At 66.3% G+C, this 40,856-nt stretch carries 35 protein-coding genes; 19 read left to right on the top strand and 16 right to left on the bottom strand.

What is annotated here, in order from left to right; genetic code table 11:
- Nucleotides 1-370 (bottom strand): AMP-binding protein (locus ABNS06_RS11515; RefSeq protein WP_348674744.1); only part of this gene is annotated, 370 nt, incomplete at its 3' end.
- Nucleotides 371-638: 268 nt separating this feature from the next.
- Between ABNS06_RS11515 and ABNS06_RS11510 the strand changes: the two genes are divergently transcribed.
- The 13 genes from ABNS06_RS11510 (at nucleotide 639) to ABNS06_RS11450 (ending at nucleotide 14,537) form a co-directional block, all read left to right on the top strand.
- Nucleotides 639-2,486, top strand: coding sequence for a hypothetical protein (locus ABNS06_RS11510; protein WP_348674743.1), 1,848 nt, complete (start codon nucleotides 639-641; stop codon nucleotides 2,484-2,486).
- A gap of 27 nt (nucleotides 2,487-2,513) precedes the next feature.
- Nucleotides 2,514-2,732, top strand: a complete 219-nt coding sequence (locus ABNS06_RS11505) for a hypothetical protein (RefSeq protein WP_348674742.1) — start codon at nucleotides 2,514-2,516, stop codon at nucleotides 2,730-2,732.
- A gap of 165 nt (nucleotides 2,733-2,897) precedes the next feature.
- A complete protein-coding gene (locus ABNS06_RS11500; RefSeq protein WP_348674741.1) occupies nucleotides 2,898-5,327 on the top strand; it encodes a hypothetical protein in 2,430 nt (809 codons plus the stop codon).
- Nucleotides 5,328-5,374: 47 nt separating this feature from the next.
- The gene (locus tag ABNS06_RS11495; RefSeq protein ID WP_348674740.1) at nucleotides 5,375-5,860 is read left to right on the top strand and encodes a DUF4334 domain-containing protein; all 486 of its coding nucleotides are present in this window, start codon (nucleotides 5,375-5,377) and stop codon (nucleotides 5,858-5,860) included.
- The gene (locus tag ABNS06_RS11490) at nucleotides 5,861-7,051 is read left to right on the top strand and encodes an acyl-CoA dehydrogenase family protein (RefSeq protein WP_348674739.1); all 1,191 of its coding nucleotides are present in this window, start codon (nucleotides 5,861-5,863) and stop codon (nucleotides 7,049-7,051) included.
- 29 nt (nucleotides 7,052-7,080) lie between these two features.
- On the top strand, nucleotides 7,081-8,220 hold the full coding sequence (locus ABNS06_RS11485; protein ID WP_348674738.1) for an acyl-CoA dehydrogenase family protein: 1,140 nt from the start codon (nucleotides 7,081-7,083) through the stop codon (nucleotides 8,218-8,220).
- A gap of 14 nt (nucleotides 8,221-8,234) precedes the next feature.
- Nucleotides 8,235-8,474 carry a DUF4266 domain-containing protein gene (locus ABNS06_RS11480; protein WP_348674737.1) on the top strand — a complete coding sequence of 80 codons (240 nt, stop codon included), beginning with the start codon at nucleotides 8,235-8,237 and terminating at the stop codon, nucleotides 8,472-8,474.
- A 32-nt stretch (nucleotides 8,475-8,506) separates the two neighbouring features.
- Nucleotides 8,507-9,700, top strand: coding sequence for a DUF3570 domain-containing protein (locus ABNS06_RS11475; protein ID WP_348674736.1), 1,194 nt, complete (start codon nucleotides 8,507-8,509; stop codon nucleotides 9,698-9,700).
- A 112-nt stretch (nucleotides 9,701-9,812) separates the two neighbouring features.
- Nucleotides 9,813-10,448, top strand: coding sequence for a TetR/AcrR family transcriptional regulator (locus ABNS06_RS11470; protein WP_348674735.1), 636 nt, complete (start codon nucleotides 9,813-9,815; stop codon nucleotides 10,446-10,448).
- Between the two features lie 77 nt (nucleotides 10,449-10,525).
- Nucleotides 10,526-11,638 (top strand): CaiB/BaiF CoA-transferase family protein, encoded by a 1,113-nt coding sequence (locus ABNS06_RS11465; protein WP_348674734.1) that lies wholly within the window; start codon nucleotides 10,526-10,528, stop codon nucleotides 11,636-11,638.
- 56 nt (nucleotides 11,639-11,694) lie between these two features.
- Nucleotides 11,695-12,459, top strand: a complete 765-nt coding sequence (locus ABNS06_RS11460; RefSeq protein WP_348674733.1) for a 3-hydroxyacyl-CoA dehydrogenase — start codon at nucleotides 11,695-11,697, stop codon at nucleotides 12,457-12,459.
- Nucleotides 12,460-12,467: 8 nt separating this feature from the next.
- Nucleotides 12,468-13,487 (top strand): nitronate monooxygenase family protein, encoded by a 1,020-nt coding sequence (locus ABNS06_RS11455; protein ID WP_348674732.1) that lies wholly within the window; start codon nucleotides 12,468-12,470, stop codon nucleotides 13,485-13,487.
- Nucleotides 13,488-13,616: 129 nt separating this feature from the next.
- Entirely contained in the window at nucleotides 13,617-14,537 is a 921-nt protein-coding gene (locus ABNS06_RS11450) for an oxygenase MpaB family protein (protein WP_348674731.1), read from the top strand.
- A gap of 44 nt (nucleotides 14,538-14,581) precedes the next feature.
- Here the strand turns inward: ABNS06_RS11450 and ABNS06_RS11445 are convergent, their stop codons facing one another.
- Both ABNS06_RS11445 and ABNS06_RS11440 read right to left on the bottom strand, forming a co-directional pair.
- Nucleotides 14,582-17,119 (bottom strand): TonB-dependent receptor, encoded by a 2,538-nt coding sequence (locus ABNS06_RS11445; protein ID WP_348674730.1) that lies wholly within the window; start codon nucleotides 17,117-17,119, stop codon nucleotides 14,582-14,584.
- Nucleotides 17,120-17,417: 298 nt separating this feature from the next.
- On the bottom strand, nucleotides 17,418-19,928 hold the full coding sequence (locus ABNS06_RS11440) for a TonB-dependent receptor (protein WP_348674729.1): 2,511 nt from the start codon (nucleotides 19,926-19,928) through the stop codon (nucleotides 17,418-17,420).
- A gap of 299 nt (nucleotides 19,929-20,227) precedes the next feature.
- On the opposite strand from ABNS06_RS11440, the gene ABNS06_RS11435 reads away from it, so the two are divergent.
- A complete protein-coding gene (locus ABNS06_RS11435; RefSeq protein ID WP_348674728.1) occupies nucleotides 20,228-21,721 on the top strand; it encodes a DUF3336 domain-containing protein in 1,494 nt (497 codons plus the stop codon).
- A 28-nt stretch (nucleotides 21,722-21,749) separates the two neighbouring features.
- Here the strand turns inward: ABNS06_RS11435 and ABNS06_RS11430 are convergent, their stop codons facing one another.
- From ABNS06_RS11430 to pruA, 6 genes are all read right to left on the bottom strand, one after another.
- Nucleotides 21,750-23,861, bottom strand: coding sequence for a hypothetical protein (locus ABNS06_RS11430; RefSeq protein WP_348674727.1), 2,112 nt, complete (start codon nucleotides 23,859-23,861; stop codon nucleotides 21,750-21,752).
- A 166-nt stretch (nucleotides 23,862-24,027) separates the two neighbouring features.
- A complete protein-coding gene (locus ABNS06_RS11425) occupies nucleotides 24,028-24,648 on the bottom strand; it encodes an FMN-binding negative transcriptional regulator (protein WP_348674726.1) in 621 nt (206 codons plus the stop codon).
- A 3-nt stretch (nucleotides 24,649-24,651) separates the two neighbouring features.
- A complete protein-coding gene (locus ABNS06_RS11420; protein ID WP_348674725.1) occupies nucleotides 24,652-25,656 on the bottom strand; it encodes an alpha/beta hydrolase fold domain-containing protein in 1,005 nt (334 codons plus the stop codon).
- Between the two features lie 4 nt (nucleotides 25,657-25,660).
- On the bottom strand, nucleotides 25,661-26,644 hold the full coding sequence (gene dgcA, locus ABNS06_RS11415; protein WP_348674724.1) for an N-acetyl-D-Glu racemase DgcA: 984 nt from the start codon (nucleotides 26,642-26,644) through the stop codon (nucleotides 25,661-25,663).
- Nucleotides 26,641-27,702: a DUF1611 domain-containing protein gene (locus tag ABNS06_RS11410; protein ID WP_348674723.1), complete on the bottom strand. Its 1,062-nt coding sequence runs from the start codon at nucleotides 27,700-27,702 to the stop codon at nucleotides 26,641-26,643. The genes dgcA and ABNS06_RS11410 overlap by 4 nt, the downstream gene beginning before the upstream one ends.
- 118 nt (nucleotides 27,703-27,820) lie before the next feature.
- Entirely contained in the window at nucleotides 27,821-29,458 is a 1,638-nt protein-coding gene (pruA, locus tag ABNS06_RS11405) for an L-glutamate gamma-semialdehyde dehydrogenase (protein WP_348674722.1), read from the bottom strand.
- A 276-nt stretch (nucleotides 29,459-29,734) separates the two neighbouring features.
- Here pruA and ABNS06_RS11400 point away from each other — a divergent pair, with 276 nt between their 5' ends.
- On the top strand, nucleotides 29,735-31,102 hold the full coding sequence (locus ABNS06_RS11400) for a sodium-dependent transporter (protein WP_348674721.1): 1,368 nt from the start codon (nucleotides 29,735-29,737) through the stop codon (nucleotides 31,100-31,102).
- Nucleotides 31,103-31,147: 45 nt separating this feature from the next.
- On the opposite strand, the gene ABNS06_RS11395 is transcribed toward ABNS06_RS11400, so the two are convergent.
- Nucleotides 31,148-31,939, bottom strand: a complete 792-nt coding sequence (locus ABNS06_RS11395; protein WP_348674720.1) for an SDR family NAD(P)-dependent oxidoreductase — start codon at nucleotides 31,937-31,939, stop codon at nucleotides 31,148-31,150.
- A 93-nt stretch (nucleotides 31,940-32,032) separates the two neighbouring features.
- Between ABNS06_RS11395 and ABNS06_RS11390 the strand changes: the two genes are divergently transcribed.
- Nucleotides 32,033-32,914, top strand: coding sequence for a LysR family transcriptional regulator (locus tag ABNS06_RS11390; RefSeq protein WP_348674719.1), 882 nt, complete (start codon nucleotides 32,033-32,035; stop codon nucleotides 32,912-32,914).
- Between the two features lie 24 nt (nucleotides 32,915-32,938).
- Here the strand turns inward: ABNS06_RS11390 and solA are convergent, their stop codons facing one another.
- Nucleotides 32,939-34,102 carry an N-methyl-L-tryptophan oxidase gene (solA, locus tag ABNS06_RS11385; protein ID WP_348674718.1) on the bottom strand — a complete coding sequence of 388 codons (1,164 nt, stop codon included), beginning with the start codon at nucleotides 34,100-34,102 and terminating at the stop codon, nucleotides 32,939-32,941.
- 95 nt (nucleotides 34,103-34,197) lie between these two features.
- On the opposite strand from solA, the gene ABNS06_RS11380 reads away from it, so the two are divergent.
- Nucleotides 34,198-34,620 carry a hypothetical protein gene (locus ABNS06_RS11380; RefSeq protein WP_348674717.1) on the top strand — a complete coding sequence of 141 codons (423 nt, stop codon included), beginning with the start codon at nucleotides 34,198-34,200 and terminating at the stop codon, nucleotides 34,618-34,620.
- Here the strand turns inward: ABNS06_RS11380 and ABNS06_RS11375 are convergent.
- Together ABNS06_RS11375 and ABNS06_RS11370 are read right to left on the bottom strand one after the other, a co-directional pair.
- Nucleotides 34,617-35,438 (bottom strand): helix-turn-helix transcriptional regulator, encoded by an 822-nt coding sequence (locus ABNS06_RS11375; RefSeq protein ID WP_348674716.1) that lies wholly within the window; start codon nucleotides 35,436-35,438, stop codon nucleotides 34,617-34,619. The two genes, ABNS06_RS11380 and ABNS06_RS11375, sit on opposite strands and share 4 nt — an antisense overlap.
- On the bottom strand, nucleotides 35,435-36,853 hold the full coding sequence (locus ABNS06_RS11370; protein ID WP_348674715.1) for a peptide MFS transporter: 1,419 nt from the start codon (nucleotides 36,851-36,853) through the stop codon (nucleotides 35,435-35,437). The genes ABNS06_RS11375 and ABNS06_RS11370 overlap by 4 nt, the downstream gene beginning before the upstream one ends.
- A 136-nt stretch (nucleotides 36,854-36,989) precedes the next feature.
- Between ABNS06_RS11370 and ABNS06_RS11365 the strand changes: the two genes are divergently transcribed.
- A complete protein-coding gene (locus ABNS06_RS11365) occupies nucleotides 36,990-38,411 on the top strand; it encodes a M20 family metallopeptidase (protein WP_348674714.1) in 1,422 nt (473 codons plus the stop codon).
- Nucleotides 38,412-38,472: 61 nt separating this feature from the next.
- Nucleotides 38,473-39,078 (top strand): GNAT family N-acetyltransferase, encoded by a 606-nt coding sequence (locus ABNS06_RS11360; RefSeq protein WP_348674713.1) that lies wholly within the window; start codon nucleotides 38,473-38,475, stop codon nucleotides 39,076-39,078.
- 18 nt (nucleotides 39,079-39,096) lie between these two features.
- On the opposite strand, the gene ABNS06_RS11355 is transcribed toward ABNS06_RS11360, so the two are convergent.
- The 3 genes from ABNS06_RS11355 to ABNS06_RS11345 all read right to left on the bottom strand — a co-directional run.
- Entirely contained in the window at nucleotides 39,097-40,182 is a 1,086-nt protein-coding gene (locus tag ABNS06_RS11355) for a hypothetical protein (RefSeq protein WP_348674712.1), read from the bottom strand.
- Entirely contained in the window at nucleotides 40,179-40,469 is a 291-nt protein-coding gene (locus ABNS06_RS11350; RefSeq protein ID WP_348674711.1) for a hypothetical protein, read from the bottom strand. Before ABNS06_RS11350 ends, ABNS06_RS11355 begins: the two co-directional genes overlap by 4 nt.
- Nucleotides 40,466-40,856, bottom strand: a 391-nt coding sequence (locus ABNS06_RS11345) for a hypothetical protein (protein WP_348674710.1), incomplete at its 5' end; no start/stop codon positions are given. The genes ABNS06_RS11345 and ABNS06_RS11350, both read right to left, overlap by 4 nt.

The raw sequence follows: 40,856 nt of genomic DNA, 5'->3' as shown, positions 1-40,856 counted from the left end.
TGTCCCAGTCGTCCAGCTTGCCGACGAACAGCAGCTTCGATTCGCTGTGTTCCAGGATGTAGTTGACCGTTTCCGCGTTCAGCGTCGGGTACAGCGGCACGGTGACGTGGCCGGCCATCCAGATCGCCCAGTCGGCCATCATCCAGTGCGCCGAATTCTTGCCCATCAGCGCGATCTGGCTGTGGGGCGGGATGTCCAGTGACTGCAGATGCGCGGCCATGCGTCGCACCTGATCCATGATCTCGGCCCAGGTGTAGTCGACGGATTGTCCGTTGCCGACCGGCTGGGTCAGGTGGACAGCGTCGGGGCGGGTTTTCTCCCAGTGATAAAGGGCCGCCAGCGGCGTGCCGTCAGTCGGTGCAGCGCTCATGTGTCTCCTCGCCGAAGTTTTTGGATTCGCGATCTGTCGTCGTCGGGATGTTTCATCGTGAAAAACCCGCTGTCGCGTCGACACCGAGTCTGCCCCAGTGACAACGGCAATGTCATGTGTTCCGCGCCCGGCGGTTCCCGCGACTCCGGCTGCGAAGGATAGGCGCAGTCGCATTAATTGACAAATGTCATTATGGGTGTAGCGTGGTTCGTGGCGTCATTCAGAGTGAGGGCAGTGAACGATCCTCGCCGGGCGCTCAGGAGGAGACATGCGGAAACTGCCGGGTTTGACAGGATCGGTGCGTCTGGGCGCCCTGATCGGTATTTGTTCCTTGGTGATGTGGGCTGCCGGCTGTGCCGGCGACGTCGAGGGCGGACCGGGCGATGCGCCCGTGCAGGATGTCCCCGACGAGGGAGGCGGTGACTCGCTGGTGCTGCTGGGCAGCAAGCATGGGGGGCACGCCTGGTTCGATTTCTGTGAGGGTCAGCCGGACAGCGCGGCGTTGCCCGGGGACCCGCGGGCGCTGGTGCAGCCCGGCGTCAGTGACGGCAAGGCGGTGCACTTCAACGCCTGGTGGAAGGATTGCCATGTCGATCCCGAACTGGTTGGCGAGCAGCCGCATCCCGAGACCTGCGGAGAGCTGCGCGAGAGCTGGGAGCGCGGGCATCAGCTCATGGTCGGCAACGGTGCCGTCGGCGCCGGGACCTTCTTCGCCGGGACCGAGCCCAGTGGATTCCTGTCGTTTCCCGCGGATATCTACAACAACCTCTGGGTGACCTGGGGGCTGCCCGGGCGGCCGGACAATTTCGATTATCTGGTCGCGGAGCGGTTCGGCGTGCCGCTGGGCACCGAGCGCAATCCCTACCCGTTGCCGGGCGAGGATCCCAATGCGGTCGACGGCGGCTCCGGGCAGCTGCCGATCAACATGACCCAGACCCGCAACGCCGACGGCAGCTGGAGCGGAAACATCGGCCTGACCTGTCATGGCTGTCACAGCGGCGAGGTCGGCTCACCAGCCGACGGGCATGCGCTCGGCGCGCTCTACGGCAGCGGAACCGGTCTGCCCGACATCGGCGTCATCGCGCGCGATCTGGCGATTGCCGGTGCGCCGCCGATGGGCATCTTCGCGCTGTTCGGCGCCAGTCGCGGCACCAACAATGCGCAGTTCGCCAACATCACCGCGATTCCGAGTCCGGCCGACAGCGGTGCCGCCTTTGGCCAGCAGTTCGCCGGCTGGGTGACCTCCGGCTCGACCGCGTCGATGGACACGCCGGCCTGGTGGAATCTCGGCCACCGACCGGCCAAGTTCATCGACGGTGTCGTGCCGACGGATGCGGTGCGAGTCGACATGGCGTTCTACACGCCGCTGCTCGACAACAGGCCGGTGCCCACCGGTCAGGACGCCGGGGCATGGGTCCGGGCGCATGATCAGGCTGCGGATCACTGGATGCTGTCGCTGAAGGCGCCGACCTATCCGATGGAGATTGACGAGGACCTGGCCCGGCAGGGCGCGCTGCTGTTCCACGTCAAGGATCTCTGGGCGGGCAATTCGGGCAACCCGGTGCCCAGGCCCGATGGCGGCAACGGGTCCTGCGCGAGCTGCCACGGCGCCTACTCCCCGCATTTCGCCAACGATCCCGCGTTCCTGGCCGATCCCGCCCTGGAAGGTGTCGCGTCGTACATCGTGCCGATGGACATCATCCAGACGGACCCGGAGCGCATGCACGCGTTCAACGAGGCGGTCCAGCAATCGAGTGGGTCCGGTTTCGTGGGCTATGAGGAAACCGTCGGGTCCGATCAGGACTGCGGGGCCCAGAATCGCGACGATTTGCGTGGCGATCGCGAGCTCGGCTATCTGGCTCCACCGCTGTACGGCATCTGGGCCACCGCACCGTATCTGCACAACGGTTCGGTGCCGGATGTCTGGTCGCTGCTGAAATCCGATGAGCGCCCGGCGATCTGGCGCCGCGTGTCCGAGCCGGCTCGCGAGGACCAGGTGGGGCAGGTGGTCATGGGCTTTGACACCGACCTCGAGCGCGCCTACGACCCCGAGCGGATGGGCTGGTCCTACGATGCACTGGCCTGCGGCGACGGCACGATTCCGCTGCTGGATTGAGATCCGCTACAGCCGGAGCAGGACCCGTTGCTGCAGCAGATTCTGTCCGAGCTGTACGGCAACGTGCTGCTGACGTGGAATTTGGGCAATGCCACCGTGCTGGCGCAGTGGACGCCGCAGCAGATCGAGAATCGCAAGATCTACAACACCCACCTGTTCAGCCAGGACAACGGCGGTCACGTGTTCAGTGACGTGCTGACCGACGCGGAGCGGCGGGCAATCATCGAGTACCTGAAAACGCTTTGATCGATGCGGGGATGGCGCGGGCGATCCGGACATTACGCCGGGCCGTCCCCGCCATCCATGCGTGTTGACAAGCGTTGCCCAGCCTATAAACTGACAAAAGTCATAAACAGCGAGCAAGAGAGCCCTGAAGGGCCGTCGGCTCGCCTGGTTGCGATGGAGCGAGACATGAAGTCAACCAACGGTATCGTTGTTGCCGCTGCCTTATTGCTGGCGGCTTGCGGCATGGGTGGTGACTACGATGGTGACGTCGCCGGCGGGTCGGATAACGCGGGCGGTGGTGCTGCACCGGCCGACTGTTCGGAGCTGTTCGCCTCCCGGGTTCAGCCCCGGATGGACTACTGCCGAACCTGTCACGTGCCTGGCGGTGTGGGTGACGTACCGGATGGCGAGCGCTTCATGCTGTCCGGCGACCAGACCGAGGATTTCGACCATCTGATGGCGTCCTGGGAGCGGATCGGAAGTCTCTCGGCTGATCAGTCCCTGATTCTGCAGATGGCGTCCGGCACCGCCGATCGGGCCCATTCCGGCGGTTCGCCATGGCCGCAGGGCAGCGCCGCCTACGATGACGCCGCCGCGTTGATCGCCAGCTTCTCCTCCGGAGGCAGCTGTGCCGCGGGTGGCGGGGAGCCGGGCGGCGGCGAAACCCTGGCCCTGCTGGGCAGCAAGCGCGGCGGGCATCTGTGGTTCGACTTCTGCGAGGGGCAGCCCGACGGCACGGTGCTCCCGGCCGATCCGCGCTCGCTGGTCCAGGACGGTGTCAGCGACGACAAGGCGGTCATGTTCAATGTCACCTGGAAGGACTGCCGGGCCTATCCGGATCTGGTCAACGAGGCGCCGCATCCGGAAACCTGCGGTGATCTGCGTCAGCGCTGGGAGAAGGGGCGGGCGCTGATGGAAGGCAATGGTCAGATCACCTCGGGATCGTTCTTCGCCGGCAACGACCACTCCAATCCGCTGCTGGGCATTTCCGCCAGCGACTACAACCAGCTATGGCGGTTGTGGGGATTCACGCAGCGGCCGGACAATTTCGATCGCCTGGTCTCCGAGCGCTACGGGATGCCCATCGGCCAGACGCCCAATCCGTATCCCGTGAACGACGAGGAAGCCGATGACCCCGCCAACCCCGGCAGCGGTCAGTTGCCGGCGTTCATGACCCAGTTCCGCGATCCGGACGGTAGCTGGACGGGTCGTCTCGGGTTCACCTGCCACGCCTGCCACACCGGGGCCGCGGGCCTGCCGGACGAGGGCGACGGGCTGGGGCTGCTCTACGGCAGCGGAAACAGCCTGCACGACATTGCGCTGATGTCGCGCGAAATCGGCGAGATCGCGCTGTCGCCCGGCATCCTGTTTTCGCTGTTCGGCACCAGCCGGGGCACGAACAACGCCAGCGACGTCAACATCTTCTTCGGCATTACCCAGGACAGTTACATCGAGCGGTTCAGCGGACTGGAGGATTTCGCCCACTTTGCCGGCGTTCTGACCAGTGGGTCGACGGCATCGGGCGATACGCCGGCATGGTGGAACATGGGGCACCGCCCGCTGAAGTTCCAGGACGGGTTCTTCGCTGGCGACGCCGCCCGCGTCGATCTGATCTTCTACATGCCGCTGGGCTCGGAGAATGCCGAGGACTGGATGCGCGATCAGGCGCCGGCATCGGATATCTGGATGCGTTCGCTCAAGGCTCCCGTTTATCCGCTGGAGATCGACGAGGCGCTGGCAAGGCAGGGCGCGATTCTGTTCCACACCAAGGATTTGTGGGCCGATGCGGGCGAGGATTTTCCGCCGCGCCCGGAGGCTGGCAACGGGTCCTGCGCAAGCTGTCACGGCGCCTATTCGCCGCAGTTCTCCCATGACCAGCAGTTCCTGGCCGACCCGGTCATGGAAGGCATTGCCGCCTACATCGCGCCGCACGACGTGATCGGGACCGATCGGGCGCGGGCCGACACCAACAACGATTCGGTCAACGAATTCGGCTCCAGCAGCTTTCTCGGTTATCCGGAAACCGTCGGCACCGATCAGGATTGCGGGCCGCAGAATCGTCCCGAGCTGCGCGGAGACCGTCCTTACGGGTATCTGACCCCGCCGCTCTACGGCGTGTGGGCCACCGCGCCCTACCTGCACAACGGTTCGGTGCCGAACGTGCGGTCACTGCTCAAGCCGGATGAGCGTCCGAACATGTGGAAGCGCGTGTCGACGCCAACGCCGGCGGGTCAGGAGGGGCCACTGATCAATCAGGCGGTGATGGGTTACGACGTCAGCATGGAGCGGGCGTTCGATGCGCAACGCCTGGGCTGGAAGTACGAGGACGTCGCCTGTCTGACCGATACCGTGAACCCGCCGCTGCTGGCCTGTAACCCGATCACGGATGGCGCCTCGCCGCTGCAGGTCGTGTTCGACCAGCTCTACGGCAACGTGGTGCTGGTCTGGAATCTGGCGCAGGTGGGCGTGTTCGCCCAGGTCACGCCGCAGCAGGTGGAAGACCGCAAGACCTACAACACGAATCTCTACAGCCAGGGCAATGCCGGTCACGAGTTCGGCAAGAATCTGACCGATCAGGAAGTGAGCGCGATCATCGAGTATCTCAAGACGCTCTAGCACGGCCGGGGGATGATCCGGCCGACGATCAGGACAGCGACACGACAATGGTGAGAGCAACAGATCACGCGACCAGCGCCTTCGAGGATGTGCTGGCCCGTGCCGCGGCCGCCGAGCAGCGCGAGCTGGCTCGGCTCTTCGAGTCGCTGCGATCGATCAGTGACGAGGCATTCCTGTTCGGCGACTGGAAGGGCGGACTGTTTCACACCGGCCATCCCGGCGAGCGCCAGATCCGGAACCTGGGCTGGGACGGCAAGTGCTTCCATGCGCGCGACCATGTCGAGCCCATGATCACGCTGGACGACGCCGGTCGCCGCGTCACAAACCCGGTGATGGGAACCGCAAGGCTGCGTCAGGTCGGTTACCGAGGCGTCGTGACCGCGACGATGATCTACGACCGGCACCCGATCATGGACCACTTCAAGCACGTCAACGATGACGTGGTCATGGGCGTGATGGATCGCAAGGGCGATGACTTGCCCCTGTACTTCTACCTCACCCGAATCACCGATTTCCAATCACCGAGAGACTGAATGTCCGCACAAAGCAATTCATTCATGCCGCCGCTATCCCCCATGCTGCCCCGAGCGCTGTTTCAGTCGGAGCATGAGGACTTCAGGCGTTCCGTCCGCCGCTTCATCGAAGAGGAAGTCACGCCGCACCACGCACGCTGGGAGGATCAACAGCACGTGGACCGGGATATCTGGAACAAGGCCGGGGAGATGGGTCTGCTCTGCCTGACGGTGCCCGAGGAATTCGGGGGCATCGGTGCGGACCGGCGCTACAGCGTCGTGGTGCTGGAGGAGATCATGTACGCCGGCGCGTCCGGGCTTGGATGGGCCGTGCACTCGGACATCGTCGCGCCTTACCTGATCAACTACGGCACCCAGGACCAGAAGCAGACCTGGCTGCCCAAGCTGGTCTCCGGCGAGGCCGTGGGTGCCATCGCGATGACGGAGCCGGGAACCGGTTCCGATCTGCAGGCGATGAAGACCACCGTGGTCGAGGACGGCGATGATTACCTGCTGAACGGCAGCAAGATCTTCATCACCAACGGGTATCTGTCCGATCTGATCATCGTCGCCGCGCGGCTTGGTGACGGTCCGAAGGGGGCCAAGGGCATCAGCCTGTTTCTGGTCGAAGCCGATCGGGAGGGTGTGGAGAAGGCCAAACCCCTGAAAAAGGTCGGCATGAAGGCGCAGGACACCTGCGAGCTGTACTTCAACAACGTCCGGATTCCCAAGGAAAACGTGCTCGGTGGACCGGACTACCTGGGCCAGGGTTTCGTCATGTTGATGAAGGAACTCGCCTGGGAGCGGCTGATTATCTCGGTGTTGTCGGTCGCGGGGGCGGAATCCGCGCTGGCTCACACCCTGGATTACGTGCGCGGCCGCAAGGCGTTTGGTCAGGCCATCGCCGAATTTCAGAACACCCGTTTCAAGCTGGCCGAGATGCGTTCGGAGATCGGCATTGGCCAGAGCTATGTCGATCGCAGTCTCGAACTGGTACTGGAGCGCAAGCTCTCGCCGGAAGCCGCGGCGGCGGGCAAGTACTGGTGCTCGGACATGATGAACCGCGTCATCGACGAGTGCGTTCAGCTCCACGGCGGCTACGGCTGGATGTGGGAATACCCCGTCGCCCGGGCCTGGGCCGATGCACGCGTGATGCGCATCTTCGGTGGCACCAACGAAATCATGAAAGAACTGATCGCCCGCAGCCTCTGAAGCCGATCAGTATCAACGGAGAATCCTGAATGCAGCGCAAACCCTTTGACCCGGAAATGGAACTGTTCCGGGACCAGGCCCGGCGGTTTTTCCAGAACGAGATCCGGCCTCACTCCGAGAAATGGCGTGAGGCGGGCATCGTCGATCGTGAGGCCTTCCTTAAGGCCGGAGAGCAGGGCTTCCTGTGCATGTGGGCCGACGAGAAATACGGCGGCGCCGGTATCAGCGACTTTCGCTACGAGCAGATCCTGATCGAGGAAAACGTCTACCACGGGGATCCCGGCTTCTTCATGACCGTGCACAGCCGGCTGATCGCGCCTTACCTGGGCACCTTCGGCACCGAGGAGCAGAAGGACCGCTTCTTCCCGGACATCATCAGCGGCAAGAAGATTCTCGCCGTGGCGATGACCGAGCCCGGTGCCGGGTCCGACATCGCGGGCACCAAGACCCGCGCCGAGGACAAGGGCGATCACTGGCTGCTCAACGGTTCCAAGACCTACATCTCCAACGGCATCCTCGCGGACATCGTCTTCGTGGCCGCCAAGACCGATCCCGACAAGCCACATGCGATGACATTGTTCATCGTCGAACGGGGCATGGAGGGCTTCGAGCGCGGCCGCAACCTCAAGAAGATGGGCCTGAAGGCGCAGGACACCGCGGAGCTGTTCTTCCACAACGTCAAGGTGCCCAAGTCCAACGTGCTCGGAACCGTGGGCAAGGGTTTCTACCACCTGATGCACGCCCTGGCCGAGGAGCGGCTGCTGTCCGCCGCCGGGAACGTGCCGGCGGCGCGCGCCGCGGTGAACGTGACCCGTGAGTTCGTCCGCGACCGCATCCTGTTCGGTCAGCCGCTGAGCAAGATGCAGAACACCCGCTTCAAGCTGGCCGAGCTGGACACCGAGATCGAGATGGCCCAGTGCTTCCTGGATCGCTGCGTCGAGGTGCACAACGAGGGCAAGCTCAGCGCCGAGGACGCCGCCCGCATCAAGCTGTTCGCCAGTGAGGTCTATGGCCGCGCCGTGGACGAATGCCTGCAGCTGCACGGCGGGGCGGGCTACATGGACGAATACCCGATCTGTCGCATGTATCAGGACGAGCGCATCAACCGGATCTTCGCCGGGACCTCCGAGATCATGAAGGAAATCGTCGCCCGGTCCATTCTCGACTGAGCAGGGGGAGAGGCATGACTCGCATAGTGATTCGCAGGGTGTGCTGTCTGGTGGCGCTGTTGATCGCCGGCGGGCTCCAGGCCTGCTCGACGACTCCGCTGCAACCCTGGGAACGGGGGGATCTGGCGCGGCCGGAGATGGCCTGGAGCGCCGGCATCGCCGGGGAGTCGGCGATTCGATCGCATACCTACGTCAGCAAGGAAGCGGCGGCCGACAACGCCGCGTTGGGCGGCGGAGGCTGCGGCTGCAACTAGGCCTCATCGGCCAGGCCAGGGAAGGAGACATCATGGCGCATCACCAGAAGAGCACGCTGGCCGTGCTGACGGCGGCGGCGTCCGCGTTGCCCGTCTATTCCGGCCCCGCGCGCGCGGGCACCGTCGACGAGCCAACGGTCGGCTACCGCTATTCGTACTACAGCGAGGACGACCTGCCGGACGACAGGTTGTCCGGCGGCAGCGCCAGCCGCTACGAGATTTCCACCCACCAGTTCCAGCTTTCCAGACCGCTCGGCGACGAGCTGGAGCTGGAAACCGACGTGATGATCGAGACGATGTCCGGGGCCTCGCCCTGGTTCATCACGCCAGGCGCGGATGGCCGGCCGGTGCAGGTGATGTCGGGTGCAACCATTCAGGAGGATCGCTACGACCTGATGACCCGGCTCACCCGTCACGAGGAGACGGGCGCCAAGGCGCTGCTACTGGGGATTTCCACGGAGAACGACTATCTCGCGCTGACCGGCGGGCTGGAGGGCGAGTGGGAATTCGACGAGCGCCAGCGCACGCTCAGCGCGGCGATCGGCTATTCCTACGATCAGCTGGACCCGACGGATGGCGGTTCCACGCGCTTTCCCGATCGCATCATCTCCGCGGATCGCGACCGGGTGACATCGTCGGTCGGGTTCAGCCAGATATTCTCGGCGCGGACCGTCGCGCAGGTCGGCGCCTCGCTTGCCTACGAAACGGGGTATCTGTCCGACCCCTACAAGCAGGTGTTCGTCGACGGTGACCTGTTGCCGGATGCGCGCCCGGACCGTCGTGTCCGCCTGTCGGTCTCCGGCCGCCTGCGCCACTACCTGAAACGGCTGGCGGCCGCGGTCCATCTGGACGCGCGCTTCTACAGTGACGACTGGGGCGTTTACTCGGACACCGTCGAGGCCGCATGGCTGCAGAACATCGGCGGCCAATGGCGCGCCGAGGCGCGGCTGCGCTGGTATGAGCAGAGCGGGGCGGATTTCTACAGCCCGTATTTCAATGCGGAACGGGGCGATGCGCACTATTCCAGCGACTATCGCCTGTCTCCCTACGGCGCCGTCAGCGTCCGGGTGGCCGTGGAACGTGCCTGGCCGGCCTGGGTCGTGTCGCTCGCGGCCGAGCGCTACGAGGCCGATGCGTCGTATGCCTTGCAGGATGTCGCTGTCGAAAACCCCGGTCTGGTGCAGTTTTCGGTGATCAGCGCGGCCATCCAGTACCGCTGGAATTGATTCGAACTACCTGTCCGGATAGGTGGTGCAGGGGATTTTGCGGCACACTCTGAATCGTGTAATCTGCTAAAAGTTGACAGATGTCATTTCAGAATTCGAGGATCGAGCATTGATGCAGGCCAAGCCCGCGACGGAACTGGACCCGCTCGCAGTCGCCCGCGTTCCCATGCAGAGCCGGGCGAGGGCCCGTTTCGAGGCCGTGCTGGCGGAAAGCGAGAAGTTGCTCGAGGAGTCCGGTCTGCAGGCCTTTTCGATTCCCACGGTCGCCGAGCGGCTCGGCATGACGCGGGGCAGCATCTACACCTATTTTCCGACACCGCATGCGATTCTCAACGAACTCGCGAAGCGGCACCTGGATGAATTGCAGGCCCTGTTCAACGAGCGGGCCGTCGATCTGGCGGCGATGTCCTGGCGGGATGCCATTCGGACCGTGGTCCAGTACGCGGTGGAATTCCACAACTCGCGGCCCGCGGCGCGGATGCTCATCCTCGGCGGGGCGGTCACCGACACCAGTTTTCGCGCGCAGGACATGCTCATGCGCCACCTCGGCGAACTGGGGCGACGCATCTGGGAAAAGCAGGACTCGCCGTTGCCCACGTCGCCCGACGTGTCCACGCTGGTGGCCGATATCGGGCTGACCTGTTTCCGGCGGTCGTTTCTGGATCACGGGTGGATCACGCCCGAATACCAGGAGGCCGCGGTCATCGCGATGCAGCGCTACCTGGAGTACTACCGGGCCAAGAAATAAGCGCGCCGCGTCGCGTTTCACAAGATTGCACGGGCGGCCGGACGGTTTGACCCGTGTCAGCCAGGAAGGGAATCACGTTGGAAGAGACGAACAAGAACGGGCAGGCCGGCGGACCGCTGGCCGGCTACAGGGTCATCGAGCTTGCGGGGCTGGGTCCCGCGCCACTGGCCGGGATGATGTTTGCCGACCTGGGTGCCGAGGTGGTGCTGGTCGATCGCAAGGCCGGCAAGCACGCGGTGCCCGAGTGCACGCTGCGGGGCAAGCGATCCATCGTGCTGAACCTCAAGGACCCCGCGGACATCGAGCGGCTGCTGAACCTGATCGAGAAGGCCGACGTGCTCATCGAAGGGTTTCGGCCGGGCGTGGCCGAGCGCCTCGGTTTCGGGCCGGACGAGGCCCTGAAGCGCAATCCGAAGATGGTGTTCGGCCGCATGACCGGCTGGGGGCAGTCCGGTCCGCTGGCGCACAGCGCCGGCCACGACATCAACTACATCTCCCTGACCGGCGCGTTGCATGGGGTCGGTCATGCCGGCGAGCGGCCAACGCCGCCGCTCAATCTGGTTGGTGACTACGGCGGCGGAACGATGTTCCTGGTCTCCGGCGTGCTCGCGGCCCTGCTGGAAGCGCAGCGCTCCGGCCAGGGGCAGGTGGTGGACGCCGCCATGACCGATGGCTCCGCCGTGCTGATGGCGATGTTCCATTCGATGCATGCGCAGGGGCATTGGCAACCGGTGCGCGGAGCGAATCTGCTCGATTCCGGCGCACCGTTCTACGACACCTACGAAACCGCCGACGGCGAGTACATGTCGGTGGGTCCGCTGGAGCCGCAGTTCTTCGCCGAGCTGATCGACAAGCTGGGCCTGGATCCGGGTTACGCCGCCAGGCAGTACGACCCGACCGCTTGGGCCCAGCTCCGGACGGATATCGGCAAGGCCTTCAAGACCCGGTCCCGGGACGAGTGGCGGACGGTCTTCGAGGGCTCGGACGCCTGCGTCGCACCGGTGCTGAATTTCCTGGAGGCCGCGGCGCATCCGCACAACGCCGCACGACAGACCTACGTCGACGTGGACGGCATGACCCAGCCGGCGCCCGCGCCGCGATTCAGCCGCACCCCGACGGCCGTGCGATTCGGTTCACGCCCCGCTGGCGCCGACACCGAGGCCGTACTGGCCGACTGGGGCATCGAGTAATTCCCAGCCGCCGTGTTCGTGGCGGCGGCCCATCAGACAAGACTTCGGAGGAGTCAATGAACATCGAGCAATCCGTATCCCTGATCACCGGCGGCGCGTCGGGCCTGGGCAAGGCCACCGCCGAAGCCTTTGTCGCCGCGGGCGGAAAGGTGGCGATCCTGGACCTGAACGACGAGGCCGGCAACGCGCTGGCGGCCGAGCTGGGCGACAACGCGATCTATTGCAACGTCAACGTGACCGACGAGGATTCGGTCAAGGCGGCGATCGCGAAGACGATGAAGGCCTTCGGTGCCATCCACGCCTGTCTGAACTTCGCCGGGATCGGCAATGCCATCAAGACCTATGGCAAGAACGGACCGTTTCCGCTGGATCAGTTCAACAAGATTCTGCAGGTGAATCTGGTCGGCAGCTTCAATGTGCTGCGTCTGGCTGCCGAGCAGATGGCGAGCAACGAGCCGGTGGATGGCGAACGGGGCGTAATCATCAACACCGCGTCCGTGGCCGCCTACGAAGGCCAGATTGGTCAGGCCGCGTACTCGGCCTCCAAGGGCGGCATCGTCGGCATGACCCTGCCGATCGCCCGCGATCTGGCATCGCTGGGCATTCGCGTGAACACCATCGTCCCCGGGCTGATCCACACGCCGCTGTTCAACGGCATGCCGGACGACGTGATCGACGCATTGTCGGCGCAGGTGCTCAATCCCAAGCGTCTGGGCAAGCCCGAGGAAATCGCCCATCTGGCGAAGACCATCGTCGAGAACGGTTACATCAATGGCGAGTGCATCCGCATCGACGGCGGCATTCGCATGCAGCCACGCTAGGAGTCGTCATGACCACGCAAGCAGACTTGCCGCCGATGCGAACCCGGGTTACCGACCTGCTCGGCATTCGCTACCCGATCATCCAGGGCGGCATGCAGTGGGTGGGTTACGCGGAGATGGCCTCGGCGGTCTCCAATGCCGGTGGCCTGGGCATCCTGACCGCCCTGTCGCAGAGCTCGCCGGACGAGTTGCGCAAGGAGATCACGCGCTGCCGGGAGATGACGGATCAGCCGTTCGGCGTGAACCTGACGATTCTACCGACCATCAATCCGCCGCCATATTCGGAGTATCTGGACGCCATCATCGACAGTGGCGTGAAGATCCTGGAGACCGCCGGCAGCGATCCCAAGGAATTCACCACCAAGGCCAAGGCCGCGGGACTGACGGTCATCCACAAGTGCGTGGCCGTGCGTCACGCGCTGTCGGCCGAGCGTGCCGGGGTCGACGCCGTGTCCATCGACGGCTTCGAGTGCGCCGGACATCCGGGCGAGGATGACATCGGCGGGTTGATCCTGATCCCCAGCGCCGCCCGTCGCGTGTCGATTCCGATCATCGCCTCCGGCGGCATCGGTGACGGTCGCGGACTGGCGGCGGCGCTGGCGCTGGGCGCCGAGGGCGTGAACATGGGCACGCGGTTCTGCGCGACCCAGGAAGCGCCCCTGCATCCCAACGTGAAACAGGCGCTGGTTGATGCCACGGAACGCGATACGCGGTTGATCTTCCGCACGCTGCACAACACGGCCCGCGTGCTGAAGAACGCCGTCTCCGTCGAGGTGGTGGAAACCGAGAAGGCCGGCTGCGAATTCGAGGACATCCGCCACCTGGTCTCCGGCGCCCGCGGCAAGCAGGCCCTGGATGCCGGCGAAACCGATGGCGGCATCATCTCCGCGGGGCAGATCGTCGGCCTGATCGACGACATCCCGACCTGCAAGGAGCTGCTGCAGCGGATGGTCCGTGACGCCCAGGCTGCGATCACCGGAGCCAGCGCGATGTTTGGCGAGACGGACGACGTCGCGCAGGTCGCCTAGCAACATCCAGTCAATCGCGAGGCCGGCGCGCATGCCGGTCTCGCGGACACCTCCGGGTTGAACACGGTGCCGCAGGGGCACAAGCCTGCTAAACTCTAAACTGACAAAAGTCATTTTAAGGTTTGTGACATGACCCAGCCCAGCCGGACCAACGTCGACCATGCGGCCCCCAGCGGAAAGGGTGGGTCATCGCGTCGCGTGGATTTCACCAGCCCTCCGGGCGAGCCGGCGCTGATTCCGGCCAACTCCATGACCTGGCAGGTGTTCAAGAATCCGGTCGCGACCTACATTGGCGGGATTACCGCGGTCATCCTGGAGCTGGCCGAGCCCCGGGTCTGCGCGGGCGTCTGGGATCACACGACATTCCGTACCGACCCGTTGCGCCGGCTGCGCCGGACCGGGCTGGCCGCGATGATGACGGTATACGGGGCTCGCAGCGAAGCCGAGCGCATGATTGCCGGCGTGCGGCGCATGCATGATCGCGTCAGTGGCGTCACCGCCAGTGGCCAGGCCTACCGGGCCAGCGAACCCGAATTGCTGAACTGGGTTCAGGCAACCGCCAGCTTCGGCTTTCTGGAAGCCTACGCGCAGTACGTGCATGCGCTGGACGCACGTGAGCGCGACGCGTTCTACGGGGAGAGCGCCATCCCGGCCAGGTTGTACGGAGCGGTGGGTGCGCCCACGTCGGAGGCCGGTTTGCAGTCTCTGTTCCAGACCATGGAACCCAGGCTGACCCCGACGCCGGTGATCTTCGAGTTTCTGGAACTGATGCGGCGGACCGCCGTGTTCCCCCGGCCTCTGCGTCCGTTGCAGGAGCGTCTGCTACGCGCCGCGGTGGACATCGTGCCGGCCTGGGCGCTGGACAAGCTGGAGATCGGTCCGCAGTGGCGGTTGCGCGCCTGGGAGCGTCCGATTGTCCGGCTGGCCGGCGGTATCGCGGATCGCTGGATGATCCCGGGCAGCCCGGCGATCGAAGCCTGCCGGCGCCTGGGACACAATCCGAAGTCGCTCTACCCGAGGTTTCCCCGGATCGCCATCGGGTCCGTCTGAGACCTGGTGGCGCCGGGGCGGGATGCCCGGTCAGGCTGCTCGGGTCAGAACTGCCAGCTCAGTTCGCCGTACAGCAGCCGTCCGGGCTCAAGCGTCTGGTAGTAGGTATCCGTCGCCAGCGGCACATCACTCTTGTAGCTGGCCACGACCTCGTCGGTGAGGTTTTCGCCCACGAGACGGAACCGCCAGCTTCCGTCGGCGGCACCGAGTCCGATGTTGGCGTTCCAGCGGGTCACGCCCTCCTGCTTGACGCGTTCGTCGCGCAGCGCGTTGTCGGCGAAATACTCGCTCTGGTAGGCGGCGACCGCGCCCACCGTCAGAGACAGCCCGTGCCAGGGCAGGGTGAAGTCGGCGCGCGGATTCAGCGTGACCGTGAGTTTGGACGCGAAATCCAGCGGCTCGCCGGTGATGTCACAGCGCTCGTCCCCGTCGCCGTCCGTGTCCTCGCTGCCGGCCGCGCAGGTGCCGAACGGGAAATTCAGGAATTCGTTGTCGTTGTAGCCAAGGCTGCCCTGCAGGCTGAACCACTGGTTGGCCAGCCACAGGCCGTCGATCTCCACGCCGCGGGCGCGGGCCTCGCCGGCGTTGAGCACGGTGAAACCGACGTCGCTGGGGTCCTGAGTGACCACCTGGAAGTCCTCCAGGTTCATCCAGAACAGGCCGATGTTGAGGTTGGCCGCCCCGTCCAGCAGCGTCAGCTTGGTGCCAGCCTCCCAGGAGCGCACCTGTTCCTCGTCGTACTCCAGACCCTCGGGGTCGCCGGTGGATGCGATCTGATTGAAGCCGCCGGCGCGGAACGTCCGGACCCAGCCGGCGTAGGCGTTGACGTCCTCCGAGAAGGCGTAGCTCACCAGCACCTTGGGGCTGAGCTGCTGCTCAGAGCGTTCGCGGCTGGCCGTGTAAGGCTGGCGGCCCAGCGCGGCGCGTGCAAGCAGCCCGGTGCCCTGGACGGTGACCGAGTTCCAGTCCGCCTCCTTGGTTTCGTCGGAATACCGCAGGCCGAGCTGCAGCGTCAGCGGCGGGGTCGGGGACCATTCGAACTGCCCGAACAGGGCCGCCGATCGCGTCGTCTGGTCGTAATAGATGATGCCGATTTCATCGTCCTGCGGCTGGTTCGGCGGGAACACGATGGGCAGAGGGTCCGGTATCGGGATCGGCAGGGGCAGGGTGTCGCCGGCCAGGAACACGATCGTCGCGGTCGGGTCGATGCGCAGCCCGGCCTCGCTGTCCTCGAAACCGCGGTCCTGCCAGAACACCCCGGCCGTCAGGCGGCTGCTTCCGAGATCGCGGCCGAACAGGCTGTCCAGTCCGAACAGGCCGTCGATCTCCGGCGAGGCGGTGCGCAGTTCCACCGTCGTCTGCGGGTGGTTGTCCTTCTGAAGCAGTGTCAGGGACGGCGCCGGTCCGAAATCGGTGTCGGCGGCGTTCTCGAACAGCAGTTCCGCGTAGCCGCCGACCAGCGTCATGTCCCAGCCCCCCAGGGGGCGGGTCAGCTCCAGCGTGTAGATCTCGCCGGTGATCTCCGTGAACTCGGGCGCGTCGATCGAGCCGACGTAGTTGTTGGGCGTGGTATCGAAATCCGGGTCGAACAGCCGGTAAAGCCCTTCCGCCTCAGGAGCCACGAGGTACAACTCGGCGCCGAATCCGGTCAGCGACACGTCCACGGTTTCCGCGCCCAGTTTCAGCCCGAAACCGCCGATGTCGGGAAATGCCAGCTTGAGCCGCGCGGCGCGGCGGTCCCGTGCGTTGATGCGCTCGTTGGCCGCAGGCACCGTCGCGGCCGTGGTGTTCTCGATCAGCCCGTCGCGGGCATCGTAGAGCCCGGCGATGCGCCAGTGGCCGACGCCGCCCAGCGGGCCGCCGACACCGAGTTCCACGCGCTCACGCTCCAGTTCGCCACCCTGGACGCTGATACGGCCTTCGATCCGGTCGGCATCGGCTTCACGGGTGGTGATGTTGAACGCGCCGGCCGTACTGTTCTTGCCGAACAGCGTGCCTTGCGGTCCGCGCAGGACCTCGACCCGTCCGATGTCGTACAACGGCGTCTGGAAAAAGGGCGAGGTGCCGTAGGTGACCCCGTCCACGACCAGACTGATGGCCTGTTCGAATGCCCGGTTCAGGGGATGGGCGTTGAACCCGCGGATGCTCAGCTGCGGCAGCGTGCCGTTGGCGTCGATCCGGGCGTTGGGGACGAAGGCGGATAGATCGCGAAAATCGCTGATGCCATTCTCGATCAGAAAGTTCTCGTCGAAGGCCGACAGCGAGATCGGCACCTCGCTGAGTCCCTGCTCGCGCTTCTGGGCGGTGACGACGATTTCCTCGATGGTCCGACGCTGGCGCGGGGCGGATGGCAGGGGCTCGGATTCGGGCTGCGGCAGCGGAATCGTCTCGACGGTTTCCGGTGCGGTCCCGGCGGTGTCGTCTCGCTTCGTCTCCGAGGGCTCGCGCTCGGACGGGGCGGCGTCCCGAGGTTCGGATGACTCTCCGAACATGTCGTCCAGCCAGGCATCGTCATCCTGCTGCGCATGACCCGCACTGACGAAAAGTCCTGCGGCCAGCGAGGCGCCGCCCAGCCATCTCATCCCGTAGGTCATTCCCGCCATCCGAGTCATCTAGGGAAGCACCGATGTATTAACGCCGCCAAGTTGTCGCCTGAAATGAGGCCAGGCAAGGCGCGAGGAGAGAGGTTTGGTCATTCCAAATGAGCGACGAGTAACGCTGCATGGCCTCATTTCAGGCGCAATCCGTATGGAACGGGCCGGTTTTTCCGCAATCCTGCGTTGTCGTTCGCTGACTTGGAATAACCAAGCGGCACTCACTCCGCCTAGGCTTGCGGAAAAACTGGCTCCGTCTTGGTGGTGTGAATACATCGGTGCTTCCCTAGAAGTTCCAGATCATCTGGAAACGGTAGGAACGCGGCGGTGCGAGCGTGGGCTGCACGCCGAAATCCGTGGCGAAGAAGCCGGCCGTGTAGAACTCGTCGGTCAGGTTGTCGACGCTGAAGGTCGCGCGCAGATCCCACGGCGCGTACAGGTAGCTGATCCTGGAGCCGAACAGCCAGTACGACTCCTGCAGCGAGGCATCGCGGTTGGTGGCCTCGTAGTAGAAATCGTCGGTGTAATAGGCATCGAAGGCCAGCTCCAGCGGTCCGCCGGGCACATCCCAGGTCTTGCTCAGTGATGCGGTCGCGGTGAGTTCCGGCGTCCGGATCACCTGGTTGCCGGTGTTGTTCTGGTTCTGCCGGAACGCGCCGTTTTCCCCGAAGCCCGAGGCGCCGTCGAAGTCGACGTATTCCGTGTCCAGGTAGGCGGCGCCACCCGCGAGCACGAGGTTGTCGATCACGCTGGGGAACAGCTGCAGCAGGGTGTCGAACTCCAGCCCGCGAATCTTGGCGCGACCGGCGTTCTGGAAACTGATCACGCCGCCGGCGAACAGCGACAGGTAGTAGGTCTGCAGGTTCTTGACGTCGTAGTCGAACGCGGCGGCATTGAACGTGGCCAGGCCGTTGAAGAACGACGTCTTGATGCCGATCTCCGTGGCGCGCAACTCTTCCGGCTCGACGTAGTTCGGAGCGGTGTAGAGCACGACCGTGTTGTAGGTCGCCGCCTTGATCGCCTCCTGCCAGGACAGGTAGATCAGGGTGTCGTTGTCGAACGGGCGCAGTTGCAGCGAGACCTTGGGCGTGAAGTCCTTCTGGATGTCACGCGTGGGGTAGGGGTTGCCGTCGCTGTCCTCCGCGCGGTTGCTGTTGTTGATCAGCGGGATCTCGCCGTCCGAGGTGTCCAGATTGGCGGTGGATTCGATGATGAACCGTTCCTCCACCTGATAACGGCCACCCAGGGTCAGGTCCAGCCATTCGGTGAACGAGATCGTGGTCTGCGCGAACACCGCGCGTGAATCGGTGCCGATCAGACCGGTGAGATCGAACTCGCCGGTGGGCAGACCGATCGGCAGCGGTTCGACCACCGTGTTGAGCAGGTTGACCAGCGCCGGTGGCAGCGCGATACCGAGGACGGTGCCCGTCGCCAGATCCAGCCCGGCGACCTGAAAGTCGAGCTCGCCGAAACCGTTCTCGGCCTGGAAGAAAAAGCCGCCGACGATCCATTCCAGCCAGTCCGGACCCCACTCGCCATTGGAGAGGATCTGGATTTCCGCGGACTGGGCATCGATGTACTGGCTGGGCGTGGCCAGCACCATCAGGGGCCGGGGCGAGCCGTCGAAGTCGCGCACGCCGTAGGTGTCCATGCGCTGGTCACTGCCGAGCAGCTTCACGTCGAACCACGGTGCGGTGTACTCGATGGAGCCGTAGACCACGTCATTGGCGTCGGTGTCGTTGCGCAGCAGGGCGTCGACCTCGCCTTCGTAGCCCGGTTGCGGCTGTATGCCCAGGGTGGCGCCAAGCGCGGAGGGATCCGAGGTGAAACCGACGCTGTCGGTGCCCAGGTACATCTCGAAATGCAGGGCGGCGAGGTTGATGTCCAGGTTCTCGGTCGGCTGGGCGCGCAGCTTGATGCGGTAGCCCTCCTGCCTGTTGCCGGGAATCGGGCGCCGGGGCGTGCCGTGCAGCCCGCTGTAGTAGCCCTCGCTCTCGCCGCGCAGGGCGGTGATGCTGGCGGCCATGGTGTCGCCGATCGGCAGGTTGAGATGGACGCGGCCGAGCTTGCGGTCGAAGCTGCCGACCTCGCCCATGAACTCGCCGAAGAAGCCTTCGAACTCGGGCTTCTTGGTATGGATGCTAATGGCGCCGCCGGTCGCGTTGCGGCCGAACAGCGTGCCCTGGGGGCCCTTCAGGACCTCGATGCGTTCCACCGCGCCGAAGTTCTGCGCGAGGTTGGATGCGAACGGGTAGTAGATGCCGTCGATGTAGGTGGCGACGCTCGGGTCGGCGGCGATGGTCGCGTCGGTGCCGATCCCGCGCAGAAACGTGATGGTGTAGCTGACCTGCTCGGTGACGTTCAGCCCCGGCGTGATGCGCTGCAGGTCGGTTTGCTCGGTGATGCCCAGCGCGTCGAGCTTGTCGCCCGAGAAGGCCTGCACCGAGATCGGAACGTCCTGCAGGCTTTCTTCGCGCTTCTGGGCGGTGACGACGATTTCCTCGACCAGGCGGCTGCGTGTGCGGGGCGGGGCGTCGTCGTCGAAGGTCTTCTGCTCTTCGGGAAGCTGGATGACGTCGACGGTCTCCGGCGTTTGGTCGGCATCAGGGTCGCGCTGCGGGGCGGTGCTGGCTTCACCGTCGTCCGCTGGCCGGCTGGATGCGGGTTCCGAGGTGGAGTCTTCGCGCTCCTCGGCGAACAGCTCGTCGAAAAAATCGTCGTCCTGGGCGTGACCCGTCAGCGGCACGGCGCTCGCCAGCACGATCAGGATGCCCCAACTCCAGTGATTTCCCGTCATCTCTCCACACCGCACACGTCGTCTGTTCTTATTTGCGGAGCGTCGATTTGCGCCGTGACCGGCTTGCTTCCCGCTTCGCTATTGGGTCCCAATTTAGTTAAAATACGACAAATGTCAACTTATGGGTTTCTCAGCCCGCGCCCAGTGCTTCCGTCCGGGAAACTCCCGGCATGGTGGTGACTGCGCGACGGTAACGGGTCGTGCGGGCGGTAGCCGACGATCCTTCGTTTACGCGGCTTTGACGCCCGCTAGGGCAGCTTGACGAAAACCCACACCGACCGGAGCGAAACAGGAATCGAATGGGTGAACTCACGGAGATAGCCAACCGCATGGCGCGTGCGGATTCATACGCGGACTGGCGCACGGCGGCGGAGGCGCATGACGCGGCGACCGGGGCGGCCAGCTGGCGCGGCGTCGAGCAGACCCGGATTTATGACTACAAGGCGATCCGCGCGAGGCTGGACGCCCTGCGCGCGTTGCGGGCCGCCGGCGATGATGCCGCGCTGCTGGATGCGCTGAACGAGGGCGTGCACGGCAACTTCGGCCGGATGGGGTCCAAGGAACTCTACGAGCGCGCGAAAGCCGGCACGAAATCGCTGATCGGTGAGTACGTCGACGCGCTTTGCGAGGCTCTGGAACATCTGGCCCGGTCGGATGGCGGCGGCGTGACACGGGCGCAGCGTCTGGATTTCTTCCGCCGCGCGAATCTCTGCTTCGGACGCTCGGCATTGCTGCTCAGCGGAGGGGGCGCCTACGGGAGCTTTCACACCGGTGTGGTCCGGGCATTGATGGAGGCCGATCTGCTGCCCCGGGGGATGTCCGGTTCCAGCGCGGGATCGCTGACCGTGGCGATGGTCGGCAGCTATCCCCGCGAGCAGCTCGACGGGATTCTGCGCGCGGAGCAGTTCGAGGTGCAGCCGACCAGCAGCCGCTCCGCGCAGCGCAAGTTCGGCGTGATTCCGTATTTCGATCAGCGCGACATCCGCTCGACGATTTGCCGCCTGGTGCCGGATCTGACCTTCGCCGAGGCCTTCGAGATCACCGGACTGCACATCAACATCACCGTGTCGCCGGCGGCGCTGCATCAGACCTCCCGGTTGCTCAACGCAATCACCTCGCCCAACGTCTGCATTCGTTCGGCGGTGATGGCGTCCTGTGCCGTGCCCGGCTTCTTCCCGCCGGTCCAGCTCATGGCGAAAAACCATCGGGGCGAGATCCAGCCCTATCTGCCTGGCCGCAAGTGGGTGGACGGCTCGGTCAGCGAGGACCTGCCGGCGCGGCGTCTTTCGCGGCTATTCGCCGTCAATCACTACATCGTCAGCCAGGTGAATCCGTTCGCGGTGATGTTGCCGGTGCAATACCCGGCATCGCTGTCTCAGGATCTGCGGCTGTTCGCGCATCATTCGGCGAAGAACATCGCCCATCTGGCGCAGCGCATGACCCACCGCTACGGCCGCCGCTGGCCGGAGTTGCGACATGTCGTCAGTTCGCTCATGGCGGTGTGGACACAGGAATACAGCGGTGACGTGAACATCCTGCCGCCGCCCGGGCTGATCCGGCCGCTCAGGGCGCTGCACTACATGAACGCGGACGAGATCGACCGGATCATCGACGCCGGTCAGCATGCGAGCTGGCCCAAGCTGGAGATGATCCGCAACGCCACCCGCGTGTCGCGCACGCTGGAGGATATCCTCGGGCGTCTCGGCCAGGACGATGCGCTGCGGCATCCCTCCGACATCACCGTGACACCGCCGCCCGAGGCCGCGCCGAAGGCTGCCGCGTCGGTCGGCTGACGCGGCAGCCTTCGGCGGTGGTTCGCCGCTACAGGGTTTTCAGGTACTCGATCAACGCGCGTCGCTCGGCGTCGGTGAGCACCATCGTGAAGTCGTGTCCCTGGTTGCCCTGGCTGTAGAGATTGGTGTTGTAGATCTTTCGATTTTCGATGTCCTGCTCGCTCATCCGGATGCCGGCCGGGCGGGGCAGGTTCCAGGTGATGCCGATCTGCTCGTACAGCAGGCTGATCGCCTGCTGCGCCGTGGATGGCTGATCTTCGCTGAGCGGGCTGCAGGCCAGGAACGGCTCGGTCCCGTCGTCACCACACTGGAGCTCGTCGTATTTCCAGCCCAGGTGCTCGGTGTCGTAGGCGCGCTCGAAGCTGGTGTCGTATCCCATGACCACCTCGCCTTCCTGATCCGGCCGGGCGGGCGCGGATACGCGGCGCCAGATGTTCGGGCGCTGGCTGGCGGGATCGAGCACGCCCCAGATGTTCGGAATCGAGCCGTTGTGCAGATAGGGCGCGGCCGCCCAGACGCCCCACAGGGGCGGAGCCAGCAGGATGGGCGTGCGATTCTCGGTGTCGCCGTAGTTCCCGTGGCCGCACCAGAGGAAGTTCTGCTGGTCGGTGGCATTCGGGAAGCTGCCGTCAGGATTGCGCAGGCTTTGCATGGCCTCGGCGTAGGTCGGATCGGTACGGATCACGTCCATCGGCACGGTGTAGGCCGCCAGCCCGCCCAGTTCCGGCGTTTCCAGATAGGCCGGATCATGGATGAAGCGAGGTGAATAGGCTCCGTGGCAACTGGCGCAGGAGCCGTTGCCCTCGTCGGGGCGGGGCACCGGATTGTTGAGATTGTCGGCCCACAGGTCCTTGGCATGGAACAGCACCGCGCCGGCCTCGGCCAGATCCATGTCGATCTCGCCCGGGTAGCGCGGCGATGCCTGTGTCTCCGCCCAGACCTGGAACGGCCCCGAATGCGCGTCGTTCCACGCCAGCGCGGCTTCGTCATCGCCCGACAGGCTGGACACCAGGTCGTAATACGCCGCCAGATCGATTCGTGACGCGTCCGTGGGCAGGATCGCACCGTGGAATTTCTGCGGCCGGTAGGCCAGGTTCCACCACGGCGGGCTCTTGATGTTGCCGATCGCCTGGCTGAACAGGATCTTGGGGTTCAGCAACAGTTCCAGGTCGCCCTTGCTGAACAGCACGAACGCGAGCTGGAAGAAATCGATGGCGCCGGTGCCGCGGTTGGTCGAGATCGTGATCAGCGATGTCGGGCTGGGCGCGGCGAGCACACCGGCGGCCTTGTCTAGATCGGAGCCGGAGACCGCGAAGTCCCCGATACTGCCGGCGCCGCCGAGCATGGTGCCCAGTTCGACATCGGGATTCGTGGTGTCGATGCGGCCGTTGTGACAGAACACGCAGACCTTGGTGCCGATCTCGCCGGTCCAGGTGCCGTCCGGTTCACGGATCTGCGTGTAGGCCAGCGGCAGTTGGCCCGAGCCACCGTTCGTCTCGTTCGGATCCTCGCCGGGGAGCGGGTAGGGATTGGGCCAGGGCGCCAGCGGAGAACCGTGCCGCTGGGCGACCAGTTCATCGAAGTTGTCGGGGCGCTCGGACAGCCCCCAGACCTGCCACAGATTGTTGTAGTTCTCGGCGTCCACACCGGAAGGCGCGTCCTGGCCTCCCGCGAACGCCACCGGACTGCCGACCTCCCCGTTTCCGAACGCCACGAACTTGCCGATCTCCGCCTGCTCGCGCATCTCTCCGCAGGTGGTCGGGCGTTCCACGCCGATGTCGCAGGACTGCCAGTTAGCGTTGAACGCCACCGCGAGGCCGTCGTTCACGCCGGGTGTCAGCAGTTCGCGCGGGTCGCGGGGCAGCACGGCCGAATCGGCCTTGTCCTCGCAGTAATTCGCCCAGACGTTGCCACCGCGCGCCTTGCCGATCAGCGGGTAGTTCTCGGCGACGCCACAGTCGTCGGGGTTGGACGCGCAACCATCGGGTGGGTCGGTCGCCCCCGTCTGCGGATCACCCCCGCCGCTGCAGGCGGCGGCCAGCATCAACAAGAGCGCGGGCCACAGCCGGTGGGCATGGTGGCGACGTACTGCGGCCACTACGGGCCGTTCACAGCCTTTTTCCAGGCTTTGTTGCGTCATGGTCTCCTCCAATCGTTGTTGGCATGACACTTGTCAAATTATGGTCAAACAGTAAATGACATAAGTCAAATAGTGGCGGATAACCGGTCCCGCGGTGTGGCGTGGCGGTGATTGTTGGGGGGCGCCGGTCCGTGTGTTGCCACGCCGGACAGGCAGAGTGGCGGTTTTAGGCCGGGCTCAGCGCACTGCCGGGTGCGTCGCGCATCCAGCTCGCGATCTCCCGGTCGCCGGGGCCACCGTCGCGCAGGCGCTCGAACACGGCGGTCTGGTCGGCGGGCGGCCCATCCTGCCCATAGCGTTGCTGCGCCTCGATCCGCTCGATGTCGATTTCCAGGCCGACGATGGCGGGCAGCAGCCGGTCGACATAGGTCGGGTCGGGGCGCCAGTTGCTGTCTGGTGAGCCAAACGCCGCAAAGCTGCGGTCGAGAATGGCGCGGACGGCCTCCGGTGATTCGATCAGCCGGGCGCAGCCGTGCACATGCGCCGCGGCGTAATACCAGGTCGAGACGCGTGGCTGCGTCACGTACCACTCGGCGGAGACATAGGTTTGCGGACCGGTGAAGCTCACCAGCACCTCGGGACCGGTGGCGAGCGCCTCGCAGTGCCGGTTTGCTCGCGCCAGGTGGCCGACGAGGGTGCCTCCGGTGCCACGATCCCCGTCCAGATAAAACGGCACGGGCGTGGCGTTCAGCGGGGCGGCGGTCACGACGGTGCCAAGGCGGATCCGGCGGACCAGGTCATGGCCGGCTTTCAGTTCGGGCTGCTCGAACGGGGCGGGAGTCCACATGGTTCAGCTCCGGCGATTGGATTTGAAGATGTGCCGCATCCAGGCCGCCGCGTCGTCCAGTGCCGTTTCCGCCACCGGCGCGACGGACACCGCCTCCAGAAAGCTGTGCACGGTGCCCGCGTAGCGGCGCAGATCGGCGTTGACGCCGGCTTGTTGCAATCCCCGGTACAGCCGTTCGCTGTCGTCGGCGAGCACATCGTATTCGGTGGCGCACAGCAGCGTGGAAGGCAGTCCGGCCAGGTCGGCTTCCACCGGCGCGAGCAGCGGGTCATCCAGCAGCTCGGGGTCACCCGCGTAGGCCGCCCAGAAGCCGTGCATCTCTTCCGCGGACAGCAGGTAGCGACCGTCGCCGAAGCGTGAATACGAGGCGCTGTCGCAGCGGGGATCAAACGCTCCATAGTTCAGCAGCAGCCCGGCCAGCGCCTCGCCCATGCCGGCGTCTCGCAGCGTCAGCGCCGTCGCGACCGCCAGATTCGCGCCGGCCGAATCGCCGCCGAGGATCAGACGCCCGGGATCGACCGGCAGGTCCAGCCGCCCGCGGGCCAGGGCGCGGGTGATGGCGGAAATCTCCAGGATCGGTCGCGGAAACACCGCTTCCGGCGCCAGCGAATAGTCGATGCCGACCACCGCGCAACCGGTCCTCGCGGCGTATTCGCGCATCAGACGGTCGTGGGTGTCCAGATCGAACATCACCCAGCCGCCGCCATGGATGTAGAGCAGGGCCGGCAACGCCGTTTCATCGGTTGGCAGATGCACGCGAATCGGAATCCGGCCGGCGGCCGTGGGGACAATGCGGTTGATGCTGCGGTGCATGACCGGTCCGCCGCGGGTCCAGGGTGCGCGGACCAGGGAGGCGACGCGGCGGCGTTCGGCCGGTATCCCGAAGTCGGCATCCGCGTGTTCCTCGTAGCCGCGGGTCAGGGCGTCGACGAAGGTCTCCATGCCCTCGGCCAGTGTCTCGCCGTGCGCGGCGGCCAGTTCGCGGACGGGCGAAGCGATCTCGACCACGGGATCAGCCCCAGAGGCCGGGCCAGGGCGGCTGCATCACGCCCGCGTTCTCGACGATGCCGCCCGGCCAGTCCTCGGCCTGGAGCATCGGGCCGTCCAGATCGCAGACCTCGCAGATCTGCGCCAGCACCATTGCCGGCGCCATCGCCGCCGAGCCGCCGACCATGCAGCCCACCATCAGCCGCAGTCCGTTGGCACGCGCCGCATGCGCCAGCTCCAGGGCGGCGGTCAGGCCACCGGTCTTGTCCAGCTTGATGTTGATGAAATCGTAGCGGCCCTTGAGATGCGGCAGGTCGGCCAGCGTCTCCGCCGATTCGTCGGCGCAGAGCGGGACCGGGCTGTCATAGTCGATGAGGGCGTCGTCGGAGCCCGCGGACACCGGCTGTTCCAGCAGGTCGACACCAAGCCGGGCCATGTCCGGCGCGACGGCGCGCAGCTGATCGACCGTCCAGGACTGATTCGAGTCCACGACCAGGCGGGCGTCCGGCGCGCCGCGGCGGACCGCTTCGATCGCGGCCACGGGGTCGCTGGCGTCGACCTTGATCTTCAGCCACGGATAGTGCGCCAACCGGGTCGCCGCCTCGGCATAGGCCTCGGTGTCGCGGATGCCGATGGTCATCACCGAGGTGATGGCATCGCCCCGGGGCATGCCCGCGCGGGTCCAGGCGCGTGTTCCGCTGCGCTTGGATTCCAGATCCCAGAGCGCGGCGTCCAGTGCGTTGCGGGCGCCACAGGGCGGCAGCACGTCCAGCAGCTGTTCCCGCGTCAGCCCCGCTTCCACGCGGGCGCGGGCGGTTTCCAGATCCCCCAGCATTCGCGCCTGGGTGTCGCCGCGGTAGGGCACGCCGGCGGCCTCGCCCAGGCCTTCCAGATCGCCATCACGCAGTCGGACGACGACGACATCCGCCGTGGTCTGTACACCACGCGAGATCACGAAGGGTTCCTTCAGCGCCCAGGCCCGCGTCTCCACGGTCAGCGACAGGCTCATGCAGCGAGCAGCCGGTCGATCACGGCGTCCGCCGGGGTCTTCATCGGGTCGAAGCAGGGCACGCCCAGCAGCGCCGATGCCTCGGACATCGCGGTTTCGGCCGCGGTGTCGGACAGGCCGGAGGTGTTGAGGCTCACGCCGACGATACGCACGTCCGGATTGGTCAGGCGCGCGGCTTCCAGATACCGGCGAGCGATCTCGTCGAGTGGCGGGATGGCGGCATTCGGGCAGGTCACGATATGCGTGCGTGTGGGGTCATGGCAGATCACCAGGGCATCGGGCTGTGAACCGTGCAACAGGCCCAGTGTGACGGCGGCGTAGGACGGATGCAGCAGTGCTCCCTGACCTTCGATCACGTCCCAGTGATCCGGGTCGGCGTCGGGGCTCAGCGCTTCCGCGGCACCGGCGACGAAGTCGGCCACCACCGAATCGATCGGAATGCCGCCGCCCGCGATCAGGATGCCGGTCTGCCCGGTGGCGCGGAAATCGGCGTCGATGCCACGGGCTTTCAGCGCCGCTGCCAGGGTGAGCGCCGTGTACTTCTTGCCCAGGGCGCAATCGGTGCCGACGGTGTGCAGGCGCTTGCCCGAGCGCTTGCGGCCAGTCGCCACCGACAGGCCGACCGGGGGCACGCGAACGTCGATCAGTTGAACGCCGGCGGCCTGCGCGGCGGCGGCAAGCTCCGGGATGTCGCTGAGCCGCGTGTGCATGCCGGCGACCACATCCATGCCGGCCTGGATCGCCGCGAGCAGGGTGGGACGCCAGTGGTCGGGGATGCGACCGCCGGGCGCCGCGGCGCCCAGTACCAGTGTCTTGGCGCCGTGCTCGCGCGCCGCGGTGGCCGGATCGCACTCCGGCAACCCCAGATCCAGGCCGGAGCCAGGCAGGCTGATCTGCGCGGCGCAGTCGTCCGGCGCCCAGTCGCGGATGCCGAACGCGGTCTTCGCATGCGGCTTGTAGCTGATGTCGCCGACGAACAGCAGATAGGGCTTGCGCAATGCCAACGGGGCACCTGGCGAGCCGGCGGTTGGAGACGTGGAGCGGGCGGCGGTAGTCATGGAGTCGGCGAGGCCTGTCACGGGAACAGCGGTCTGAAAGATGTGGTGCAAGCCTGACGCTCGGGCCCGGTTGCCTCCATCCGTAGAATTGCTGGAATTCCCCGGGACCGTGGCCGCCTCAGTCCTCCGCCGCCATGAACGGATGTGCGTAACCGCCGCGTGAGGCGTTGAAGGTTTCCTTGACCGTGCGAGGCGAGGTCCAGCGCGCCAGGCTCCAGGTCGATCCAGCCTTGTCGTTCGTTCCGGAGGCGCGACTGCCACCGAAGGGCTGTTGACCAACCAGCGCGCCGGTGGGCTTGTCGTTGAGATACAGATTGCCCGCCGTGTAGCGCAGCGCGGCGCTGGCGCTTTGCAACGCGGCGCGGTCGTTGGCGAAGATGGCACCGGTCAGCGCGTAGTCCGCGGTGGTATCAATCGTGTTCAGCAGCGCGTCGTATTCGGCATCCGGATAGACGTGGGCGCAGGTGATCGGGCCGAAGTATTCATCCTTCATGAATGCCGCGGCGGGGTTGGTGGTCCGCAGCAATGTCGGTTCGATGAAGTAACCGACGGACTGGTCGCCGCGGCCCCCGGTCAGGATCTCGGTGTCCGGATCGGACTTCGCCGCCTCGAAGACTTCCATGTGGCGCGACCAGGCGCCTTCGTGGATCACTGCGGTCATGAAGTTGCCGAAGTCGCGGACATCGCCCATGCGAATGGTCGCGATCTCGTCGCAAAGCCGCTCGCGCAGACCGGGCCACAGCGATTCGGGCAGGTACAGCCGCGACGGCGCCGAGCACTTCTGTCCCTGGTATTCGAAGGCGCCACGGAGGATCGCCGGGACGAGCTGCTCGGGATCGGCGCTGGCATGCGCGAGGATGAAGTTCTTGCCGCCGGTTTCGCCGACCAGGCGCGGAATCGATCGGTGCGCGTGGGTGGCGGCCGCATGCTGCAACCGGTCGAACACCTGCGTGGACCCGGTGAAGTGCACGCCGGCCAGCATCGGATGCGCCATGACCGTCGAGGTGACCTCCGCCGCGTCGCCATAGACCAGATTGATCACGCCATCGGGCAGGCCGGCCGCCTGCAACAGCTTCATGATGTAGTGAGCCGAGAGCTTGGCCGCCGGTGACGGCTTCCAGACCACGGTATTGCCCATCAGCGCCGGCGCGCTGGGCAGGTTGCCGGCGATGGCGGTGAAGTTGAACGGCGAGACCGCGTAGACGAAACCTTCCAGCGGACGGTAGTCGATATGGGTCCAGGCGCCGTCGGCGTTCTGCGGCTGCTGCGCGAGGATCTGCTGCATGAAGTCGACGTTGTAACGCCAGAAGTCGATCAGCTCGCAGGCCGAATCCACTTCGGCCTGCTGCACGTTTTTCGACTGGCCCAGCATCGTTGCGGCGTTCAGGGTCTGCCGCCAGTCACCGGACAGCCGCTCCGCCGCGCGCAGGAAGATCGCGGCGCGCTCCTCGGCGGGCCAGTTCGCCCAGTCGGCTCTGGCCTTGAGCGCGGCGTCGATCGCGTCCCGGACTTCGATGGTGCCGGCGAGGTGGGCCTGACCCAGCACGTGCTGGTGGTCATGCGGCATCCGCGCGGCTTCGAGGCGGCCCGTCGTGACGTCCCGGCCGCCGATCACGCAGGGCATGTCGGTGTTCTCGCCGGCCATGGTCTCCAGCGCGGTGCGCAACGCGGCGCGTTCCGGTGTGCCCGGGGCATAGGACAGTTCGGGTTCGTTCAGAGGCGGGGGGTAGGGCGCGCGGCCGGCTGCATGCTGCATGGTGACAAGGGGGATTGAGCGAGCGCCCAGCCTAGAAACATCGACCCGGGCACGCGCGCGCCGGCTGGTCACTTGCTGTCGGAAATGCGACAGCTCGGTGACATGGCGCAATCACGACATCGCATGACGGCTTTTCCGGAGGCCGGAGCGGCGGGGTTTTCTACGGTGTGAGGGCCGGTTGTTGTGCCGGCGTCGCCATGTGATCCACCGGAATCCCCGAATGCCTCCAGTCGCCTGTGCCGTCTCGTCAGAAACCGTTCGCCTGAGCCACCGGGCATGAGCGCGGGCGCCGAACTGCGCTGGTCCTCCCGGGTCGCGTTCTACCTTGGCGCGGCCGGCGCCGCCGTCGGTCTTGGCAGCATCTGGCGGTTTCCCTATCTGGCCGGATCCAGCGGCGGCAGCGCATTCATACTCGTGTTCGTCATCGCCTGTCTGCTGATTGCCACGCCGCTGCTGGCGGCCGAGTTCGCGATCGGTCGCGGCGCCCGTGTCAGTCCGCCCGCGGCGGCCGGCTCCATCGCGGCGCGTGTGGGTGGCGGTCGTCGCTGGAACGCCATCGGCGTCATGGGCGCGCTGTCCTCGTTCGTGGTGTCGTCCTATTACATGCTGATTGCCGGCTGGGTGCTGGCCTATACATTCAAGGCTGGCGTCGGGATGCTCTCGTCCGCCGGCCCCGATGGCACCCAGGCGATCTGGGACGACTTTCTCGCCGATCCGGTGGAGATGGCGCTGTGGCATCTCGCCTTTGTTGTTGGCGTCGCCGTCATCACCTCGCGTGGGTTGCAGCGCGGCATCGAAGTCGCCAACAAGATTCGCGCGCCGGGGCTGCTGATTCTGCTGCTGATTCTCGTCGCCTACGCGCTGATCACCGGTGACGTGCGCCAGGGCCTGGCCTTCGCGTTCCGGCCCGACTTTTCCGCCATCGATTCCGATGTGGTGCTCGCCGCGATCGGCCAGGCGTTCTACGCCACCGGTGTCGGCCAGGCGATGATGATCGCCTACGGCGCCTATGTGCCGCGTGGGACCTCGCTGCTGAAGACCTCGGGCATCGTCACCGGGTCGATTCTGCTGGTGTCACTGCTGGCGACGCTGATGATCTTTCCGCTGGTATTCGGCTACGGCATGGACCCGGCCCAGGGCTCGCAGCTCGTGTTCGAGGTGCTGCCCCGCGCCTTCGCCGAGATGCCCGGCGGCCGCGTGGTTGGCACGCTGTTCTTCCTGCTGCTCGTGCTGGCGGCCCTGATGCCGTCGGTGGGGTCGGTCGAGCCCACCGTGGCCTGGGCGCACGAGCGCTTCCGCGCCTCGCGCCAGCGCACGACGTTGATCGTGCTCACGGCCTCCTGGCTGCTGGGCATCGGTTCGGTGATGTCGTTCAATCTGCTGGCGGACTGGCACCCGCTGGGCGCCATCGCCTTGTTCGAGGGCAAGACCCTGTTCGACACGCTGGACTACTTTGCCGCCAACGTGATGATGCCGCTGGGCGCGTTGCTCACCAGCCTGCTGCTGGGCTGGCGCGTGCGTCAGGCCTATGTCGAGGAGCTGGAGGAAGCCACGCCCTGGGCGCGCAGGGCGGCGGTGTGGCTGCTGCGCTGGCTTTGCCCGATCGCGATCTTCGCGGTGTTGCTCATGACCGCGCTGCCCTGAGGCAGCGGCGGTCCGGATGATGCGTCACCGATCCCGCGTCGAGGCTCAGAGGCTGTCGACCACGCCGCCATCGACGCGCAGCGCGGCGCCGGTGGTGGCCGATGCCTGCGCCGAGCAGGTATAGACGATCAGGTTGGCGACTTCCTCGACACTGGCCGGGCGCTGGATGATCGACGAAGGACGGTTGGCCATGACGAATTCCCGGCCAACCTCATCGAGCGTCTTGCCGGACTTCTCCATCTCATCCCGCAGCATGTCGATCAGTCCGTCGGAATACGTGGGGCCAGGCAGGATCGAATTGACGGTGATGCCGGTGTCCGCCATGCGCTTGGCCAGTCCGCGCGCAATCGAGGTCACCGCGGTCTTGGTGAAGCCGTAGTGGATCATGTCCGCCGGGATATTGAACGCCGATTCCGAGGACAGGAACACGGCGCGGCCCCAGCCACGCTCCCGCATGCCGGGCAGGTAGGCCCGCGACAGTCGCACACCGGACATCACGTTCACTTCGAAGAACCGGGTCCAGTCGCTGTCCGGCGTCTCGAAGAAATCCTGCGGACCGAAGATGCCCAGATTGTTGACCAGGATGTCGCAGGACGGCTGTGCCGCCACCAGCGCATCGCAGCCCTGGGCGGAGCCCAGATCCAACGCAATACCGATGACCTCCGCATCAGGCGCCGTCTGTTTCACCGCCTCGATCGCGGTGTCGACATCCGCCTGCTTGCGGCCATTGACCACGACGGTGGCGCCGGCTGCGGCCAGCCCCTTGGCCGCGCCCAGACCAATGCCCTTGGTGGAGCCGGTGACGATGGCGGTTTTTCCGGTGAGGTCGATCTTCATGTGTTGTGCTCTGCGGGAGAAAAACAGCACCCTAAACGCGTGTTCTGGCGAAATAATTGGGCTTGATGAAAAGTCATCATTCATAATTCATGAATGATCGATCTGCTCAGGCACATCCGCATCTACATCGACATCGTCGATCACGGCAGCCTGGCCGGGGCCGCGCGGGCGCGTGATCTGGCGCCCCCGGCCGTCACGGCCAGCCTGCAACGGCTGGAGGATCACCTCGGCGCCACACTGATCCTGCGGTCCACCCGCAGGCTCTCGCTGACCGCCGAGGGTGAGCGCTTTCTGGATGAATGCCGGCGCATCGTCGGCGATCTGGACGAGGCCATCGAGCAGGTGGCGGACGCCGGTCTGCTCAGGGGGGCGATCCGCCTGACGTCGATCAACGATTTCGGGCGCTCGCGGCTGTCCGGGCTGATCGACGGCTTTCAGGCACGGCATCCCGAGGTGAGCTTCGAGCTGGCGCTGGGCGACGACGTGCGGGACCTGATCGACGAGGGTTACGACCTCGCGCTTCGCACCGGCCCGCTGACGGATTCGCGGCTCAAGGCGCGCCTGATCCAGCGCGGCGGGCGCTCGATCTGCGCCTCACCCGCGTACTGGTCACGGCACGGCAGGCCCGACCGGCCCGAGGAGCTGGTCGAGCACAATTGCCTGGTGCTGTCGCGGATGGGCCATCCGCAAAGTACCTGGCGGTTCGTCGACGGCGCCCGGGAGCTGGCGGTCCAGGTTTCCGGCAACCGGACGGCCAACGATGGCGGTTTGTTGCGACAGTGGGCCGTTGCCGGGGCCGGCGTGGTGATGAAGTCGGATTACGACATTGCCGCCGACGTGGCGGCGGGGCGGTTGGAAACCGTCCTCGACGGTTTCCGGCAAACGGAGATCAATCTCTACGCGGTCCATGCCGTGGGCAGGCGTCCTTCGCGTCGCGTGCTGGCGTTCATCGATTACCTGGCCGAGAACCTCTGAGTACCCGCCACGGTGGCGGATGGCTCATGCGAAGCGTCCGTCCAGCGCGAACGAGTCCAGGTCGATGTCGCTGCGTCCGTCCACCAGCCGCTGCGCCACCGCTTCGCCGATGGCCGCGGAGTGCTTGAAGCCGTGGCCGGAGCAGGGCGACACCAGCAGGATGTGCTCGGATTCCGGATGCGTGTCGATGACGAAGCGCGTGTCCGGCGTCACCGTGTACATGCAGGTCGCGGTCTGGATGCAGTTACTACTGAGCGTCGGAAAGCAGGGCGCGACATTCTGTTCGTACATCCGGCGAATCTCGGCTTCGGACACCACGCGGTCGATGCTGTCCGGTGTCGTGCTGTCCAGATAGTTGCCGCTGGCGATCTTCACGCCGCCGGCCGGGCGATCCAGCGCTGGAAAGCCGTAGAGTGAATGCGCCGCCCGCTGCGATTCCCAGATGAACACCGGAAAGTCTTCCGGCGCGTAGGACGGCGCATCGTGCGCGGGCTCGAACCAGTAGAGCACCTGACGCGTCACGCGGAACCAGTTGTCCGCGACCGTCCCCAGCAGCTCCGGCAACCGGGCGCCCGCGGTCAGCACCAGGCGTTCCGCCGTGTAGGTGCCGGATTCCGTGCGCACGGTGACGCCGCCGTCACCGGTTTCGAACCCGAGCAGCGTGTCGCCGGTGCGCAGCGTCGCGCCGAACTGGCGCGCCAGCTTCAGTTGAACCTCGATGCAGCGCTCGGGGCAGACGAAGCCGGCACCGGGTTCGAAGTACGCATACTCATCCTCGGCCAGCGCGAACTGCGGATACCGCCGCTGCATGTCGGTGCGGTCGAGGATATCGTGCGCGATGCCGTACTTGCGGGCGGCGCGGAGGGTGTTGCCGAAGAAATCCTCGGCGTGGTCATTGCGCGCTGGCGTCGGACTCGAAATCACCAGTCCGCCGGTAACCGTCAGCAACTCGCAACCGGTGGCGGCTTCCAGTTCCCGCCAGATCGCATGCGAGCGCAACGCGAGCGGCGTGTACCCGGGCCCCTCGCCGATGGCCCGACGGGTCAGACGGGTATGGCCGTGGCTGGAGCCTTCGCTGTGCGGCGGGCGGTGCGTGTCGAAGCCGAGTACCCGCAGGCCGCGCTTGCTGAGCTGGTAGGTCGTGGCCGAGCCCATGGCCCCGAGGCCGACGACGATGACGTCCCACATGTGCATTGAGCTCCTTGGTCGGTAGGTGAGATTTCCGATGTGGCGTGATTCCGGGCCGCCTAGGCTGAGCAACCCCTTTGTCCGGATGGCAACCCATGAACATTCGTCCTGTCCTGCTGGTGGTCGGCCTCGCGTTCGCCGGCCCCACGCTCGCGGAGACCCCCGACATCCCGCGCAGCATCATCGAGGTGTTCCATATCGCCCCGGGTCAGCACGAGGCCTTTCTCGAACGCATCGCGCAGCAGGAGCGCGCCGCAAAGGCCGTGGGTCTGGACCCGGGTGATCTGTACATCCACGAGGCCGGCGCCAGCTGGGATTTCGTCCTGGTCAAGCCGCTCGGGCAGGACGACGGGAAATGGGAGCAGATGATGAAGATCCTTCATGACGAGGGGTATCCCAGCGGGCCGGACTTCTTTTTCGAATTTCGCAGGATGTACACGTCGCACGAGGACACCTACGTGCTCGGGCCCACCCGCGCCACGGACTATCTGGCCACGCGTGATGAGGCGGCCGACTAGTCATACATTTCGCTGGGCAGGCAGCCCAGCGCGCGCTTGAACATCACGGTGAAGGCGCTGGGACTGCGATAGCCGAGATCCAGCGCCACGCTGGTCACCGGGGTTCCGGCGGCGAGGCGATCCATCGCCTCCAGCAATCGAACCTGACGGCGCCAGAGTCCGAAGCTGAGCTGCATTTCCTTGCGAAACAGCCGCTCCAGCGTACGGGCGCTGGCGCCGGCCACGTCACCCCATTGCGAACAGGTTCGCGGGCTTGCGGGATCATCGAGCAGGGCGCGGCAGACCTTGCGCAGCCGCGGGTCCTGCGGCATGCGGATCTGCATGGGCTGCACGTTCATCGCGTGGATCTCGGAAAGCATCAACGCGGTGGCATGCGCGGTCAGCGCGGGATTCCAGTCCGCGGTCTGCCGGTGCGTCAGTCGCAGCGCCAGCTCCCGGAACAGCGGCGACACGTTGACGACGCAGCATTGCCGGGGCAGGGCGCCGACCACATCGGGGCGCAGATATAGCGTGCAAAGCCTCACCGGTGTCGAGGCCCGGATGCCGTGGCGGGTCAGCGGGGGCACCCACACCGCGCGCGACGGTGGAACAACCCAGACACCGGCCGGGGTCTCCACGCGCATCACCCCTTCGGAGGCGTAGATCAACTGCGCCTCGGCATGCTGGTGCTGCTCGACCACCGAACCCCTTGGATAGTCGCGCGTGCAGGTCGTGATCGTCTCCGCCTGCAAACGCCCCGTCTCCATTACGGGGGTGGCGGCGGCCGTCATGACCGGGTGCATCCCGTCCGGCGCGATGGCCGCGTCCAGAGGCGTCACGGCGTGTCTCCGGCCAGCAGGGCGGTCGGCGTTTCGGGGTCCGGTGCGGTGGTCGCCAATCGTCTCGCGGTGTCGCGGATCAGCCGGCAGATCCCGGCCAGCAGCAGGGCGCCGACGAGGATCAGTCCGGCCTGCCGGGCGAAGGCATCTGCCAGGCCGTCGACGGCGTCCAGGTTCAGCCAGGCGCTGAATTCCCCGGCCAGCTTGCCGCCCAGGCCGGCGGCGACAAACCACGCGCCCATGGCCACGCCGACCAGTCGCGCCGGGGCGATCTGCGTCACGCTGCTGAGCCCCACCGGGCTCAGGCACATTTCGCCGATGCCGATCAACCCGTACACGGCCAGTAGCCACAACGGGCTGACGGCAGCGGTCTGCGCGGCGGCGGCCGCCGGAATCATCACCGCCAGCGCGGCCGCCGCGGCGAACAGGCCGATGACCATCTTGGTGGCGCTGTCCGGTTGGCGTGTGCCGAGGCGAATCCACAGCGCCGAAAACAGCGGCGCGAGCACGATGACGTACAGCGCGGGTACCGACTGGAACCAGGACGACGGGAACACCCAGCCGAACAGCTCGGTGCGGGTGTAGCGGTCGGCGAACAGGTTCAGCGATGCGGCGGCCTGCTGGAGCACCGAGAAGAACAGGATGGAGCAGGCGCAGAAGAAGGCGATGACGCCAAAGCGTCGCGACAGATCGGCCCATCCCGAGGGGGGCGCGACCGGACGGCTCCAGCCCGTGCCGGGCCGTGCGGCGCGGATCGCCGGCCAGCGCCGCGCCACGAACACGATCAGGCCGAGCAGCATGCCGACGCCCGCCGCGCCGAATCCCCAGTGCCAGCTCGTGCGCGGGTCCAGGCCCAGTTCGGCAAGGGCGTCGCGGAACCGGTCCGACTGCGCCAGATAGCCGCAGATCAGCGGGGCGAGGAAGGCGCCGACGTTGATGCCCATGTAGAACAGCGAAAAGCCGGCATCGCGCCGGTCGTCATCGGCCGCGTAGAGTTGCCCGACCAGCACGCTGATGTTCGGCTTGAGCAGGCCGGTGCCCGCGGCCACGAAGCCAAGCCCGGTGAGCAGAGCCGCCGCCGAGTGGCCCAGCGCCATCAGCGCGTGGCCGGCGGTGATGATGACCCCGCCGATCAGCACCGCGCGATCGGGTCCGGTCCAGCGGTCGGCGATGAAGCCACCGGCCACCGACAGCAGGTAGACCGCCATCGCGTAGTTGCCATAGAGCACCACGGCATCGTCGGTTGCATACCCCAGGCCGCCCTCGTCGACGGGCAGCACCAGGTAGAGCACCAGGATCGCGCTCAGGCCGTAGAAGCTGAAGCGTTCCCACAGCTCGGTGAAGAACAGACAGCGCAGTCCGTCCGGATGTCGACTGAATGCGAGCACGGCGATGTCCCAAAGCAGAGAGCACACCGTAGGACTGTCTGGAACCCGTCACATCGGCAGAACTGCGTAATCTGCGGGTCGGTGGTTCTCCCGATGAACCGGGGCGGGAAGCGTCTACACTGGCGCCACATTTTTCATCGCCCGGCGCGACCGGGCCCGCGCCGTGACCGATTTGAATACCGCCGAGCTGTTCGAGCATGTCGAGACCACCTGGGACGACGAGATCATCCCGCAGCTGATCGACTACATCCGCATTCCTAACAAGTCGCCGCTGTTCGACGCCGACTGGGAGGCGCACGGCTACATGGAGCAGGCGGTCACGCTGATGACCGACTGGGCCCGCAGGCAGCCGGTCGCGGGGATGAGCCTGGAGGTGGTGCGACTGCCGGGGCGCACGCCGCTGATCTTCATCGAGGTCGCCGGCAGCGGGTCGGAAACGGTGATGCTCTACGGTCACCTGGACAAGCAGCCGGAGATGACCGGTTGGGCCGAGCACCTGGGCCCGTGGAAGCCGGTGATCGAGAACAACCGCCTGTTCGGCCGCGGCGGCGCCGATGACGGTTACGCCATCTTCGCGTCGCTGACCGCCATCGCCGCGTTGCAGGCGCAGGGGATTCCCCACGCCCGCTGCGTGCTGATCATCGAGGCCTGCGAGGAGTCCGGCAGCGACGATTTGCCGTACTACGTCGATCATCTGGCCGACCGCATTGGCGCGCCGTCGCTGGTCGTCTGCCTGGACTCCGGTTGCGGCGACTACCGGCGGCTGTGGTCCACCACGTCGCTGCGCGGCATGCTTTCCGGCGACCTGCGCGTGGACGTGCTGCGCGAGGGCGTGCATTCCGGCGATGCCTCCGGCGTGGTGCCTTCCAGCTTCCGTGTGCTGCGTCAGCTTCTGGAACGCATCGAGGATGCCGACACCGGTGAGGTTCGCTTGCCCGCGCTGCATGCCCCGGTGCCGGAGCAGCGCATCGAGCAGGCCCGCCACACGGCGCAGGTGATGGGCGAGCAGGTGTCACGACGCTTTCCCTTCGTGCAGGGGATGGCGGCGGCCGCGTCCGAGCCGGTGGATCTGGTGCTGGCGCGCAGCTGGAAGCCGACGATCTCCGTCACCGGCGTCGACGGCATGCCCCCGCTGGCATCCGCCGGCAACGTGCTGCGGCCCTACACCACGGTCAAGCTGAGCGTGAGGCTGCCGCCCACCGTCGATGCCGAGGCGGCGTCGGCCGCGCTCAAGGCCGAGCTGGAGCGTGATCCGCCGTATGGCGCGACCGTCAGCTTCGATCTGCACGAATTCGCCAATGGCTGGGAGGCGCCGCCGCTGGCCGACTGGCTCAAGGACGCCGTGGACCGTGCGTCGGCACGCTACTTCGGCGAGCCCGCCGCCTACAACGGCGAGGGTGGCTCGATCCCGTTCATGGGCATGCTGGGCGAGAAGTTTCCGGATGCCCAGTTCCTCATCACCGGTGTGCTGGGTCCGAACTCCAATGCCCACGGGCCGAACGAGTTCCTGGACATCCCCACGGGCAAGCGGCTGACCGCCTGTGTCGCCGATGTCCTGGCCACGCATGTCGGCGTATTCGGCTGAGGCTGGCTCACCGCTTGCGTTGTCCTCCGGCCGGACGGTTCCGGCCGGAGAGGGGTTCCACATGAACTGGCAGTTTCGACCCTGTGTGGCCGAGGACGCCGAGGCCGCGGTGCCGCTGATCTACAGCTCCGGACCCGCGGCCTTCGACTACGGCTTCGCCCACGGCGGGCTAACCGCGGAGGAATTCCTCACGCGCACGTTTCGCGACGGGCGGGGGCTGTTCGGCTATCGCAATCATTGCGCGGTGGTACAGGACGGTCGCCTGGTCGCCGTGGGGGCGTTCTACAGCGGCGCGGAAGCCGGCGCCATGTCTCGCGCCGTGGCGTTCCAGATTCTGCGGCACTATCCGCCTCGGCTCGTGCCGCGTGTGCTGAGCCACGCGTTGCGCCTGGATCGCCTGCTGCCGCCGCCATCGCGCCGTACTCACTACGCCGCGCATCTCGGTGTGGCGCCGGAATCCCGGGGGCAGGGCATCGGCGAAGCGCTGCTGACTTATCAACGCGAACTCGCCGTCGAGCAGGGGCGCCGGATTTACGCCCTGGACGTGGCGGTCACCAATCCGCGGGCGCAGCGTCTGTATGAGCGCTTTGGCTTTCGCGTCGTCGCCGAGCGCGGGTTCAATGGTCCGGTGCCGGATGCACGGCGGATGGAAATGCCGCTGAGCTGAGCGGTCTTGCCCGCGCGGTCAGCCGCTCTCGCCGAGCTGGAATGGCTGCTGCCATCGGGCGCCGATGATGTCCGCGTCCTCGCCCGCCTCGCGGCTGCGTCGCCAGCCGATTTCCAGGGTGCCGCCGTGGTCAAACTGGTAGCCACCGGAGAGTTGCAGCAGCCGGTCGTCAGTCTCGCCGCCGATCCGACGTCGGGTGTGGCTGGCCGCGAGCTGCCAGCGGCGATGCAGGTGGATCACGGCGCCGGTGGTCAGCCAGCTGGCGTCGGCGTCCTGCGTCTCGAAGTGCTGGATATCCACGTATTCCACGAGAACGTCTGCGCCGAGCGTGGGGCTGAACAGGGTTCCGTGTTCCAAGGTGACCGCGACACCGGTCTCGTCCTCCGCCGTCGGGTCGGCATCGCCGGCGCCCTGATGCCGGTAGGCGATCGTGGCGACCAGTCGCTCCACCCCCAGCAGCCGCTCCACGCCAAGCGTCGCCGTGCCCGACGCGATGCTGTCCGTGTTGGCCGGTCCGCCAGCCTCGCGATCCGTGCGTGGCCGCGACGTGATCACGGCGTCGGACAGCGCCGTGGTGTCGGCGACATAGGCGTTGATGCTGCCGCTCCAGCGGCCCAGCGCATGGTCGGGTCCGGTGTGCTCCAGACCGGCGCCAAGCCGCTCGGTGATCTCGTAGCCCTCGGCGAATTGTCGACTCCAGATGCCGCGGCCATCGTTCCAGGCGCTGCCGAATGCGGGATTGAACTTGCCCAGCGTGGCCTGCCACGACCCCTGCTCGACGACCAGCTTCAGCTCCTCGACGAAGACCCCTTCGTCGCCCGCCCAGTGGTCGTCATTCACCGCCGGGTCACGCAGCGATTCGAGCACCAGGGTGCTCTCCAGACGGACTCCCGGGGTCAGCGTCCAGGTGGGTGCCAGTTCACCCCGCGCCAGCAGCGTGGAGTGACCCGACCGGCCGTCGCTGTCGTGGTGGGTCACCTGCTCCAGTTGCAGTTCCGCGAAGCCCGTCGCGGCCAGTGCGGACCGGCTTTGTGACTCGGGAGCGAAGAACAGGCCCAGCGAGGCGAGAACGCTGTTGCGGCAGACGCCGATGAGATCGGTCATGGTGCTTGGGAGTGGGTCGTTGCATTGGGGGCGAACGCACGGGTGATCAGCCAGCCGGCGGCGGCGATGAGCGTCAGCCACAGCAGCCAGGCGGGCCACAGGCCGGACAGCATCAGCAGCAGGCCGGGCAGCAGGACGATCATCGTCAGTCCGCGTCGGATCGCTGTCGTCCAGGGCCGTGCGCGATTTCTGGCCGCTCGCAGGCGCTTGCCATCGCGCCAGGCGAGCGCCGTCAGCGCCGGGACGCTGACCAGCAGGGCGAGCAGGGCCGGCAACCAGGTAATCATCCGGCGCCGTCCTCGATCCGGCGGGTACGGCGGGCGCGGGCGGGTTCGGAGGCTGGACGCTTGCGCCACAGCAGGACGAGGGCGGTGAGCACCATGGCCGCATCGAGTACCAGGACCGTGATCTGGCCCTGGACGATGGCATCGACCCAGCCCGGACCACCGGTGAGCCAGCGCAGCGACACGGAGAGCAGCAGCGCGAGTCCGGTGGCGCGCCGCAGTCGGACTCGCGCCACCGTCGCCGGTGCCGTCATCGTGGCGACGATCGCGAGCAGCAGGCCCAGTCCGAAGGCGGTGAAGATCGCGGTGTAAATGTTCAGCGGCAGGCCGATGCCGACGAAGAACCCGGCCGGCGCCAACGCCATCGCGCAGGGCAGCCCGTAGCCGATG

The organism is uncultured Abyssibacter sp. (assembly GCF_964000955.1).
Lineage (GTDB): Bacteria > Pseudomonadota > Gammaproteobacteria > Nevskiales > OUC007 > Abyssibacter.
The sequence above is the reverse complement of the archived record's forward strand: the minus strand, read 5'-3'. Positions and strand labels throughout refer to the sequence as shown.

What these genes read in the sequence shown, in the direction of transcription:
- pruA (WP_348674722.1), bottom strand. Translation starts at nt 29,458, where the DNA reads ATGCAGCATGCAGCCGGCCGCGCGCCCTACCCCCCGCCTCTGAACGAA.
- ABNS06_RS11380 (WP_348674717.1), top strand. Translation starts at nt 34,198, where the DNA reads ATGAACATTCGTCCTGTCCTGCTGGTGGTCGGCCTCGCGTTCGCCGGC.
- ABNS06_RS11435 (WP_348674728.1), top strand. Translation starts at nt 20,228, where the DNA reads ATGGGTGAACTCACGGAGATAGCCAACCGCATGGCGCGTGCGGATTCA.
- ABNS06_RS11485 (WP_348674738.1), top strand. Translation starts at nt 7,081, where the DNA reads ATGCAGCGCAAACCCTTTGACCCGGAAATGGAACTGTTCCGGGACCAG.
- ABNS06_RS11440 (WP_348674729.1), bottom strand. Translation starts at nt 19,928, where the DNA reads ATGACGGGAAATCACTGGAGTTGGGGCATCCTGATCGTGCTGGCGAGC.
- ABNS06_RS11500 (WP_348674741.1), top strand. Translation starts at nt 2,898, where the DNA reads ATGAAGTCAACCAACGGTATCGTTGTTGCCGCTGCCTTATTGCTGGCG.
- ABNS06_RS11425 (WP_348674726.1), bottom strand. Translation starts at nt 24,648, where the DNA reads ATGTGGACTCCCGCCCCGTTCGAGCAGCCCGAACTGAAAGCCGGCCAT.
- dgcA (WP_348674724.1), bottom strand. Translation starts at nt 26,644, where the DNA reads ATGAGCCTGTCGCTGACCGTGGAGACGCGGGCCTGGGCGCTGAAGGAA.
- ABNS06_RS11400 (WP_348674721.1), top strand. Translation starts at nt 29,735, where the DNA reads ATGAGCGCGGGCGCCGAACTGCGCTGGTCCTCCCGGGTCGCGTTCTAC.
- ABNS06_RS11510 (WP_348674743.1), top strand. Translation starts at nt 639, where the DNA reads ATGCGGAAACTGCCGGGTTTGACAGGATCGGTGCGTCTGGGCGCCCTG.
- ABNS06_RS11355 (WP_348674712.1), bottom strand. Translation starts at nt 40,182, where the DNA reads ATGACCGATCTCATCGGCGTCTGCCGCAACAGCGTTCTCGCCTCGCTG.
- ABNS06_RS11495 (WP_348674740.1), top strand. Translation starts at nt 5,375, where the DNA reads ATGGTGAGAGCAACAGATCACGCGACCAGCGCCTTCGAGGATGTGCTG.
- ABNS06_RS11475 (WP_348674736.1), top strand. Translation starts at nt 8,507, where the DNA reads ATGGCGCATCACCAGAAGAGCACGCTGGCCGTGCTGACGGCGGCGGCG.
- ABNS06_RS11470 (WP_348674735.1), top strand. Translation starts at nt 9,813, where the DNA reads ATGCAGGCCAAGCCCGCGACGGAACTGGACCCGCTCGCAGTCGCCCGC.
- ABNS06_RS11455 (WP_348674732.1), top strand. Translation starts at nt 12,468, where the DNA reads ATGACCACGCAAGCAGACTTGCCGCCGATGCGAACCCGGGTTACCGAC.
- ABNS06_RS11430 (WP_348674727.1), bottom strand. Translation starts at nt 23,861, where the DNA reads ATGACGCAACAAAGCCTGGAAAAAGGCTGTGAACGGCCCGTAGTGGCC.
- ABNS06_RS11360 (WP_348674713.1), top strand. Translation starts at nt 38,473, where the DNA reads ATGAACTGGCAGTTTCGACCCTGTGTGGCCGAGGACGCCGAGGCCGCG.
- ABNS06_RS11460 (WP_348674733.1), top strand. Translation starts at nt 11,695, where the DNA reads ATGAACATCGAGCAATCCGTATCCCTGATCACCGGCGGCGCGTCGGGC.
- ABNS06_RS11490 (WP_348674739.1), top strand. Translation starts at nt 5,861, where the DNA reads ATGTCCGCACAAAGCAATTCATTCATGCCGCCGCTATCCCCCATGCTG.
- ABNS06_RS11410 (WP_348674723.1), bottom strand. Translation starts at nt 27,702, where the DNA reads ATGACTACCGCCGCCCGCTCCACGTCTCCAACCGCCGGCTCGCCAGGT.
- ABNS06_RS11390 (WP_348674719.1), top strand. Translation starts at nt 32,033, where the DNA reads ATGATCGATCTGCTCAGGCACATCCGCATCTACATCGACATCGTCGAT.
- ABNS06_RS11480 (WP_348674737.1), top strand. Translation starts at nt 8,235, where the DNA reads ATGACTCGCATAGTGATTCGCAGGGTGTGCTGTCTGGTGGCGCTGTTG.
- ABNS06_RS11450 (WP_348674731.1), top strand. Translation starts at nt 13,617, where the DNA reads ATGACCCAGCCCAGCCGGACCAACGTCGACCATGCGGCCCCCAGCGGA.
- ABNS06_RS11445 (WP_348674730.1), bottom strand. Translation starts at nt 17,119, where the DNA reads ATGAGATGGCTGGGCGGCGCCTCGCTGGCCGCAGGACTTTTCGTCAGT.
- ABNS06_RS11350 (WP_348674711.1), bottom strand. Translation starts at nt 40,469, where the DNA reads ATGATTACCTGGTTGCCGGCCCTGCTCGCCCTGCTGGTCAGCGTCCCG.
- ABNS06_RS11395 (WP_348674720.1), bottom strand. Translation starts at nt 31,939, where the DNA reads ATGAAGATCGACCTCACCGGAAAAACCGCCATCGTCACCGGCTCCACC.
- solA (WP_348674718.1), bottom strand. Translation starts at nt 34,102, where the DNA reads ATGTGGGACGTCATCGTCGTCGGCCTCGGGGCCATGGGCTCGGCCACG.